The 57,671-nt window shown below is 56.4% G+C and carries 55 protein-coding genes and 1 pseudogene (2 of these 56 cut by a window edge); 36 read left to right on the forward strand and 20 right to left on the reverse strand.

The window, feature by feature from the left end; translation table 11 throughout:
• A protein-coding gene (locus tag GNG26_RS06950) for a phytoene desaturase (protein ID WP_156238266.1) crosses the window boundary here: on the forward strand, positions 1-170 show its 3' portion. Its footprint begins 1,309 nt before the window's first position; the window shows 170 of its 1,479 coding nt (coding positions 1,310-1,479); its start codon lies beyond the left edge, outside the window; it ends in the stop codon at positions 168-170.
• The gene (crtB, locus tag GNG26_RS06955) at positions 167-1,093 is read left to right on the forward strand and encodes a 15-cis-phytoene synthase CrtB (RefSeq protein ID WP_103823448.1); all 927 of its coding nucleotides are present in this window, start codon (positions 167-169) and stop codon (positions 1,091-1,093) included. Before GNG26_RS06950 ends, crtB begins: the two co-directional genes overlap by 4 nt.
• Here the strand turns inward: crtB and GNG26_RS06960 are convergent.
• The gene (locus GNG26_RS06960) at positions 1,032-1,568 is read right to left on the reverse strand and encodes a sterol desaturase family protein (RefSeq protein ID WP_156238267.1); all 537 of its coding nucleotides are present in this window, start codon (positions 1,566-1,568) and stop codon (positions 1,032-1,034) included. The two genes, crtB and GNG26_RS06960, sit on opposite strands and share 62 nt — an antisense overlap.
• A gap of 725 nt (positions 1,569-2,293) precedes the next feature.
• On the opposite strand from GNG26_RS06960, the gene GNG26_RS06965 reads away from it, so the two are divergent.
• Positions 2,294-3,658: a hypothetical protein gene (locus tag GNG26_RS06965; protein ID WP_156238268.1), complete on the forward strand. Its 1,365-nt coding sequence runs from the start codon at positions 2,294-2,296 to the stop codon at positions 3,656-3,658.
• Between the two features lie 609 nt (positions 3,659-4,267).
• On the opposite strand, the gene GNG26_RS06970 is transcribed toward GNG26_RS06965, so the two are convergent.
• Positions 4,268-5,953, reverse strand: a complete 1,686-nt coding sequence (locus GNG26_RS06970) for an aspartate:alanine antiporter (protein WP_103178853.1) — start codon at positions 5,951-5,953, stop codon at positions 4,268-4,270.
• A 273-nt stretch (positions 5,954-6,226) separates the two neighbouring features.
• On the opposite strand from GNG26_RS06970, the gene GNG26_RS06975 reads away from it, so the two are divergent.
• Positions 6,227-6,616, forward strand: a complete 390-nt coding sequence (locus GNG26_RS06975) for an inner membrane protein YbjM (protein WP_103823440.1) — start codon at positions 6,227-6,229, stop codon at positions 6,614-6,616.
• 13 nt (positions 6,617-6,629) lie between these two features.
• On the opposite strand, the gene GNG26_RS06980 is transcribed toward GNG26_RS06975, so the two are convergent.
• Positions 6,630-6,899, reverse strand: coding sequence for a GrxA family glutaredoxin (locus GNG26_RS06980; protein WP_103823439.1), 270 nt, complete (start codon positions 6,897-6,899; stop codon positions 6,630-6,632).
• 181 nt (positions 6,900-7,080) lie between these two features.
• Between GNG26_RS06980 and nfsA the strand changes: the two genes are divergently transcribed.
• The 11 genes from nfsA (at position 7,081) to GNG26_RS07035 (ending at position 17,836) form a co-directional block, all read left to right on the forward strand.
• Positions 7,081-7,803 carry an oxygen-insensitive NADPH nitroreductase gene (gene nfsA, locus GNG26_RS06985; protein WP_103178856.1) on the forward strand — a complete coding sequence of 241 codons (723 nt, stop codon included), beginning with the start codon at positions 7,081-7,083 and terminating at the stop codon, positions 7,801-7,803.
• A gap of 72 nt (positions 7,804-7,875) precedes the next feature.
• Positions 7,876-8,778: a 30S ribosomal protein S6--L-glutamate ligase gene (rimK, locus tag GNG26_RS06990; protein WP_103823438.1), complete on the forward strand. Its 903-nt coding sequence runs from the start codon at positions 7,876-7,878 to the stop codon at positions 8,776-8,778.
• Between the two features lie 61 nt (positions 8,779-8,839).
• Entirely contained in the window at positions 8,840-9,316 is a 477-nt protein-coding gene (locus GNG26_RS06995) for a YbjN domain-containing protein (RefSeq protein WP_103178858.1), read from the forward strand.
• 349 nt (positions 9,317-9,665) lie between these two features.
• The gene (gene potF / locus GNG26_RS07000) at positions 9,666-10,778 is read left to right on the forward strand and encodes a spermidine/putrescine ABC transporter substrate-binding protein PotF (protein ID WP_103823436.1); all 1,113 of its coding nucleotides are present in this window, start codon (positions 9,666-9,668) and stop codon (positions 10,776-10,778) included.
• A 96-nt stretch (positions 10,779-10,874) separates the two neighbouring features.
• A complete protein-coding gene (gene potG, locus GNG26_RS07005; RefSeq protein WP_156238269.1) occupies positions 10,875-12,008 on the forward strand; it encodes a putrescine ABC transporter ATP-binding subunit PotG in 1,134 nt (377 codons plus the stop codon).
• Positions 12,009-12,017: 9 nt separating this feature from the next.
• On the forward strand, positions 12,018-12,968 hold the full coding sequence (potH, locus tag GNG26_RS07010; protein ID WP_103178861.1) for a putrescine ABC transporter permease PotH: 951 nt from the start codon (positions 12,018-12,020) through the stop codon (positions 12,966-12,968).
• The gene (gene potI / locus GNG26_RS07015; RefSeq protein ID WP_103178862.1) at positions 12,965-13,810 is read left to right on the forward strand and encodes a putrescine ABC transporter permease PotI; all 846 of its coding nucleotides are present in this window, start codon (positions 12,965-12,967) and stop codon (positions 13,808-13,810) included. Before potH ends, potI begins: the two co-directional genes overlap by 4 nt.
• Before the next feature lie 59 nt (positions 13,811-13,869).
• A complete protein-coding gene (locus GNG26_RS07020) occupies positions 13,870-14,358 on the forward strand; it encodes a YbjO family protein (protein ID WP_103823434.1) in 489 nt (162 codons plus the stop codon).
• A gap of 40 nt (positions 14,359-14,398) precedes the next feature.
• Complete coding sequence (gene rlmC, locus GNG26_RS07025) at positions 14,399-15,526, forward strand: 23S rRNA (uracil(747)-C(5))-methyltransferase RlmC (protein ID WP_156238270.1); 1,128 nt, start codon at positions 14,399-14,401, stop codon at positions 15,524-15,526.
• Positions 15,527-15,692: 166 nt separating this feature from the next.
• Complete coding sequence (locus GNG26_RS07030; protein ID WP_103823432.1) at positions 15,693-16,385, forward strand: response regulator transcription factor; 693 nt, start codon at positions 15,693-15,695, stop codon at positions 16,383-16,385.
• Positions 16,382-17,836, forward strand: coding sequence for a sensor histidine kinase KdpD (locus tag GNG26_RS07035; RefSeq protein WP_156238271.1), 1,455 nt, complete (start codon positions 16,382-16,384; stop codon positions 17,834-17,836). Before GNG26_RS07030 ends, GNG26_RS07035 begins: the two co-directional genes overlap by 4 nt.
• Before the next feature lie 147 nt (positions 17,837-17,983).
• On the opposite strand, the gene artJ is transcribed toward GNG26_RS07035, so the two are convergent.
• From artJ to GNG26_RS07065, 6 genes are all read right to left on the reverse strand, one after another.
• A complete protein-coding gene (artJ, locus tag GNG26_RS07040) occupies positions 17,984-18,715 on the reverse strand; it encodes an arginine ABC transporter substrate-binding protein ArtJ (RefSeq protein WP_156240149.1) in 732 nt (243 codons plus the stop codon).
• Between the two features lie 173 nt (positions 18,716-18,888).
• A complete protein-coding gene (gene artM / locus GNG26_RS07045) occupies positions 18,889-19,557 on the reverse strand; it encodes an arginine ABC transporter permease ArtM (protein WP_103823430.1) in 669 nt (222 codons plus the stop codon).
• Positions 19,557-20,273 (reverse strand): arginine ABC transporter permease ArtQ, encoded by a 717-nt coding sequence (gene artQ, locus GNG26_RS07050; protein WP_103178868.1) that lies wholly within the window; start codon positions 20,271-20,273, stop codon positions 19,557-19,559. The genes artM and artQ overlap by 1 nt, the downstream gene beginning before the upstream one ends.
• 6 nt (positions 20,274-20,279) lie before the next feature.
• On the reverse strand, positions 20,280-21,011 hold the full coding sequence (gene artI / locus GNG26_RS07055) for an arginine ABC transporter substrate-binding protein ArtI (RefSeq protein WP_103823428.1): 732 nt from the start codon (positions 21,009-21,011) through the stop codon (positions 20,280-20,282).
• A gap of 19 nt (positions 21,012-21,030) precedes the next feature.
• Complete coding sequence (gene artP, locus GNG26_RS07060) at positions 21,031-21,759, reverse strand: arginine ABC transporter ATP-binding protein ArtP (protein ID WP_039029538.1); 729 nt, start codon at positions 21,757-21,759, stop codon at positions 21,031-21,033.
• Positions 21,760-21,996: 237 nt separating this feature from the next.
• Positions 21,997-22,515 carry a lipoprotein gene (locus GNG26_RS07065; RefSeq protein WP_103823427.1) on the reverse strand — a complete coding sequence of 173 codons (519 nt, stop codon included), beginning with the start codon at positions 22,513-22,515 and terminating at the stop codon, positions 21,997-21,999.
• 116 nt (positions 22,516-22,631) lie between these two features.
• Between GNG26_RS07065 and GNG26_RS07070 the strand changes: the two genes are divergently transcribed.
• From GNG26_RS07070 to GNG26_RS07080, 3 genes are all read left to right on the forward strand, one after another.
• Positions 22,632-22,955, forward strand: a complete 324-nt coding sequence (locus tag GNG26_RS07070) for a heavy metal-binding domain-containing protein (protein ID WP_103178871.1) — start codon at positions 22,632-22,634, stop codon at positions 22,953-22,955.
• On the forward strand, positions 22,952-23,782 hold the full coding sequence (locus tag GNG26_RS07075) for an N-acetylmuramoyl-L-alanine amidase (RefSeq protein ID WP_156238272.1): 831 nt from the start codon (positions 22,952-22,954) through the stop codon (positions 23,780-23,782). The genes GNG26_RS07070 and GNG26_RS07075 overlap by 4 nt, the downstream gene beginning before the upstream one ends.
• A 253-nt stretch (positions 23,783-24,035) precedes the next feature.
• On the forward strand, positions 24,036-24,659 hold the full coding sequence (locus GNG26_RS07080) for a helix-turn-helix domain-containing protein (protein WP_103823425.1): 624 nt from the start codon (positions 24,036-24,038) through the stop codon (positions 24,657-24,659).
• Here GNG26_RS07080 and GNG26_RS07085 read toward each other — a convergent pair.
• Complete coding sequence (locus GNG26_RS07085; protein WP_231604230.1) at positions 24,653-25,174, reverse strand: hypothetical protein; 522 nt, start codon at positions 25,172-25,174, stop codon at positions 24,653-24,655. The two genes, GNG26_RS07080 and GNG26_RS07085, sit on opposite strands and share 7 nt — an antisense overlap.
• 131 nt (positions 25,175-25,305) lie before the next feature.
• Entirely contained in the window at positions 25,306-26,883 is a 1,578-nt protein-coding gene (locus tag GNG26_RS07090; RefSeq protein ID WP_156238273.1) for an ExeA family protein, read from the reverse strand.
• Positions 26,884-27,187: 304 nt separating this feature from the next.
• Here GNG26_RS07090 and gspC point away from each other — a divergent pair, with 304 nt between their 5' ends.
• The 15 genes from gspC (at position 27,188) to GNG26_RS07165 (ending at position 43,436) form a co-directional block, all read left to right on the forward strand.
• The gene (gene gspC, locus GNG26_RS07095) at positions 27,188-27,919 is read left to right on the forward strand and encodes a type II secretion system protein GspC (RefSeq protein WP_156240150.1); all 732 of its coding nucleotides are present in this window, start codon (positions 27,188-27,190) and stop codon (positions 27,917-27,919) included.
• 13 nt (positions 27,920-27,932) lie between these two features.
• On the forward strand, positions 27,933-29,843 hold the full coding sequence (gspD, locus tag GNG26_RS07100; protein WP_156238274.1) for a type II secretion system secretin GspD: 1,911 nt from the start codon (positions 27,933-27,935) through the stop codon (positions 29,841-29,843).
• An 11-nt stretch (positions 29,844-29,854) separates the two neighbouring features.
• Positions 29,855-31,333 (forward strand): type II secretion system ATPase GspE, encoded by a 1,479-nt coding sequence (gene gspE, locus GNG26_RS07105; RefSeq protein WP_114315486.1) that lies wholly within the window; start codon positions 29,855-29,857, stop codon positions 31,331-31,333.
• The gene (gspF, locus tag GNG26_RS07110) at positions 31,333-32,541 is read left to right on the forward strand and encodes a type II secretion system inner membrane protein GspF (protein ID WP_103823421.1); all 1,209 of its coding nucleotides are present in this window, start codon (positions 31,333-31,335) and stop codon (positions 32,539-32,541) included. The genes gspE and gspF overlap by 1 nt, the downstream gene beginning before the upstream one ends.
• A 2-nt stretch (positions 32,542-32,543) precedes the next feature.
• On the forward strand, positions 32,544-32,987 hold the full coding sequence (gene gspG / locus GNG26_RS07115) for a type II secretion system major pseudopilin GspG (protein WP_156238275.1): 444 nt from the start codon (positions 32,544-32,546) through the stop codon (positions 32,985-32,987).
• Positions 32,987-33,472 (forward strand): type II secretion system minor pseudopilin GspH, encoded by a 486-nt coding sequence (gene gspH, locus GNG26_RS07120; protein WP_156238276.1) that lies wholly within the window; start codon positions 32,987-32,989, stop codon positions 33,470-33,472. The genes gspG and gspH overlap by 1 nt, the downstream gene beginning before the upstream one ends.
• Positions 33,465-33,845, forward strand: coding sequence for a type II secretion system minor pseudopilin GspI (gene gspI / locus GNG26_RS07125; protein ID WP_156238277.1), 381 nt, complete (start codon positions 33,465-33,467; stop codon positions 33,843-33,845). The genes gspH and gspI overlap by 8 nt, the downstream gene beginning before the upstream one ends.
• Positions 33,842-34,501, forward strand: coding sequence for a type II secretion system minor pseudopilin GspJ (gene gspJ / locus GNG26_RS07130; RefSeq protein WP_103823417.1), 660 nt, complete (start codon positions 33,842-33,844; stop codon positions 34,499-34,501). The genes gspI and gspJ overlap by 4 nt, the downstream gene beginning before the upstream one ends.
• 5 nt (positions 34,502-34,506) lie before the next feature.
• Entirely contained in the window at positions 34,507-35,511 is a 1,005-nt protein-coding gene (gene gspK / locus GNG26_RS07135) for a type II secretion system minor pseudopilin GspK (protein WP_370463892.1), read from the forward strand.
• Between the two features lie 15 nt (positions 35,512-35,526).
• Entirely contained in the window at positions 35,527-36,672 is a 1,146-nt protein-coding gene (gene gspL, locus GNG26_RS07140; RefSeq protein WP_156238279.1) for a type II secretion system protein GspL, read from the forward strand.
• Positions 36,669-37,154: a type II secretion system protein GspM gene (gene gspM, locus GNG26_RS07145; RefSeq protein ID WP_103823414.1), complete on the forward strand. Its 486-nt coding sequence runs from the start codon at positions 36,669-36,671 to the stop codon at positions 37,152-37,154. Before gspL ends, gspM begins: the two co-directional genes overlap by 4 nt.
• Positions 37,151-37,948 (forward strand): A24 family peptidase, encoded by a 798-nt coding sequence (locus GNG26_RS07150; RefSeq protein WP_156238280.1) that lies wholly within the window; start codon positions 37,151-37,153, stop codon positions 37,946-37,948. The genes gspM and GNG26_RS07150 overlap by 4 nt, the downstream gene beginning before the upstream one ends.
• 246 nt (positions 37,949-38,194) lie before the next feature.
• Positions 38,195-40,903 (forward strand): glycosyl hydrolase family 18 protein, encoded by a 2,709-nt coding sequence (locus GNG26_RS07155; RefSeq protein ID WP_156238281.1) that lies wholly within the window; start codon positions 38,195-38,197, stop codon positions 40,901-40,903.
• A 96-nt stretch (positions 40,904-40,999) separates the two neighbouring features.
• Positions 41,000-41,443, forward strand: coding sequence for a type III secretion system invasion protein IagB (gene iagB / locus GNG26_RS07160; protein ID WP_103823412.1), 444 nt, complete (start codon positions 41,000-41,002; stop codon positions 41,441-41,443).
• A 136-nt stretch (positions 41,444-41,579) separates the two neighbouring features.
• The gene (locus GNG26_RS07165; protein ID WP_156238282.1) at positions 41,580-43,436 is read left to right on the forward strand and encodes a glycoside hydrolase family 19 protein; all 1,857 of its coding nucleotides are present in this window, start codon (positions 41,580-41,582) and stop codon (positions 43,434-43,436) included.
• A gap of 57 nt (positions 43,437-43,493) precedes the next feature.
• On the opposite strand, the gene GNG26_RS07170 is transcribed toward GNG26_RS07165, so the two are convergent.
• From GNG26_RS07170 to poxB, 4 genes are all read right to left on the reverse strand, one after another.
• The gene (locus GNG26_RS07170) at positions 43,494-44,507 is read right to left on the reverse strand and encodes an NAD(P)-dependent oxidoreductase (protein WP_103823410.1); all 1,014 of its coding nucleotides are present in this window, start codon (positions 44,505-44,507) and stop codon (positions 43,494-43,496) included.
• Between the two features lie 91 nt (positions 44,508-44,598).
• The gene (locus tag GNG26_RS07175; protein WP_156238283.1) at positions 44,599-46,035 is read right to left on the reverse strand and encodes an SDR family oxidoreductase; all 1,437 of its coding nucleotides are present in this window, start codon (positions 46,033-46,035) and stop codon (positions 44,599-44,601) included.
• Positions 46,036-46,044: 9 nt separating this feature from the next.
• Positions 46,045-47,046: a low-specificity L-threonine aldolase gene (gene ltaE, locus GNG26_RS07180; protein ID WP_156238284.1), complete on the reverse strand. Its 1,002-nt coding sequence runs from the start codon at positions 47,044-47,046 to the stop codon at positions 46,045-46,047.
• A 38-nt stretch (positions 47,047-47,084) separates the two neighbouring features.
• Entirely contained in the window at positions 47,085-48,803 is a 1,719-nt protein-coding gene (poxB, locus tag GNG26_RS07185) for a ubiquinone-dependent pyruvate dehydrogenase (protein WP_156238285.1), read from the reverse strand.
• A gap of 151 nt (positions 48,804-48,954) precedes the next feature.
• Between poxB and GNG26_RS22800 the strand changes: the two are divergent.
• Positions 48,955-49,035, forward strand: a pseudogene (locus GNG26_RS22800) (GntR family transcriptional regulator); the annotation flags it as partial.
• Between the two features lie 153 nt (positions 49,036-49,188).
• Here the strand turns inward: GNG26_RS22800 and hcr are convergent.
• From hcr to aqpZ, 4 genes are all read right to left on the reverse strand, one after another.
• Positions 49,189-50,157: an NADH oxidoreductase gene (gene hcr / locus GNG26_RS07195; RefSeq protein ID WP_156238286.1), complete on the reverse strand. Its 969-nt coding sequence runs from the start codon at positions 50,155-50,157 to the stop codon at positions 49,189-49,191.
• A gap of 11 nt (positions 50,158-50,168) precedes the next feature.
• On the reverse strand, positions 50,169-51,821 hold the full coding sequence (gene hcp / locus GNG26_RS07200) for a hydroxylamine reductase (RefSeq protein ID WP_103823405.1): 1,653 nt from the start codon (positions 51,819-51,821) through the stop codon (positions 50,169-50,171).
• A 143-nt stretch (positions 51,822-51,964) separates the two neighbouring features.
• Positions 51,965-52,864: a lysine exporter LysO family protein gene (locus GNG26_RS07205; RefSeq protein ID WP_103823404.1), complete on the reverse strand. Its 900-nt coding sequence runs from the start codon at positions 52,862-52,864 to the stop codon at positions 51,965-51,967.
• Between the two features lie 167 nt (positions 52,865-53,031).
• The gene (gene aqpZ, locus GNG26_RS07210) at positions 53,032-53,727 is read right to left on the reverse strand and encodes an aquaporin Z (RefSeq protein WP_156238287.1); all 696 of its coding nucleotides are present in this window, start codon (positions 53,725-53,727) and stop codon (positions 53,032-53,034) included.
• A gap of 371 nt (positions 53,728-54,098) precedes the next feature.
• On the opposite strand from aqpZ, the gene GNG26_RS07215 reads away from it, so the two are divergent.
• Positions 54,099-55,757, forward strand: a complete 1,659-nt coding sequence (locus GNG26_RS07215; RefSeq protein WP_156238288.1) for an ATP-dependent endonuclease — start codon at positions 54,099-54,101, stop codon at positions 55,755-55,757.
• Here the strand turns inward: GNG26_RS07215 and GNG26_RS07220 are convergent.
• Entirely contained in the window at positions 55,754-56,710 is a 957-nt protein-coding gene (locus tag GNG26_RS07220; RefSeq protein WP_103823401.1) for a VirK/YbjX family protein, read from the reverse strand. The genes GNG26_RS07215 and GNG26_RS07220 overlap by 4 nt on opposite strands.
• A gap of 159 nt (positions 56,711-56,869) precedes the next feature.
• Here GNG26_RS07220 and macA point away from each other — a divergent pair, with 159 nt between their 5' ends.
• Positions 56,870-57,671, forward strand: partial view of a macrolide transporter subunit MacA gene (gene macA, locus GNG26_RS07225; RefSeq protein ID WP_103178898.1) — the 5' portion only. The gene runs 314 nt beyond the window's last position; the window shows 802 of its 1,116 coding nt (coding positions 1-802); its start codon is at positions 56,870-56,872; its stop codon lies off the right edge, out of view.

Consider the following 57,671-nt stretch of genomic DNA (forward strand, 5'->3'; position numbering starts at 1 on the left):
TGGAACCGATCCTGCGCCAGAGCGCCTGGTTCCGGCCGCACAATCGCGACAGTCGCATCCCCAACCTTTACCTGGTCGGGGCGGGTACCCACCCAGGCGCCGGTATTCCCGGGGTGATCGGCTCGGCCAAAGCAACGGCAGGACTGATGCTGGAGGCGCTTTCCCGATGAACACAACCCTGATGGATCACGCCACCGACACCATCGCCGTGGGGTCAAAAAGTTTTGCCACCGCCGCGAAGCTGTTCGATCCCGCCACCCGGCGTAGCGTGCTGATGCTTTACGCCTGGTGCCGCTATTGCGACGACGTGATCGACGGGCAGGAGCTGGGGTTTAACGTCACTCCCGTGGAGATCGCCCCGGCCGAGCAACGCCTTGAGATGCTCAAACGCCAGACCCTGCGCGCCTGGGAGGGAGGCGAGATGCATGAACCCGCCTTTGCCGCTTTTCAGGAGGTGGCGCTGGGGCACAATATCCCGCTCCAGTTGGCTTACGATCATCTGGATGGCTTTGCCATGGATGTGCGCGAGACGCATTACGAGACCTTCGATGACACCCTGCAATACTGCTATCGCGTGGCGGGGGTGGTGGGGCTGATGATGGCGAGGGTGATGGGTGTCCGCGATGAAGCGGTGCTCGATCGCGCCTGTGATTTAGGCCTGGCGTTTCAGCTCACTAATATTGCCCGGGATATTGTCGAGGATGCCCGGGTTGGTCGCTGCTATCTGCCGGCCCGGTGGCTGGCAGAGGCGGACATCGACCCAGCGGCAATGACCTCACCCCAGATGCGCCAACCCCTCGCGGGCATTGCCCAGAGGCTGGTAGCCGAAGCCGAGCCTTACTATGCCTCTGCCCGGCAAGGTCTGGCCGGGCTACCGCTGCGATCCGCGTGGGCAATTGCCTCGGCGCACGGGGTCTACCGTGAAATTGGCGTGAAGGTGAGCGCGGCGGGTGCCCGCGCCTGGGATAATCGGCAGGGCACCAGCTCGGTGGAAAAATCGGGATTACTGCTAAAAGGCGCCTTGCTGGCGCTTACTTCTCGTTTTGCGACGCCGTCGCCGCGTCCGGCTCAGCTCTGGCAGCGCCCTCGCTAGCTGCGCGACGCGCCTTGCGCTGGCGTAACGTCGCCTGCAATTTATCTACCGGCGGGGCATAGAGAAAACCAAAGGAGACGCAGTCCTCTTTGCCCCGCACCGCATGGTGCAGACGGTGCGCCAGATAGAGGCGCTTGAGATAACCCTTGCGCGGGATATAGCGAAACGGCCAGCGCTGATGCACCAGCCCATCATGCACCATAAAGTAGAGCGCGCCGTAGGCCGTCATACCGGCACCAATCCACTGCAGCGGCCACAGGCCCCACGTTCCCAGCGCAATCAGCACAATCGCCAGCACCGCGAACACCACGGCGTAAAGGTCGTTCACCTCAAACCAGCCTGTGCGCGGCTCGTGGTGCGATTCATGCCATCCCCAACCCCAGCCGTGCATGATGTACTTGTGGGAAAGAGCGGCGACGAGTTCCATGGCGGCAATGGTTAAAAGCACGATCACTGTGTTGTACAACGCGAGCATTGGGGCTCCTTGGGCTCGGGGAAGAGAGGGCTCAGGTATTAAGCGTAACACTTAAATGGAGGAAGGGTGGGGCGAGCGGTTAAGGCTTGTCCACTCTGCTACTTAATCATCAGAAACTGAGTAAAAGAAAGCTAAGGGAGCTGATTATCGGGATAAGGCTGGCCAAACCGAAGCACCGAAAAAGGTATAAACAGGATATTAAGCATAACTAGCGACAATAATCTAAGAGAACTACGTAATAGAGGGAACGATATTACTGAGACAGAAAGTTATCGCGACAAGCTGGCATGGCTATGACGAAAAGCTTCTGGCTATCAATTAGATCTTGAAGCTGGCGGACGAGCTTATGGCGAAAGTTTGTTCCTATGAGTACGCTTGCTCGTTGAATCTTCCTAGTGAGCGCTAGGAAGGCTGCTGGCGTTAAGATTTGATTTTACTATGTCAAGGTTGATTCATAGGCTGTGTGAAACCCTAACGAGTAGCGCATAACTATGCCGCATAAGATTGTATGATCGTTTGGGGTGTGGTTCATTATAGGCCCGCCAGAACTGGCGAGATTTTGTTTTGGTCCTACAAGTACATGGAAACTACTCTAGAAAGCGGTAGGTTCGGCGGTGATATGAGTACATGCTCTGCTGACATATAGTGCTATTCAAAAGAATAATGTATGGTATCTTTTTGGTTAACCTTCTGTTTAATAAAAAACTATACTTATAGGTTGCGAAATGGATCAAAAGCTTAGTGAACTCAAAGAAAAATTAGATAATTTACATACAGCACTAGATGGCTTAGCCTTTCAACGTGAGGATTTAATTGATTTAGGTGCTTATACCTTCCCCTTCTTGCACTCCTCAGACTTAGTGTATTTTCCGAAGATGCTTTCTGAAAAAATAACTAAAATGGGGAAATATATTCCATCAGAAGAGGATTTAAATTTAATTGATTCTATTATTTACGATTTAGATCTAGCGCAACCAAATATAGACCATATTACTCATAGCAATTCTTCAGTTTCCCAGACCGCAATTTATTCATATTTGTTGTCCATGCTTTATATAACAAATAGGATTAATGAACTATTTTCTTTCTCTGTGCTTAAAGATAAAGATTTATTACCGAAAAAAATAATATCAAGACTTGAACTATACAATTCTGGATTAGCTTCTATCGAGGAAAAAAGTGGTAGCATTGAAGGTAAGATAAAAACCATAAATGAAGCTTATGATGCAGCAGAGAATCTTCCGACCACATTAAAAATGCTGCGAGAAACGAATCAAGAAATCGAAAATTTAAAAGATACATCTTCTTCTGATTATACAGAAATCGAGAAAAAATTAAAGCTAGCCCAGGATGGGGCAAAAGAAATCGAAGAACTAAGAGATACTGTCGTTAAGTTAAGTGAAAATGCAATATCTGAAGCTAATAGTTACTTAAATAAACTCAAAATTGAAGCCCAGACATATATTGATAAGTGTGAAGAGGCTTTTAGAACTACTACTTCGAAAGGCTTGGCTGGAGCCTTTCAAGATAAGGCAGAAAAACTTAACTTGAGTATACGCTATTGGGTAGGTGGTCTGATTGCGGCACTAGTTGCAGGTGCTGCGGTCGGATATTATAGACTTCATGCCCTTGAAACATACTTATCCAGCCCGGATTCATCAGGTATTAAATTAGCCATCCAGCTTGTTTTATCTTTCTTAAGTGTCGGTGCACCACTTTGGTTTGCTTGGTTGTCAACTAAACAAATTGGTCAGCGCTTTAGACTTGCGGAAGATTATGAGTTTAAAGCATCAGTTTCGAAGGCTTATGAGGGATATCGAAGAGAAGCAGTTCAGCTTGATTCTGATTTTTCACAGAGATTATTCGGAAATGCTTTAACACGGCTGGAAGAACCCCCGTTAAGATTTGTTGAGGAAAAAACGCATTCGTCACCAATAATGGAAATATTATCTTCAGAACATTTTAAGAAAATTATAGATGAGGGCGGGGAGAAAATGGATGCAATTCTTGAAAAGGCTGGTTTAGTTAAAAGGAAGAATGTAATAAAAGAAGAAGAAATTAAATCTGCACAAAACATTCTGGAAGGTTAAGTATCAAATAAAAAGGGGCAAAAGCCCCTTTTTTATTTGATTAAGTGATGATCCATTAAGATGATTATTTCTCTATTAGACTAATTATGAAGTTTCTTAGCTCTTTTTGGAATTGTATTGCTTCATTACTAACAAAAAATTCAATGGAATTATACATCCCCCTAGCCCCAACATTGCTCGGCATAATCTCGTCATCTGAGCCGGCACGTGCTGCGCTGCCATCATCTCATTCTGGCTTACGTTTTTGGTGTTCAGAAATTCATCTTCACCGACAATCTCCGATAACGGAATGCTATGTATCCCATTTTTTCTCCATTTAGCGAGTACAGAAACAGGTTACAGAAGTTCACCGGCCCTTTGATGCTTGACTCACCGGATACGCAAAAACTCTTCAGTTCGGGCAAATTGGCTAACAAGGTACTGGTAAAGATTGGAAAAACCAAAATCCTACCCAACAAAAAACCCATCAACCTTGAACCAAAACGGCGGGGTTGATGGGCTCCACAAATTGGGGACATCAAAGAAAAGCAGTGGCAATAGTTATGACTGACGTCTGGCAGAAAAGTTCTGCGCATAGCGAAAATTTTTTCGTCATTGCGCAAAAATTTTTTATCCCAGACCCGGCCAGATGATGATGATTAGCGTCCCCGCGAGAGTTAACAATACGTTAGCGATGGCGTAGGTGCCCGCGTAGCCCAGTGCCGGAATGTTGCTGCGCGCGGTATCGCTGATGATTTCCATCGCAGGCGCACAGGTTCGCGCTCCCATCATGGCGCCAAACAGCATCGCGCGGTTCATGCGCAGCACGTAGGCACCGAACAGGAAACAGATCACCACCGGCACCAGGCTGACGATCAACCCGGCCACCAGCATCTGCCAGCCTACCGCGCCCAGGCTGTGGCCAATGCCGCTGCCCGCGCTTAAGCCGACGCCCGCCATAAACACCATCAGGCCAAACTCTTTCACCATGTTCAGCGCGCCCTGGGGGATATAGCCGAAGGTGGGGTGGTTGGCGCGCAGGAAGCCGAGCATGATCCCGGCGAACAGCAGGCCGGCGGCGTTGCCGATGCCAAAGCTGAAATTGCTGAACTGGAAGGTGATCATCCCAATCATCAGGCCGACGATAAAGAAGGCGCAGAAGGCGAGCAGATCGGTCACCTGGCTGTGAATGGAGATAAAGCCGATGCGGTCGGCAACGGTCTTCACGCGGCGCGTGTCGCCGCTCACCTGCAACACATCGCCCTTGTTCAGCACGATGTTGTCATCGATAGGCATCTCAATCTGGCTGCGGATCACCCGGTTCAGGAAGCAGCCGTGGTCGGTCAGTTTAAGCTGTCCCAGGCGGCGACCCACGGCGTTGTGGTTTTTCACCACGATCTCTTCAGTGACGATGCGCATGTCCAGCAGGTCGCGATCGAACACTTCTTTGCCGTTACGGAAGCTGGGGTCGAGACGGGCGTGGGCGTCCGGGTAGCCGACCAGGGCGATATCGTCCCCCATCTGCAGTACCGCGTCGCCGTCCGGGTTCGCCAGAATGCCGTTACGGCGGATGCGTTCGATATAGCAGCCGGTCTGGCGATAAATGCCCAGTTCGCGCAGATTTTTACCGTCCGCCCAGGCCACCAGTTCCGGGCCGACACGGTAGGCGCGGATCACCGGCAGGTAGACTTTGCGTTTGCTGTCCGTATCCAGACCGCGTTCGCGGGCGATTTGCTGGGCGCTGGTCTGCAGATCCTGATGCTGTAACTTCGGCAGATAGCGTGCGCCCACGATCAGGCTCACCAGACCAATCAGATAGGTCAGAGCATAGCCAAGGCTGAGGTGATCTAACGCCATAGAGAGCTGGGCGTTATCCAGCCCCAGATGGCGCAACGTATCCCCCGCACCCACCAGCACCGGCGTGGAGGTCATCGAGCCGGCCAGCATGCCCGCCGTCAGGCCGATATCCCAGCCAAACAGTTTGCCTAAGCCTAACGCAATCAGCAGGGCACTGCCGACCATCACCAGCGCCAGCATCAGATAATTTTTACCGTCGCGGAAGAAAATTGAAAAAAAGTTAGGTCCGGCTTCAACACCTACACAAAAAATAAACAGCATAAAGCCCAGATTAAGGGCATCCGTGTTAATACTGAAATGTTGCTGGCCTAATAATAACGAGACGACTAAAACGCCAATAGAATTACCAAGTTGGATTGATCCGAGGCGTAATTTACCCAGGCACAGACCCAGCGCCAGTACCACAAATAATAGCAGGATGTAATTCCCGTTTAACAATTCTGCGACGTTTATGTTCACGAAGGATAACTTCTTGTTTACCAGTAAGTGGTTGAAGGGACAGGTGATTTAGGCTACTGTTTTCCCGGTGTTGAGGAGCGCTGCGGCTCCCGGCCGCACACTATAATATATATCAAATAATAATACCAAACTATTACTTTATTTATAACAGACAGCAACATCTGCTCGTGATTGCGTAACGACGCGCCGTTCAGGCATGGAATGCCATATAAACCATCTGATTGTGCGTCCAGTGGACGAAAAATGAATTTGCCCGCGCTGTAGGGGGACGATTTGAATATTAAACGTAACTGGTTTGGGGTGGCTTGCTGTTTTTTACTTTTTACTGGTGTATGCATCTGCCTGACGTTCAACGTAAGAGGGGCATTTATTGCCGCCGGGCGTCCTGAGCTGGGATTATTGTTCTTCACCCTGCCAGGTGCTGCCGCCAGTTTTGTCTCCCGTGGGGGAGAGGTCATCCGGCCGCTGGTCGGTGCGATGCTCGCTGCGCCCCTCTGTCTGGTGGTGATGCGTCTGGTCTTTATCCCGTCGCGCACTATCGTGCAGGAGATGGCATGGCTGTTAAGTGGGGTCTTCTGGTGTGCGTTGGGGGCGCTGTTCTTTCTGTTCGTGCGCCGGGCGCTGGAGAATCGTCGTGCGAGAATAAAAACGCCCTCAGAGTGAGGGCGCGAAAGGCTTACTGGGCAGCAAACAGCCCGAGGTTCGCTTTGGCATAGGCTTCAAAATCGGTAAAGCCGCCAATGTGGTTCTGGTCGAGGAAGATCTGCGGTACGGTTTCAACCGGCTTACCGACGGTTTTTTCCAGATCGGCTTTGGTGATGCCTTCGGCATGAATGTCCACGTAGCGGTAGTTAAAATCATCACGCTCAGCGGTCAGTTTTTCTGCCAGATCTTTTGCGCGCACACAGTAAGGGCAGCCTGGACGTCCAAAAATTACTGCAAACATGTTGTCTCTCCTGAAACTAAGCCTGACGGCGAATGACGCTATATTGCCGATAACTATCGGTAATGAAAAGCAGGTTCTGCCTGTTACATTGATATCTCCAGGCTATGTTTCGCCAATTACAGCCGCCTTTTCTTTGCCTATACTGGCGATATTGTCATTAACGCCCGTACAGAGAGACCGCATGACGCCCGTAATTGATCTGCTTCGTTCCCACCGTTCCATTCGCCATTTTACCGATCAACCCATCAGCGATGCCCAGCGTGAGGCCATTCTTGCCGGTGCGCAGGGTACCTCCAGCTCCAGCTTCCTGCAGTGCAGCTCCATTATCCGCATCACCGATCCCGCGATGCGCGAGCAGCTGGTGACCCTCACCGGCGGGCAGAAGCACGTGGCTGAGGCGGCGGAGTTCTGGGTCTTCTGCGCCGACTTCAACCGCCATCTGCAAATCTGCCCTGAGGCGCAGCTGGGCCTCGCCGAGCAGCTGCTGCTGGGCGTGGTGGATACCGCGATGCTGGCCCAGAACGCGATGACCGCGGCGGAGTCGCTGGGGCTGGGCGGGGTTTACATTGGCGGTATCCGCAACAGCATTGAGGCGGTGACAGAGCTGCTGCAGCTGCCGAAGCACGTCCTGCCGCTGTTTGGCCTCTGCCTCGGCTGGCCGGCGGATAACCCGGACGTCAAGCCGCGCCTGCCTGCGGCGATGGTGATGCATGAAAACCACTACCAGCCGGTCGATAAAGCGGTGCTGGCGCAATACGACGAAGAACTGGCGAACTACTACCTCAGCCGCGCGACCAATAACCGCCGCGACACCTGGAGCGACCATATCCGGCGCACCATCATCAAAGAAAACCGTCCGTTTATTCTCGACTATTTGCATAAACAGGGCTGGGCGACGCGATAAGGCCATTCATCCTGCGCCTCCCTGCGTGTATGATACGCAGGCTTTTACCAGATCATGTCTGAGAGGTGCAGGGTGAAAATTGCCATATTGTCCCGGGATGGAACGCTCTGGTCGTGTAAACGCCTGCGTGAAGCGGCGCAGCAGCGCGGCCATCTGGTGGAAATTCTCGATCCGCTGTCCTGCTATATGAATATCAGCCCGGCGGCATCTTCTATTCACTATAAAGGGCGCCAGCTGCCGCATTTTGACGCGGTTATTCCGCGCATTGGCTCAGCGATCACCTTTTATGGCACCGCCGCGCTGCGCCAGTTTGAGCTGCTCGGCAGTTATCCGCTGAATGAATCCGTGGCGATCACCCGGGCGCGTGACAAACTACGCTCCCTGCAACTGCTGGCCCGCCAGGGGATCGACCTGCCGATCACCGGTATTGCCCACTCGCCCGATGACACCCACGATCTGATCGAGATGGTCGGCGGCGCGCCATTGGTGGTTAAACTGGTTGAAGGCACCCAGGGCATTGGCGTGGTGCTGGCCGAAACCCGCCAGGCGGCAGAGAGCGTGGTGGATGCGTTTCGCGGCCTGAACGCGCACATTCTGGTGCAGGAGTACATTAAAGAGGCGAAAGGGCGCGATATTCGCTGCCTGGTGGTGGGCGATGAAGTGGTCGCCGCCATCGAGCGTCAGGCGAAAGAGGGCGATTTTCGCTCTAACCTGCATCGGGGCGGCGTGGCCCGGGTGGTGGAGATCACCCCTCGCGAGCGGGAGATGGCCCTGCTGGCCGCCAGAACCCTGGGGCTGGACGTTGCCGGGGTCGATATCTTACGCGCCGACAGAGGGCCGCTGGTGATGGAAGTCAACGCCTCGCCAGGGCTGGAAGGCATTGAGAAAACCACCGGGATTGATATCGCCGGGAAGATGATCGGCTGGATTGAACGCCATGCCACGCCGGAGTTTTGCCTGAAAACGGGCGGATAACTGGCCTGCCGCGCCGTGTGGCCTGGGCCAGGCACTATTTTTTTGAAGGGGTTCCACCGTTATGGATTCACTTGTAGTACCGACACTTGATACGTTACGCCACTGGCTGGACAACATGGGCGTCAGCTTTTTTGAATGCGACACCTGCCAGGCGCTGCACCTGCCGCACATGCAAAACTTTGACGGCGTGTTCGATGCCAAACTCGATCTGATCAATGACGTTATTCTTTTCTCCGCGCTGGCAGAGGTCAAACCCTCGGCGCTGCTGGCCTTAGCATCGGATTTGTCCGCCATCAATGCCAGTTCTTTGACGGTGAAAGCATTTCTCGATATACAGGATGATAATCTGCCAAAGCTGGTGGTTTGCCAGTCTTTATCCGCGTCCGTTGGGCTGACCTTCCCGCAGTTCGCGGCGTTTATCCAGCAGAGCGAAGAGCAGATCTCTATGGTAATGCTGGAAGCCAGCGCCCATCATCTGCTCTATAACGCTGAAGAGGGCGCTGAGCAGCCTGAATCTGCGGGCAATTTTCTGCACTAAACCTGTCTGACATTTAGGCAGTCGCTGTTGTGGCGGCTGCATAACACCCGCTTTTCTGCTGACTTTAACCTTTCTTTAAAGAATTATTCACCGCCATCCCGCCAATTCGGCTTATCACATAGATACTTCTTGCATAAAAAATTGTTAAAAGGCGTTTTTTAATCTGAGCTATAGCTACGGAGACAAGCTACAGTTTATTCTTGCGATGCTGTTAAACGCGAGCAGATACAGCCACCTGAGTAACATCTTCTGCTACAGGCAGAGTGATAAATTATGCACGTTTCTTGCATAGGCTAAGAGTGTTCATTTTTAGTGCGTTTGTTAACGCGCTTTCAGAAGGATTAACGCTATGATCGCTTTAAATAAAAAATGGTTATCGGGTCTGGTTGCGGGCGCGCTGATGGCGGTCTCTGCAGGCTCGCTGGCGGCAGAGCAAAAAACGCTGCATATCTACAACTGGTCTGATTATATCGCCCCGGATACGGTGGCGAATTTTGAAAAAGAGACCGGGATTAAAGTCGTCTATGACGTCTTCGATTCTAACGAAGTGCTGGAAGGCAAACTGATGGCGGGCAGCACCGGCTTTGACCTGGTCGTACCGTCAGCCAGCTTCCTGGAACGTCAGCTCTCTGCGGGCGTGTTCCAGCCGCTGGATAAAAGCAAACTGCCGGACTGGAAAAACCTCGACCCTGAGCTGCTGAAACTTATCGCCAAACACGATCCGGACAACAAATACGCCATGCCGTACATGTGGGCCACCACCGGCATTGGCTATAACGTCGAGAAAGTGAAACAGGTGCTGGGTGCCGATGCGCCGGTAAACAGCTGGGATCTGGTGCTGAAGCCAGAGAACCTCGAGAAGCTGAAAAGCTGCGGCGTGTCGTTCCTCGATGCGCCTGAAGAGATTTTTGCCACCGTCCTGAACTATCTCGGCAAAGATCCCAACAGCACCAAAGCGGATGACTACACCGGCCCGGCCACCGATCTGCTGCTGAAGCTGCGTCCCAATATCCGTTACTTCCACTCCTCCCAGTACATCAACGATCTGGCAAACGGCGATATCTGCGTAGCCATCGGCTGGGCAGGGGACGTGTGGCAGGCGGCGAACCGCGCGAAAGAGGCGAAAAACGGCGTGAATATCGCCTATTCGATCCCGAAAGAGGGGGCTATGGCCTTCTTTGATGTCTTCGCGATGCCAGCCGATGCAAAAAACAAAGACGAAGCCTACCAGTTCCTGAACTATCTGCTGCGTCCGGAAGTGATCGCCCACATCTCTGACCATGTCTTCTATGCCAACGGCAACAAAGAGGCCACGAAGCTTGTCAGCGCTGAAGTGCGTGATAACCCAGGGATCTACCCGCCGGAAGAGGTGCGCGCCAAGATGTTTACCCTGAGCGTGCAGGAGCCGAAAATTGACCGCGTCCGTACCCGTGCGTGGACGAAAGTGAAAAGCGGTAAATAACCGTTCGTCGTAGGCCGGGCAAGCGTAGCGCCCCCGGCAACAGGCGCACCGTTCTGGTGCGCCTGCACCATTTTGATTGATGCCGGAGAGCACCCCGTGAACGACGCGATCCCCCGCCCGCAGGCGAAAACCCGTAAAGCGCTGACCCCGCTGCTGGAAATCCGTAACCTGACCAAATCTTTCGATGGTCAGAATGCCGTGGATGATGTCAGCCTGACTATCTACAAAGGTGAAATTTTTGCTCTGCTTGGCGCATCTGGCTGCGGGAAATCGACCTTGCTGCGCATGCTCGCCGGGTTTGAACAGCCCAGCTCCGGGCAGATTATGCTGGATGGCGTCGACCTCTCCCGGGTGCCACCTTATCAGCGCCCGATCAATATGATGTTCCAGTCTTATGCCCTGTTCCCGCACATGACCGTGGAGCAGAACATCGCCTTTGGCCTGAAGCAGGACAAACTGCCAAAAGCGGAAATCACCGCCCGCGTGGCCGAAATGCTGAGCCTGGTGCACATGCAGGAGTTTGCGAAGCGCAAGCCGCACCAGCTCTCCGGCGGCCAGCGTCAGCGCGTGGCCCTGGCTCGTAGCCTGGCGAAACGACCAAAGCTGCTGCTGCTCGATGAACCGATGGGGGCGCTGGATAAAAAACTGCGCGACCGTATGCAGCTGGAGGTGGTGGATATTCTCGAGCGTGTAGGCGTGACCTGCGTGATGGTGACCCACGACCAGGAAGAGGCGATGACCATGGCCGGGCGTATCGCCATCATGAACCGCGGCAAATTCGTGCAGATTGGCGAGCCGGAAGAGATTTACGAGCATCCGACCACCCGCTACAGCGCCGAATTTATCGGCTCCATGAACGTGTTTGAAGGGTTGCTGAAAACCCGCGAAGAGGACGGGCTGGTGATTGACTCGCCGGGGCTGATCCACCCGCTGAAAGTGGCGGCGGACAACTCGGTAGTGGATAACGTGCCGGTCTATGTGGCCCTGCGCCCGGAAAAAATCACCCTCTGCGAAGAGGCGCCCGCGGATGGCTACAACTTTGCCGTGGGGGAAGTGGTGCATATCGCCTACCTCGGCGATCTCTCCATCTACCATGTCCGCCTGAAGAGCGGGCAAATGATCAGTGCGCAATTGCAAAACACCTTCCGCTACCGCAAGGGGTTACCGACCTGGGGTGACGAAGTGCGTCTGTGCTGGGAAGCCGATAGCTGCGTTGTGCTGACGGTATAAGGAAGGGCGATGAACAAACCTGAACCTGCGACCCGCGTAGCGGCGGGCATTGATACCAGCTGGCTGACCCGTATGCAGATGGCTCACGGGCGTAAGCTGGTGATCGCGCTGCCCTATCTGTGGCTGATCCTGCTCTTCCTGCTGCCGTTCCTGATTGTGTTTAAAATCAGTCTGGCGGAGATGGCGCGGGCGATCCCGCCCTACAGCGATCTGCTGGAGTGGGGGGACAGTCAGCTGTCGATCATGCTCAACCTGGGCAACTTCCTGCAGCTGACCGAGGATCCGCTCTATTTTGAGGCCTATCTGCAGTCGTTGCAGGTCGCGGCTATCTCGACGATCTGCTGTCTGCTGCTGGCCTACCCGCTGGCCTGGGCGGTGGCGCACAGCAAGCCCTCAACGCGTAACATTCTGCTGCTGCTGGTGATTTTACCCTCGTGGACCTCATTCCTGATCCGCGTCTATGCCTGGATGGGGATCCTGAAAAACAACGGCGTGCTGAATAACGTTCTGCTCTGGCTTGGGGTTATCGATCAGCCGTTGACCATTCTGCACACCAATCTGGCGGTCTATATCGGCATTGTCTACGCCTATCTACCGTTTATGGTGCTGCCTATCTACACCGCCCTGACGCGCATCGACTACTCGCTGGTGGAGGCGGCGCTGGATCTCGGTGCCCGTCCGATGAAAACCTTCTTCAGCGTGATTGTGCCGCTGACCAAAGGCGGAATTATCGCCGGGTCGATGCTGGTGTTTATCCCGGCGGTGGGGGAGTTTGTGATCCCGGAACTGCTCGGCGGCCCGGACAGCATCATGATTGGTCGCGTGCTGTGGCAGGAATTCTTTAATAACCGCGACTGGCCGGTGGCCTCGGCGGTGGCGATCGTGATGTTGCTGCTGCTGATCGTGCCGATCATGTGGTTCCACAAGTACCAGCAGAAACAGATGGGAGATCACGGATGAACAATTTACCGGTAGTGCGCTCTCCGTGGCGGATCCTGATCCTGGTCCTCGGCTTTACCTTCCTGTACGCGCCGATGCTGATGCTGGTGATCTACTCCTTTAACAGCTCCAAGCTGGTAACGGTGTGGGCGGGCTGGTCCACGCGCTGGTACGGCGAGCTGTTCCGCGACGAGGCGATGATGAGCGCCGTGGGCCTGAGCCTGACCATTGCCGCCTGCGCGGCGACGATGGCGGCCATTCTGGGCACGATTGCCGCGGTAGTGATGGTGCGCTTTGGTCGTTTTCGCGGGGCCAACGGCTTCGCCTTTATGATCACTGCCCCGCTGGTGATGCCCGATGTCATCACCGGCCTGTCGCTGCTGCTGCTGTTTGTCGCCATGGGGCATGCCATTGGCTGGCCATCGGATCGCGGCATGCTCACCATCTGGCTGGCCCATGTCACCTTCTGTACCGCCTATGTGGCGGTGGTCATCTCCTCGCGCCTGCGCGAGCTGGATCACTCTATTGAAGAGGCGGCGATGGATCTCGGGGCGACGCCGCTGAAGGTCTTCTTCATCATCACCCTGCCGATGATCATGCCGGCGGTGATCTCCGGCTGGCTGCTGGCCTTTACCCTGTCGCTGGACGACCTGGTGATCGCCAGCTTTGTCTCCGGCCCGGGGGCCACCACGCTGCCGATGCTGGTCTTCTCCAGCGTGCGCATGGGGGTCAACCCGGAGATCAACGCCCTGGCGACGCTGATTCTCGGCGTGGTCGGCATCATCGGGTTAATTGCCTGGTATCTGATGGCGCGGTCTGAAAAACAGCGTCAGCGCGATATCCAACGTGCAAGACGCGGCTGAAGCTCCTAAAATCTGCAAAGAAGCGAAATTAAGATGCCGCGTTATCGCGGCATCGTTTCATGGAAGACATCACGTTGGGATTTTTCACGAAAACAAGCCGTTCGCATGCCCGTCTGAACGTTCCTGCCCTGGTGCAGGTGGCGGCGCTCGCCATTATCATGATCCGCTGCCTTGATGTGTTTATGATTTTCAATACGCTGGGGATGCGCGGGCTGAGCGAGTTTGTTCACCGCAGCGTACAGACCTGGAGCCTGACGCTGGTCTTTTTTGCCAGCCTGATGCTGGTCTTTATCGAAATTTACTGCGCCTTTTCGCTGGTGAAAGGGCGTAACTGGGCGCGGATTATCTACCTGCTGACCCAGATCACCGCCACCGGCTATCTGTGGGCCGCATCGCTGGGCTACGGCTATCCCGAACTGTTCAGCATTCCCGGCGAGTCAAAGCGCGAGATTTTCCACACCCTGGTGATGCAAAAACTGCCCGACATCCTGGTGCTCGGCCTGCTGTTTGTCCCTGCGGCCAGCCGACGGTTTTTCCGTCTGCAATAACGTGTATAATCGCTGCCCCCAGACGTATTAAGGTTTCGTTATGCAGTGCGCACTCTATGATGCCGGCCGCTGTCGCTCCTGTCAGTGGATAGCGCAGCCGGTCTCTTCACAACTTTCCGCCAAAATGACCGACCTGCAGACGCTGCTGTCTGGCCTGCCGGTGGCGGAGTGGTGCGCGCCGGTTAGCGGGCCGGAACAGGCGTTTCGCAATAAAGCCAAAATGGTGGTCAGCGGCAGCGTCGAAAAACCGCTGCTCGGCATGCTGCACCGCGACGGCACCCCTGTCGATCTGACCGACTGCCCGCTCTATCCGGCCTCGTTCGCGCCGGTCTTTGCCGCCCTGAAACCCTTTATCGCCCGCGCGGGCCTGACGCCCTACAACGTGGAACGCAAGCGCGGCGAGCTGAAGTACATTCTGCTCACCGAAAGCCAGCTTGATGGCGGGATGATGCTGCGCTTCGTGCTGCGCTCGGAGGCCAAGTTGCCCCAGCTCCGCGCGGCGCTGCCGTGGCTACAGAAACAGCTGCCGCAGCTGAAGGTGATTACCGCCAATATTCAGCCAGTGCATATGGCGATCATGGAAGGGGAAGAGGAGATCTTCCTCACCGACGCTCAGGCGCTGGCAGAGCGTTTTAACGACGTGCCGCTGTGGATCCGCCCAAAGAGCTTCTTCCAGACCAACCCGACCGTGGCAAGCGAGCTGTACGCCACCGCACGCGACTGGGTGCGTGGTCTGCCGGTTAACCATATGTGGGATCTCTTCTGCGGCGTCGGCGGCTTTGGCCTGCACTGCGCCACCCCACAGATGCAGCTGACCGGGATTGAGATCTCCGCCGAGGCGATCGCCTGCGCCACCCAGTCCGCCGCGGAACTGGGGCTGACGAATCTGCACTTCCAGGCGCTCGATTCGACGCAGTTCGCCACCGGCCAGGGCAACGTGCCGGAGCTGGTGCTGGTAAACCCGCCGCGCCGCGGTATCGGTAAGGCGCTGTGCGACTACCTGAGCCAGATGGCGCCAGAGTTTATTATCTACTCCAGCTGCAATGCGCAGACGATGGCAAAAGACATTCGCGACCTGCCCGGTTACCGGATTGCGCGGGTACAGCTGTTCGATATGTTCCCGCATACTGCGCACTATGAAGTGCTGACGCTATTAGTTAAATCCTGAGGAACCGCCCGGCGGCGCTGCGCTTGTACGGGCCTACGGTTTCGTAGGCCGGGTAAGGTGCAGCCGCCACCCGGCAACCCCCTGCACAATGTTAAACAAAATGTGAACGTTTCCCGCCCCGGAAATCGGGTAAGCTTTAGCTGTTAAGATTCAATAAGGCTGACCGATGAAGCACATCCTGCTGGTGGAGGACGACGGCGATATCGCCGCGTTACTGCGCCTCAATTTAGAAGACGAAGGTTACGTGATTACCCATGAAGCGGACGGGGGCAGGGCGCTGCAGCTGCTCGGGCAACCTCACTGGGACGCGGTGATCCTCGATCTGATGCTGCCCAACGTTGACGGGCTGACCCTCTGCCGGGCGATCCGCGCCCGGGACCATTACCTGCCGGTGATTATCATCAGCGCCCGCAGCAGCGAAACCGAGCGTATTCTGGGCCTGGAAACCGGGGCCGATGACTATCTGGCTAAACCCTTCTCGGTGCAGGAGCTGGTGGCGCGCATCCGGGCGCTGTTCCGCCGTCAGCAGGCGATGGGACAGCAAACGTCCGGGCTAATTAACGCCCACGGCCTGACCATCGACCCGCTGGCCCGCAGCGTGCTGCTGCGCGGCGAGGTGGTTGACCTGACGCCGCGCGAGTTCGATTTACTCTACTTTTTCGCCCGCCATCCCGGCGAGGTCTTCTCCCGGCTGGCCCTGCTCGAACAGGTGTGGGGATATCAGCACGAAGGGTACGAGCACACCGTCAACACCCATATCAATCGTCTGCGGGTAAAAATTGAGAAAGATGCCGCCGAGCCGGAGATCATCCGCACCGTCTGGGGTAAAGGCTATCTGTTTGCGGAACGCCCGCTATGATCCGCCGTCTCACCCTGATCTTCATCCTTCTGCTGACGGTCTGCGCGGCGGTGGCCTGCGCGGTGCAGCTCTGGACCAGCATGCAGTATGGCAACGCCATGGTGCAGCGTCTCTCCGGCGGGCTGGCGCAGCACATCGCCCAGCGCGAAACCCTGCTGGATGCGCACGGGCAGGTCGATCGCTCCCGCCTCAAGCCGCTGTTCGACAGGCTGATGACTTACAACCCCAGCGTGGAGCTCTACATCCTCTCCCCGGACGGGCAGATCCTTGCCGATGCCGCGCCGCCGGGGCATATCAAACGCCAGCATCTCGCCGTTGCGCCGGTACAGCAGTTCCTGAGCGGCGGGATGATGCCGGTCTATGGCGACGATCCCCGCACCCTGACGGGAGAGAAGGTCTTCAGCGCCGTGCCGCTGCATCAGGACGGCGTGCTGCGCGGCTATCTCTACATCATTTTGCAGGGAGAAGAGCTGAACGCCCTGGCGGAGCAGGCATGGCAGAAAACGCTCTGGAGCACGGTGCTCTGGTCCTTGCTGCTGGTGGCGCTGTTCGGCGCGCTGGCGGGCGGCCTGGTCTGGTACTGGGTCACCCGGCCTGTCAAGCAACTGACCGACGAGGTGAGCGGCCTGGATCGCGAAAGTATGCACGTCATCAAGCAGCTGGCCACCCAGCCCATACAGACCACGCCGTCTGATGAAGTGGCCCTGCTGCGTAATACCTTTATCGAACTGGCGCAGCAGATTGCCAGCCAGTGGGATCAGCTGGCCGACAGCGACCGGCAGCGCCGGGAGTTTATCGCCAATATCTCCCACGATCTGCGTACCCCGCTGACCGCGCTGCTGGGCTATCTGGAAACCCTGTCGCTGAAATCGGGCACGCTATCCGCAGAGGAGACGCAGCACTATCTCTCCATTGCCCTGCGTCAGGGGCATAAAGTGCGCCATCTGTCGCAGCAGCTGTTTGAGCTGGCGCGCCTTGAGCACGGCAGCATCAAGCCCCAGCGGGAGCGCTTTGCTATCGGGGAGCTCATCTCCGACGTGGCGCAAAAGTTTGACCTGGCGGTGGAAACGCGCAAGCTGCGGCTGCATATCGACGTGCCGCGCCAGCTGCCGATGATCAACGCCGATCTGTCGATGATCGAGCGGGTGGTCACCAATCTGCTGGATAACGCCATCCGGCATACGCCGCCGGGCGGCGAGATCGGGCTGAAGGTGTGGCTGGAGGGCGAGCAGTTGCAGGTAGAAGTCAACGACAGCGGGCCGGGGGTGGATGAACACCTGCGCGACGATCTCTTTATGCGGCCTTCTGCGCTAAGTCAGCAGGCGTCGCGGGATAATCGCGGCGGGCTGGGGCTATTGATCGTCAAAAGGATGCTGGAGCTGCACGGCGGAGGGATCAGGCTGATGGAGGCGGCGAAAGGGGCGCGTTTTCGCTTCTATGTGCCGCTGTGAGTAATGCCGGGTGGCGCTGCGCTTACCCGGCCTACAAAACTACAAACCGCACCATCCGTAGGCCCGGTAAGGCGTAGCCGCCACCGGGCATCAGACCGCACAATCCGTAGGCCGGGTAAGGCGAAGCCGCCACCCGGCAAAACAGGCTTACTGCGGGAACCACTGGTCGCTGATTTTCTGATACGTGCCGTCAGCTTTAATCGCTTTCAGGGCGCCGTTCAGTTTCTCGACCAGGGCTTTGTTATCCGGACGAACCGCGATGCCCAGACCGGTGCCGAAGTACTGCGGGTCGGTCACTTTATCGGTAGCGGTACCCAGCTGCGGGTTGGTCTTCAGCCACTCGTTCACCACCGCCGTATCGCCAAACACGCCATCGATACGGCCATTCTTCAGGTCGATAATCGCATTCTGGTAGCTGTCATAGGCCACGGTTTTCACTTCCGGGTGCTTATCCTGGAGATATTTCTGGTGCGTGGTGCCGTTTTCCATGCCGATGCGCTTGCCTTTCAGCTGCTCAAAGGAGGTGTACTGGCCTTTTTTGGCAATCACCACCGCAGAGTTGGCATAGTACGGCTCGGTGAAGGTGACCTGCTTGCTACGCTCCGGAGTAATATCCATGCCGGAGATCACCGCATCATATTTTTTAAATTTCAGGGACGGGATCAGGCTATCAAAAGCGTGGTTAGTAAAGGTGCACTCGGCCTGCATCTGTTTGCACAGCGCTTTCGCCAGGTCGATATCAAACCCAACGATCTGGTTGCTGGCATCCAGTGATTCGAACGGTGGATAGGTCGCAGAAACACCGAAGTTGATTTTATCGGCAGCAGAGGCGCCTGCAGCGAAGGTAGCGAGTAAAGCGGCCAGAACTAACTTTTTCATCATGAAGCTCCCGTCTGTCAATCTTGTCATTATGTGCCGTGTCTGCGGCTGAGAGTTACAATGCCACTTAATGAATTTGTATGCAATAAAAATGATTAAATATTATTTTGATAATAAAAAAGACGGGAAGCTGTCAGGCTTCCCCGTCTTTTTTAAATCAAACTTATGCAGTTTTAATTGCGGCGTTCGAAGGCCAGCGCTTTACGTTCAACCAGACGCATCAGCAGCGTCAGCAGGCCGTTGACGATGAGGTAGATAATACCTGCAGCGCCAAACACCATCACATCGTAGGTGCGGCCGTACAGCAGCTGTCCGTGGCCCATCACCTCCATCAGCGTGATGGTGTAGGCCAGCGACGTACTTTTGAACACCAGCACCACTTCGTTGGAATATGACGAGAGGGCGCGTTTGAAGGCGTACGGCAGCAGGATCGCCAGCGTATCTTTCTTGCTCATCCCCAGCGCGCCGCAGGACTGCCACTGACCGTCCGGAATGGCGCGGATCGCGCCGTAGAACAGCTGCGTGGTATAGGCGGCACTGTTCAGCGACAGGGCGAGCAGGGCGCAGAGCCACGGCTCGGAGAGCAGATGCCACAGCACCGGATATTCCTGCAGCGTCGGGAACTGCCCCGGGCCGTAATAGATCAGGAAGATCTGCACCAGCAGCGGCGTGCCGGTAAACAGGGTGATATAGCCACGCACGATCCACACCAGCACCGGCGTTTTGAGCGTCAGGATGATGGTGAAAATCAGCGCCAGGATCAGCGCCACGATAATCGAGGCCACCGTCAGCGTCAGGCTGGTGTGCAGCCCTTTCATCAGTTCGGGTAAGTAATCCAGCATCAGCCTGGTCTCCGTTCAAAACGCGTCGCACGCAGGTCAATACGCTTGAGAATGTACTGACTGAGCAACGTGATCACCAGGTAGATGGCCGCCGCCACGATGTACCAGGTAAAGGGCTCCTGAGTACGGGTGGCGATGCTTTTGGTTTGCAGCATCAGGTCGTTCACGCTGATTAAGCTCACCAGCGCGGTATCTTTCAACAGCACCAGCCACTGGTTGCCGAGCCCCGGCAGGGCATGACGCCACATCTGCGGCATCACCAGACGGAAGAAAATGGCGGTTTTCGACAGCCCCAGCGCCTGACCGGACTCCCACTGTCCCACCGGCACCGCTTTCAGCGCGCCGCGCAGGGTTTGCGAGGCATAGGCGGAGTAGAGCAGGGAGAGGGCGATCACGCCGCACAGGAACGGGCTGACGTCGAAGTTTTCGATCTGCATCTGAATCGGGATCTGCACCACGCCCAGATTGAGCGTAAAGCCGTCCGACAGTGTCAGCAGCAGCTGCGAGGAGCCAAAGTAAATAAACAGCACCACCAGAATTTCCGGCAGGCCGCGCAGCAGGGTCACCAGTGCTGAGCCGGCCCAGGCGACAGGTCGCCACTTAGCCGACTCCCACACGGCAAAGATCATCGCCAGCACCAGGCCGATGATCAGCGCACAAACGGCAAGGCCGACGGTCATCCCGGCGGCGCTTGCTAATGGAAAAATTTCGTTCATCAGATCTTACTTCTGGAACCATTTGTTGTAGATGGAATCGTAGGTGCCATCTTTCTTCACTTTTTCCAGCGCAGTATTGAATTTCTGCTGCAGCTCGGTGTTGCCCTGACGAACAGCGATGCCCAGACCGGTGCCGAAGTAGTCTTTATCCGTCACTTTATCGCCCACTGGGGCCAGCTTGTCGTTCGCTTTCAGCCATTCGGTCACCACCGCGTTATCACCAAAGACGGCGTCGATACGGCCATTCTGCAGATCCAGACGGGCGTTCTGATAGCTGTCGTAAGGCACGGTGGTGATTTCCGGGTGCTTATCCATGATGAATTTCTGGTGGGTGGTGCCGTTCTGCACGCCCACCTTCTTGCCTTTCAGCGCGTCGATAGAGGCGTATTTACCCTTCTGACCGATGAACAGGGCGGAGTTCTCATAGTACGGGGTGCTGAACAGGACCTGCTTCTCACGTTCCGGGGTGATGTCCATACCGGCCATCACCGCGTCGATACGACGGAATTTCAGGCTTGGGATCAGGCTGTCGAAAGACTGGTTGGAGAAGGTACAGGTAGCGTCGATCTCTTTACACAGGGCGTTCGCCAGATCCACGTCAAAGCCCACAATCTTGTTATTCGCATCCATAGACTCAAACGGAGGGTAGGAGGCTTCCGTGGCAAAACGGATGGTCTGAGCTGCGGTGGCAGAGAGGCTAACGCTGGCAAGCAGCGCGGCAATCACTATTTTTTTCATTGTCGTTCTCTCGGTTCGATTAGTGAGACAGATAATTTCTGAATGCATCGGTCTGCGGCTCGGCAAAGCAGCGCGCATCCCCTTGCTCCACAATATGACCGTTTTCCATATAGACCACACGGCTGGCGGTTTTACGCGCCACTTCCACCTCGTGGGTCACGATCACCTGGGTAATGTTGGTCTCCGCCAGTTCGCGAATGATGCTGACGATCTGGGCTGTGATTTCCGGGTCCAGCGCGGCGGTGGGTTCATCAAACAGAAGAACCTGCGGCTCCATCATCAGGGCGCGGGCAATGGCCACACGCTGCTGCTGACCCCCGGAGAGGTGCAGCGGATAACGGTCGCTGTAGGGCTTCAGGCGCAGACGTTCCAGCAGCTTCTCGGCACGCGCCAGCGCCTGCTCTTTTGACAGGCCCAGCACGCGACACGGCGCTTCAATCAGGTTCTGCTGCACGGTGAGGTGCGGCCAGAGATTATATTGCTGAAAGACCATGCCGACATTCTGGCGCAGATCGCGGATCGCTTTCTCAGAAGGGGCTTTCGCAAAATTGAAGTGGTTGCCCGCAATATCCAGCGTACCGGAGCGGGGCATTTCAAGCAGATTAAGGACGCGAAGCAGCGAGCTTTTACCCGCGCCGCTGGGACCAAGCAGAACCAGCGTTTCGCCCTCAGGGCAATTCAGTGTGATGTCGAACAGCGCCTGGTGTGCGCCGTAGAAGCAGTTAATGCCGTTTAGTTGAATACTCATCGGGGCAGTCTTTACTCATCCAGGCAATCTATAGCAATTGAGGCCGCAAATAGTACCGTTGACAGAATAGTTATGCAATATAACTGCGTTAAAAGTTAAATATAAACCGAATCTATACCTAAACATAGCACAAAATAGCGGAAGCTAAGGTCGGCGAGAATAAATGTCGGCATTCCTCACGAAATGCCAGACATTTTACGGGGTTTTCCCCTGCTTAACGGTCTGAAACGCGCGTATTTAGCGGTTTTCAATCGACTGGCGCAGGGTGCCAGCCGGGGCGTGAACGCTGCCGCCCAGGTAGCGCACGTCATCGATAGCCCAGCACTGGCCTTCGCGGATCATCAACACTTCATCCTGCCAGGTCTGGCTGCCCTGCGTCAGCTTGACGCGCAGCGGGATATTTCGTGCATCGGTATTCGGGATGGTCGATGCGCTGGAGACTTCGGCCTTTTCAGGCGCGGTGGTGCGGCTGGAGAAAGGATCGTCTTTCAGCAGGTTACGGTGCTGCGGATCGCGGCTGGCATCGCTCAGCAGCTGGGCCAGGCCGTCGCTCAGGTAAGGGCGCAGGGCGGTGAAGTCATTGCTGCGGTGCGTGATGCGGTAGTCATAGAACTGTTGAGCCACGGCATCCGGCCCGCCGGTGATGCAGCTGCCGCTGCGGGTACCGATGTCCTTGAAGGCCGGGGTGACTGGCGTTGTGCAGGCGCTGAGCAGCAGCGCGCAAGGCACTAAAAGCGTCAAAGCAGAATAGCGCATGATGATTTCCTTATTAGGCTGCAATAATTAACTAACCTTTAAATCATAGCGTAACGAGCAGATAATGATTTTGTTCTTAACCGCTTAGGCTCTTAACTCGCGCAAAGGAGACCAGGATGCAATTTTCAACTACCCCCACTCTGGAAGGACAACCCATCAGCGAATACTGCGGCGTGGTAACCGGGGAAGCCATACTCGGCGCCAACGTCTTCCGTGACTTTTTTGCTGGGATCCGCGATATCGTCGGCGGTCGCTCCGGCGCTTATGAGAAAGAGCTGCGCAAGGCGCGTGAAATTGCCTTCAGGGAGATGGGCGAGCAGGCGAAGGCGATGGGCGCAGATGCGGTAGTGGGGATCGATATCGACTACGAAACCGTCGGCAAAGACGCCAGTATGCTGATGGTCAGCGTCAGCGGTACGGCGGTGAAAACGCGCCGATGAAGCAGGCATTTGTGCCCCTCCTGCTGGCGTTGCTGCTGGCAGGCTGTGCGGCAGAAAAAGGGGTCATCGAGAAAGGGGCGTATGAGCTGGACACCCGGCGTCAGGCGCAGGCGGCCTATCCGCGCGTTAAGGTACTGGTTATCCATTACACCGCCGACGATTTTGACAGCTCGCTGGCCACCCTGACCGATAAAAATGTCAGCTCCCACTATTTGATCCCGGCGATCCCGCCCCTGCATAAAGGAAAACCGCGGATCTGGCAGCTGGTGCCGGAGCGGGATCTGGCCTGGCATGCCGGCGTCAGCTTCTGGCGTGGCGCCACGCGTATTAATGACACCTCTATTGGCATTGAGCTGGAAAACCGCGGCTGGCAAAAAATGAACGGCCAGAAACGCTTTGTTCCCTTCGAACCGGCGCAGATCGCTGCCCTGATCCCACTGGCGAAGGATATTATCCAGCGTTACGACATCAAACCCCAGAATGTGGTCGCCCACGCGGACATCGCCCCGCAGCGCAAGGACGATCCCGGTCCGTTGTTCCCCTGGCAGGCGCTGGCGCAGCAGGGGATAGGTGCCTGGCCGGATCCGGCCCGGGTGGCGTTTTATCTGAACGGGCAACCGCCTTATCAACCCGCAGACAGTGCCACACTCCTCAGTTTATTATCTCGCTACGGATATGATGTTCCGGATAATATTTCGCCCTCACAACAAAAGCGCATTATTATGGCTTTTCAGATGCATTTCAGACCGCAATTATGGAATGGTGTTTCTGATAGAGAAACAATTGCTGTCGCGGAAGCGTTACTTGAAAAATATGGTCAGGGATAGGCCGCAAGCCCCGCCGTTCAAGGGCTTTACTCTGTACCCGACTTAAGATTAATCTTAGGTTCAATCGCGATTCATTTTTAGTTAATTGACTTAAATTTACCCGAATATAAGATGTACATATAGCTTGCTAACTATTATTACAAAGTAAATATTATTTGAGACTTACTCTCAGCAAAGTTATTTCGAATTATCCTTTGCGCCTTTTTAGACGCAGTGGGCTGCTTTATCCATAAAAATTTCAACAGGCATAATAATGTTAAACTTATACTCTAAAAATAGTCGACCGAAAAAGGCGATTGACGCCATTATTGCCGCTACGGCGGATTATCCTGAAAAAACGTTAAAGAAATGGCAGAAGATTATTACCGCCGATTCCCAATATGTTCATGTAATGGTCAGTGGTGAAGTCGAAATTCGTCGGAGCTCCGATGAGTTAAGTATGTTTACCATGCGTCAGGCCGGATTTTTAGGGGTCTCTGCCGTCTATAACAGAGCCTCTCACATGTACGGCCTGGTTCGCGATACCACCGTCATTCGCACCATCAAACGTGATGAGTTCGAACGTATCATTAGCGAGAAAAACCTGTGGCCAGAGTTCAGCCAGCTCTTGATCTGGTATATCGACGTACTGAGCAAGCGCGATGATATCTTGGTTGCCCGCAGCGCTTATTCTGTAGTCCGTGAATTCCTCCTCGAAATTAATGAACTGATTGTTCATCAGAATCGTGATATTAACGTTTATGATTACATTCAGGAATATACCAGCCTGGCGCGCAGTACCATCATTAAAATTCTCTCAGACCTGAAAAAAGGCCAGTATATTGTAGTTGAAAAAGGGAAATTAATAAATATCACCAGTCTGCCGGAACGCTACTGATAACCATTCCGCAAATCTCCATGGGTTAACGCCTGTGGAGATTTTTTTAGCATTGATGTAGCTATTTTTTCCGTTTTTAACGCTGCTGTCTGGTTTATTACCCGATTATTCGTCTCAGAATCAGCTTGTGTCTCATCAACCGGTGCATCCGGTATTTTTCCCTGCGAATAATCCTGCTGCTGCTCTTTTAATGCCTGCATAAACCGTTCTTTTAACGAATCGGAATCGGTTGCTTGCTGGGCGATGTGCGTATCGGGCAACGGTTCGCTGGAAATATCATTGTCCGGGGCCTGCTGCCAGTCTAAAGATTTATCCATCATCAACGGATCGTCTGAGGGTAGCGGCGGTGCGGCATACTCCGCGACTTTTGGTTTCGGTTCCGGGAACGGTTTCGAGATATAGACATAATGCATATCCGAAAGCTGCGTATCCGGTTGCGCCACGCTCACCGGTTTGGGTGCTGGCGCCGGATGCTGAAGATGCCAGTAAATATGGGCGTACAGCCCGGCGATCAAAACGGCCCCCAGGCAGCATAAGCAGGCCAGGGTTCTGAAGACGATTTTATGCAACGCGGGAAGGCGGTATGAGAACCAGACCGCCTCGCCGGTATTAAAGCTGCGCTGAGCAGCGAGGCATATAGTAGACATTAGTGCGTTTTTCCTTGCGCCAGAACTTGCGGTGCGGTGTCAGCGACCTGGGTGATGACCGTCGGGATGATGTTATTGGCACGCATTAACTGCATCAGCGTCTCTTCCCCAGGCATGCCATCTACGTTCAGCCCGGCCTGGGCCTGAAATTCCCGGGTGCGCTGTACCAGCGTCTGCGTCCAGGACTGAGCATGGGTTTCGGGCTCATGCAGCGCCTGACTGAGTTGCGTATCGATCCAGGCCAGATCCTGGCGGCTGCTGGCGGCGCCGACCAAATCTTGTCCTGCCGGGGTCAGACGGTGCAACAACGTGTAATTCCCGGTGGCGTGGGCGTTAAACCAGCTGCGCTTCACCTGCCAGGTGCGATTATTCAGCAGTAAATCCAGCGAGTTCTGCCCGACGCGGGCCACCACCGCATAGTTCAGGTGATCGCCGGTTTTCAGTTCGCTCACCCACGGATAGCCCTCTTTTTCCAGCTCCTGCAGCGAGGCGTGGCCCTGTTTACAGGTGAGATTCACCCGGGCGGCATTCTGGCAAAGCGCCTCTTCCGTGGAAGGATCGTACCCCCACATGGTGTAGAGCTGATGCATGGCATCCGGCGAATTAACCACCTCTTTATCCAGGGTCGGCAGAACCGGGGCCTGCGGCGTATGGACTGTCTGTTTCCAGCTCGCCGGAACAGGCAGCGGCACAGGGAGTTTCGCTGTGATGGCGCCTGAGAAATACCATCCGCAGGCGGTAAACAGTACGCTGGCGAACAGGCCAACCGTCGCCAGGGTTTTGCGGTGGGTTTTGCGCGGCAGCACTTCACCCGCCGCCAGACGTAAATGGCGTGGCCCCACGCCGGGGGCTCGTTCGGTCCAGGCCGCCAGTAGCGACAGGTGTGCCAGCGCGTTCAGCTGGCTTACCGATCCTTTGCTCAGGGCGTGCATCCGGCGTATGCGGGCAGGAGTAAAGGGTGAGGTTTCCGCCCCATGTTCCTGGGTCTGGGCCTGAACATAGCTCGTCACTTCGCGGCAGGTGAGCGGGCGCAGGGTATGGCGGGTATGCACCCGGGACGCCAGCCCAGAGTGGTTCATCAGGCGCGCTTCCTGGTCAGGGGTGCCGGTCAGGACCAGCGTCAGCGACAGGTTGCACTCCTGCGCCCGGGAGAGCAGCATGCCCAGCGCCTCCCAGCAGTTATCGCGCATCGCCTGAACGGCGGAGACGGTCATTACCATGCCGCTCTTTTTGCAGGCAGGGTATTGCTCGTGCCACTGGCGCAGTACCGCGTCAATGGCGTGAATTTTGTTGCTGGCATCTTTTGCCTGGGCGCTGAGTTTATACAGCAGCCCTTTCGCGTTCAGCTTCGGAAAAGCGTTAACGGCAACCCCGGCGGAGGTTTTCGCCAGCAGATGCCCGGTGAAGGTGTTGAGCAGTGCCTCGTCATCGCCAAACAGCGCCACAATCCCTGGCATGGTTGATTTCTCTGCCAGCATGCCGAAGACATCCTGATGATAAGCCGCAAAGAAACTGCCGCAGGGGCGGGCTGCGCTCCTGAAGGGGGGGCGGGCAAATTTAAAATGACTGAGGAACATAACGCTTCACCGTTGTATTTCATTGACCAAATGTCAACCTGGAAAGTAAGGGAAGCGCGGTAAAGGGTCAATTTCGCTGGAGGAGAAAAATAACCTGCGTCGGCTGGTTAACATCGGATATTTGTCTGGTCAATATTTTTCTTTATTAAAGTTAACGGCAAACCCGATGGAGCGGGGGGCGCATCATTATTACTATTTCTGGGTATTCAGGTGCAGCGCCAGGCTGCTAACTCCTGCATTGACTAAAAGGTCAGTTTTAAAAATGAAAATGCAGTTCTATTCCCGGTATATTGCGCCATGCGTAATGTTTGTCCTGCTGATATTTAGCGGTCAGCAGGGATATGTCGTATTTAAAGAGTATAAAAAGGCGGCCAATTCCAGTCCGGATAAGGCGCCCGCGCTTTCTCGTACGCAGCAGTCAGAGCAGGCCTTTGCCCTTTTCAAGCCAGCCGCTTACCAACCCGTGGCGCAGCAGGCGACAAAAAAGCGTATTGCTGCCGAGGTGGACGGCATCATCAACAGCGATGAAGCGTGGCTCTCCTTTGCCGTCATCAAAACGCCTGTCGGGCAGAAGAGCCTGCGTGAAGGCGATCCGCTGCCCGGTTACAACGATGCCTATATCGATGAGATCAACCCCGACAACGTGGTGGTGAGTTACGAGGGCGAGCGGCAGGTATTGGCGTTAAAACGCCCTGATTATTTTAAAGGCGATATGAATTCCTCGCCCGCGCAGAAGCCTAAAGGCGATGCCGGAGCAGATAATATCCATCTCGACGATTATTTAGTGCTGAAACCCTATATCGAAAAGGGTCAGCTCGAAGGCTATCAAATTAAGCCAAAAAATGCCTCTTCCTTTTTTAGCAATAGCGGGCTGGAAAAGGGCGATGTGGTAGTGAAAGTGAATTCCGTCGATATGACGCGAGCGGAGCAGGCGAAAAGTATTATTGCCAGCTGGTCGAAAATGAGAGAAGCGGAAGTCGTAGTTAGACGCCACGCTCATCTTGAAAATATTCGGGTTAATGTTTTAACCAATTAACAAGTGTAATGAGATGAAGAAATTTCCCTGGGCATGTATCGCGTTGACTGCCGCCTCTTTTATTTCCAGTTCGGTAATGGCGGCGAACTTCAGCGCCAGTTTCAAGAACACCGATATTCGTGAATTTATCGATACGGTAGGGCGCAACCTTAATAAAACCATCCTGGTCGATCCGTCAGTTCAGGGCAACGTATCGGTTAAGACCTATAACGTGCTGACGGAAGAGGAATACTATCAGTTCTTCCTGAGCGTGCTGGATCTGTACGGTCTGTCGGTGATCCCGATGGATAACGGCATGGTGAAAGTGGTGCGCTCCACGGTGGCGCGTACGTCAGGCGTGCCGCTGGCAGACAGTCAGCATCCTGGCAAGGGCGATGAGATTATCACCCGCGTGGTGCGGATGGAGAACGTGCCGGTGCGTGAGCTGGCACCGCTGCTGCGCCAGCTGAACGATGCCTCCGGTATTGGTAACGTGGTCCATTTTGAACCTTCCAATGTGCTGCTGCTGACCGGTAAAGCCTCGGTGGTGAACCGGCTGGTGGATCTGGTGCAGCGGGTCGATCGCTCCGGCATGCAGCGTCGCGAGATCGTGCCGTTACGCTATGCTTCGGCCAAAGAGCTCTCTGACATGTTGAATAATCTCAACAACGAAGAGCAAAAAGGGCAGAACGCGCCGCAGCTGGCAACCAAAGTTGTTGCCGATGACGAGACGAATAGCCTGGTGATCAGCGGCTCGGAAGATGCCCGCGCGCGCACCCGGTCGCTGGTCAGTCAGCTCGATCGTGAGCAGAACAACGAGGGCAACACCCGCGTCTTCTACCTGAAGTATGCCAGCGCCAGCAAAGTGGTGCCGGTGCTCACCGGCATCGGCGAACAGCTGAAAGACAAAGCGCCGGCGTCAAAAAGCAAAACAGCCTCCACCAGCAGCGATCTGAATATCACCGCCGACGAAGCCACCAACTCACTGGTGATCACCGCCCAGCCTAACGTGATGAACTCGCTGGAAAAAGTAATCGACAAACTCGATATCCGCCGTCCGCAGGTGCTGGTAGAAGCGATCATTGCCGAAGTGCAGGACGGCAACGGTCTCGACCTTGGCGTGCAGTGGACCGGCAAACATGGCGGTGTGCAGTTTGGTGCAACCGGCATGCCGATAAGCCAGGTGAAGAGCGGCGCCATCAAAGGAACCAGCTTTACCGGCATGGCGACCGGTTTCTTTAACGGTGATTTTGGCGCGCTGATGACTGCCCTCTCCACCGACGGTAAAAACGACATTCTTTCAACCCCAAGCGTAGTTACCCTGGATAACAAAGAGGCGTCGTTTAACGTAGGTCAGGATGTGCCGGTACTGTCCGGCTCGCAGACCACCAGCGGCGATAACGTCTTTAACTCGGTGGAGCGTAAGACAGTCGGTACCAAGCTGAAAATTGTGCCGCAGATCAACGACGGTGACATCATTCACCTGAAGATTGAGCAGGAAGTTTCCAGCGTGGATGCCAGCGCGACGGAAGATGCCAGCCTCGGTCCAACCTTCAATACCCGTACCATCAATAACGAAGTGATGGTGCACAGCGGGCAGACGGTAGTCCTCGGCGGGTTAATGGAGAACGTCACCAAGCAGAACGTCTCGAAAGTGCCGCTGCTGGGGGATCTTCCGTTGGTGGGGCAGCTCTTCCGCTACACCTCCCAGGATACCTCGAAACGTAACCTGATGGTCTTTATCCACACCACCGTCCTGCGTGACGACGACAGCTACAGTGCGTCGTCGAAGGAAAAATATGACCAGATCCGCGCGCGCCAACAGCAGCGCATGGAAGAGAAAAAGCTGGGCATCGTCTCCAACGATGACACAGCGATACTGCCGGCCTATCCGTCTCAGGGCACTCCCGCCCCTGCGGCCCCGCGCAATCCGTTTAAAGAGTAAGGGGACGGGAGATGGATGAACTCACCAACGCCTTATGCACCAGCAGCTTTGCCAAGGATAATGGCGTCCTCTTTTATCAGGATCAGGTCTTTGTCCGCGATGACGCCCCGGCCTTTGCTCTGCTGGAGATGCGCCGGGTGCTGGCCCGTTCGTTTACGCCGGTTGTCCTGACGCCGGAGGCGTTTGACGAGATGCTGGCCAAAATCTGGCAGCAGAACAGCGGCGTCTCCCAGCAGCTGGTGGATGACATGGACGCCGATATCGACCTGATGGCGCTCACCGAGGAGATCCCGGATAACGAGGATCTGCTGGATAACGACGAAAACTCGCCGGTGATCCGCCTGATCAACGCCATTCTGGGCGAGGCCGTGAAAGACGGCGCCTCGGATATTCATATCGAAACGTTCGAGCGTACGCTGAGCATCCGCTTTCGCGTTGACGGCGTGCTGCGTCCGGTACTGCAACCGGCGCGCAAGCTGGCGCCGCTGCTGGTATCCCGTATCAAGGTGATGTCGAAGCTCGATATCGCCGAAAAACGCCTGCCGCAGGATGGGCGTATCTCCCTGCGTATCGGGCGTAAAGCCATCGACGTGCGTGTTTCCACCATCCCCTCGCAGTACGGCGAGCGGGTGGTGATGCGTCTGCTCGATAAAAGCAATCTCAAGCCGGACATTAACAAGCTGGGTCTCATCGACGAAGAGTTACAGCAGCTGAAGGGATTAATTGGCCGTCCGCATGGCATCATTCTGGTAACCGGTCCGACCGGTTCCGGGAAAAGTACCACCCTGTACGCCATTCTGTCGGCGCTGAACGGTCATGAACGCAACATTCTCACCGTTGAAGATCCCATCGAGTATGAGCTGGAAGGGGTGGGGCAAACCCAGGTTAACCCGCGCGTCGACATGACCTTTGCCCGCGGGCTGCGCGCCATTCTGCGCCAGGACCCGGACGTGGTGATGATCGGTGAAATCCGTGACGGCGAAACCGCGCAGATTGCGGTGCAGGCGTCGCTCACCGGCCACCTGGTGATGTCCACGCTGCACACCAACAGCGCGGCAGGGGCCATCACCCGCCTGCGCGATATGGGTCTGGAGTCATTTTTAATCGGTTCATCCCTGTTAGGGGTCATTGCCCAGCGTCTGGTGCGTCGGCTGTGTGTACACTGCCGGACCACCAGTCCGCTGGACGCCAATGAAAAAGCGCTGTTCAGCTTTATGGATGCGCCGCCGAAAGCGATCTACCGCGCCGTGGGCTGCGAACACTGCCGCCAGAGCGGGTATCAGGGGCGAGCCGGGATCCATGAATTCCTGGTGGTAGACAGCGCAATGCGCCGGGCCATTCACGAAGATAAAGATGAGATGTCCATCGAGACCGAACTCTTCAAACAGGCCTACAGCCTGCGTGAAAATGGCCTGCTGAAAGTGATTTCCGGCGTCACCTCCCTGGAAGAGGTCATGCGTGTCACCGCCGAGCGCGGGGGAGATGAATAATGGCGTGGTATGCGTGGACAGCCACCAGTGCGGCGGGGAAAACCCAGCGCGGCACCATGCAGGCCGAGGGGCCGAAGCAGGTTCGCCAGACGTTGCGCGAGCAAAAGCTGATGCCGGTGAGCATTACGCCGACCCGCGAACCCGCGACCGCCGGGAGTGCGCAGAAGGGGATCAAACTCTCCACCCCGGTGCTGTCGATGTTTACCCGTCAGCTATCAACCCTGGTGAACGCCGCGCTGCCGCTGGAGAGCGCCCTGAAGGCGATTGCAAAGCAGTCGGAAGATAAAAAGCTGGCGGCGATGGTGACCGAGATCCGCGACAAAGTGGTGGAAGGGCACACGCTGTTCGACGCGTTCAGCCAGTTCCCGCGCACCTTCGACAAACTCTACTGCACCCTGGTGATGGCCGGGGAAAAAACCGGCCATCTCGGGGACGTGCTGGAAAAACTGGCGGAGTACAACGAACAGCGCCAGAAGATGAAAAGTAAGCTCACCCAGGCGATGGTTTACCCCATCACCCTGACGGTGGTGGCGGTGGCGGTGATCTGCATCCTGCTGGTGGCGGTGGTGCCGCAGGTGATTGAGCAGTTTACCCATATGAAACAGCAACTGCCGATCACCACCCGCACGCTGATCGCGGTGAGTGATTTTCTGCAGGCTTATGGCCTCTATATCGGCGGCGGGCTGGTCACGGCGTTTATCGGCTTTAAAAGCTGGCTTAAAAACGTCCGGAATCGCTTTGTCTGGCACCGCTGGCTGGTTAACGCCTCACCAATCAAAAAACTGGTGTGCGCCATCAACAGCGCGCGCTACATCCGCACCCTGAGTATTTTGCAGGCCAGTAGCGTGCCACTGCTTGAGGGGATGTATATCGCCATGGACGGGATTGAAAATCTGCACGCCCGCCAGGTGCTGGAACAGGCAGCGGACACCGTGCGTCAGGGGGCCTCGTTATATGCCGCTCTGGAGCAGGCGAGATTATTCCCGCCCACCATGCTGTATATGATTGCCTCCGGCGAAGAGAGCGGCGAACTGGGTAACCTGATGGATCGCGCGGCCGAAAACCAGGAATCAGCATTACAGCATCGAATTACTTTAACGCTGTCGGTATTTGAACCGGCGCTGGTGGTCTCTATGGCGACCATTGTTCTGTTTATTGTGATGTCAATATTACAACCGCTTCTGCAACTTAATAATATGGTAGGTTAATTATGGCGATGAAACGAAAAAACCTGGCGGGCCAGGCGGGCTTTACTTTGCTCGAATTAATGGTGGTCATTGTTATTCTCGGCGTGCTGGCCAGTATGGTGGTGCCGAATTTAATGGGCAATAAAGAAAAGGCGGATACCCAGAAAGCCACCAGCGATATTGTAGCACTGGAAGGCTCGCTGGATATGTATAAGCTGGATAACCACCGTTATCCCACCACTGAACAGGGCCTGCAGGCGCTGGTCACCAAACCAGAAATCGCGCCAATTCCGAACGGCTACCGCGCCGACGGCTATATTCGCCGCCTGCCGCAGGATCCGTGGGGCAGTGATTACATTCTGGTGAGCCCGGGCGAACATGGTGCTATTGACGTATTCTCCGCAGGTCCGGACGGCGAAGCCAATACCGCGGACGATATTACCAACTGGTCGCTCGATAAAAAATAATGAACAGGCAACGCGGCTTTACTCTGCTGGAAATTATTCTCGCGCTGGTGATATTCGCCAGCTGCGCCATGATGGTGGTTTCCACAATACCGTCGCGCAGCGGCGCGGATATATTTGGCCAGCAATTAAAAGCCGTTGTTGAATATGGCTCCGACCGTGCGGTGATGGACGGAAATATTGTGGGCCTGGTAGTGACGCCGGATAAATATCAGCTGATGACGCTCAATGAAAAAGACGGCGAACGCCGCTGGGTGCCGTTAGCGCAACGCCGTATCACCACCGGGGGCGACTTCCCTGAAGGGATGCACGTCTCGCTCACCCCGCAGCGTCTGGCCGCCACGCCTGACGCCGAGCCGCAGATCGTCTTTTTGCCGGACGGCGAGATGAGCCGTTTCACCCTGACGTTACAGAGTGATGATAAACAACACCATTTCCGCGTGGTGTCGCAGGGCGCGGCACCGGTTACGGTAGAGAACGATGGCTAAACGAAATGCCTCGCAGCGCGGGATGACGCTGCTGGAGGTGATGGTCGCCCTGGTGATCTTCTCCACCGCCGCGCTGGCGTTAATGAACTCTGTCTCCCTGAACGTGCGCTTTACCCACGGTCTTGCGGATACCCTCCAGGCCAGCTGGGTCGCTGAGAATCTGCTCGCCGAAGCGCAACTGACCAAAAGCGACTTCCCGGATGCAGAGCAGAAGGGGACGGAACTGATGGGCGGGCGCAACTGGAACTGGCGGATGCAGCGGGTGAAGGTTGCCGATAAGCGCTGGGCGGATGAGATCCTGGTCTATGCCGAAGGGGATGAGAGCCAGCCGGTAGTGGCGATGCGGGTTCTGCCACCGAGAGAGAAAAAATGAAAAAACGGCAAAGCCAGCGCGGCTTTACGCTGCTGGAGATCATGATTGCGCTGACCATCTTTGCGGTGATCAGCACCCTCGCCTGGCAGATCCTCGACGGCGCGATGCGCACCAGTAACGCCACCGATCGCAACGCGTCCAGGCTCAATCAGATCCAGCGCGCCTGGAGCCTGCTGGAGCGTGATTTTTTTCAGCAGCAGGCCCGCGCGCCGCGCAATGAACCCGACGTTTTTCGCCAGGATGATAACGCCATCGAACTGACCACCCTCAACGGGGTGAGCGGGCATGTCCAGCTTGAGCGGGTGCGCTGGCGGTTTGAGGATCACCGGTTATGGCGCGATGTCTGGCCGACCATCGACAGCCCGGCAGACGTTAAGCCCGAAGAGGTGCCGATTGTCTCTGAGGTGAAATCCGTCCAGTGGCGGTTTTTCAGCGATTCATGGCAGAAGCACTGGCGTGAGAGCGGGCATCAGCCGAACGGGGTCGAGTTAACCCTGACCATGGAGAGCGGCGACACCTGGCGCTGGGTCTTTACCACCCCAGGGGATATGCCGCAGCCGCAGATCGCCGTGAAAGCGGCTGAAAAGCCCGAAGAGGCGAAGCCTTCGCCCGCTCCGGAGCAGGCGGTAGCACCGGTACCGGAAAGTCAGCCATGAACAAAATGAATCAAAGCCAGCAGCGGGGCGTTGCGCTGCTGGTGGTGCTTATCCTGCTGGTGATGATGTCGGCCCTGGCGGCCAGAATCAGCCAGCAGTTCAGCCGCAATTTACAGAAAACCCACTACCAGGTGAGCCAGCAGCAGCTGCGCTGGGCGATACAGCGCCAGGAGCAGGCGGTAAAGCAGCTGTTGCAAACCGCCGCCAGCGGTGAGAACCCACTGGAGCCGGACGGCGAGTGGCATCAACCTCTTGAGACGCAGGGGGAGTTTTACACGGTGGTGAGCCAGGTTGAGGACGCGCAGGACTGCTTTAACGTCAATAACCTGCTCGCCGTGGAGCAGGCGGCGAAGGATCAGCCCACATCAGCCATACCGGAAAAATCCCGTAAGCAGCAGACGGTTGAACAGCTGCTTACCGATGCGGGGCTGGATCAGATCACCGCTGAACAGGTCTATCAGCAGCTGGTGGATTACCTGGACGGCGACAGCACCACGGCGAAAGAGGCTCAGGAGACCGATGCGTGGGCAGGCGTACAGCCCGCGCGGCTTCCGGCCAACCAGATGATGCGCAACATCAGCGAAATCAGGCTGCTGCCCGCGTTTCCACCGGCGGCGTACGCTAAAGTCAGCGCGCTGCTGTGTGCCCTGCCGGATGCCGGCAGCAAGATCAACGTCAACACCCTTAAGCCTGAGCAGGCAAAACTGCTGGCGGCGCTGTTTGCCGGAAAACTGACGGAAGATGACGCCGCCCGGCTGCTCGCGTCGCGCCCGGAAGCGGGATGGGAAAACGTGGAGGCTTTCAGCAAGGCGCTGGAGCAAAACTTCCCCCAGCTGAAAGACGAGTTAACTCAGGTGGCTGAACAGGTGGCCGTCAACAGTCGCTACTTCCGGGTGAACTACACCGGCAACACCGATGATTTAACGCTGCGCGTGGTCAGTCAGCTTCAGGTTAACAGTGAAGCGGGCGAGATCGTAACCTGGCAGCGTCGTTACCGAATGATTGAATAACAAAAGCCGATACCGATGAAAAAGATACTGTTTGTTCGTCCCGATAGCCGTGAGGACGGGACTATTGCATGGTGCGAATCCGGGAGCCAGCAGGTCAATACGCTCCACGGCATGGCGGCCCTGTCGACGCTTGCGGATCATCCGCTGGCGTCGCGCGTCTGTCTGCTGCTGCCCGCGGGTGAGATGATCTTCCGCCACTTCTCCCTGCCAAAGAAAGGGCTCAGCGCTCAGGCGACGCCGTTCTCGTGGATGGCGGAGGAGACGCTGATCGGTGACGTCGACGACCTGCACTGGACGGTGTTGAGTAAAAAAGGGCAGGAAGTGGATGCCGTCGCCATTGATGCCCGGCGCTTGCGCGACTGGCTCGCCTGTTTTGAGCAGGCCGGGCTGAAGGTGATACAGGCCCTGCCTGACGCCTGGCTGCTGCCGGTCGCGGAAGGGGGAAGCACGCTGGTTGCGCTGGATGAGAGCTACTGGCTGCGCTTTTCACCGGCCAGCGCCTGTGAAGCGGATGCCTCGCTGCTGCCGCTGCTGATGGCGAAATCTCAGGCCGGGATGGTGCGCTGTTATGGTGAGGCGCCTGCCGGGATTGCGGTAGATGAATCCTTACCCTGGCAGCACCCGTTAGTGCTGATCCAGCCGCAGTGGCAGAACTGCCGGGCCAACGTGCTGCACGGTGAGTTTCATCCCCGCGGCGCCCAGGGCGGCACGCCCAAAGGGATGAAAGGGGCGATGGTTGCGCTGGCGCTGCTCAGCGTCGGACTGCTGCTGGGGCCGAGGCTGGCGATGGCCCTGATGCTGGTGCAACAGGAAAACCAGCTGCAACAGGAGATCGCCACGGTCTACCAGTATCATTTCCCCAGCCTTCGCCAGCAAAGCAATATTAAGTATCACTTTGGTCAGAACCTGAAGAAGGTCACTAAAGGCGTCTTTCTGCAAATGGAGGATCTGAACAAAGCGAAACAGGCGGTTCCGGATATAGAAATTAATCTGCTGGATTACGACAGTACGCAAAACCTCTGGACGCTCAGCGCCAGCAGCCAGAACAGCGCATCGCTGCAGACGTTCATCAACCAGAGCAGTGCGGATTTCAACTTTTCTCTGCAGCCGGTATCAACGGTCGCGCCCTTTACCGCCATGATCACGGGGAAACATAAATGAAAGAGCGTGTCGCACAGCTTAAAGCGCGGTATCAGAATTACTCTACCCGCGAAAAGCTGCTTATGAAATTCTGCGCCGCGGCGCTGTGCTGTGCCGTCGTCTATTACGGCGGCATGGTTCCGCTGGATAATATGATTAAAAATAGCCAGTTAACGCTGAAGCGCCAGAGAGATACCCTTAACTGGATGCGCAGCGAAATTGATAAAAACCATCTCCAGGTGCAGCAATTAAAAACCGATAATCCGCGCAGTGTGGTGGAAAACAGCGCACAGGAGATCAAGTTGCCATTGAATGATGTGCGCCAGGAGGGGCAGACGTTATCGTTTACTGTACCCCGGGTGGAGATCAATGAGCTGAAGAACTGGCTGCGCGAAATTAACGCCGCCTCAGGGATCAAGCTGGAGAAAATGAAGCTGACCCCTGTCGACCACCAGCGTGACGTCAGGGCAGAGATCCAGCTTAGCTGGAAAAAGACGGCATGACGGCCTTCGCCCTGTTCAGAGAGAGCAGCCCGGCCCTGTTCAGCCTGATGAGCGCCATTTTTGGCGCGATTATCGGCAGCTTTCTCGGCGTGGTGGCGGAGCGGATCCCGCCGATGCTGCTTGAAGATGAGGCGCGGATTAACTTACTTTTTCCGGCCTCGCACTGTCCGGCGTGCCAGCATGATTTGGCCTGGTGGGAAAATATCCCGCTGGTAAGCTGGCTGGCGCTGCGCGGGCGCTGCCACCACTGCGGCAGCGCTATCCCGCTGCGCTTATGGTTACTGGAAGCCTTTACCTTTCTCTTTTTTGGCGCCACGGCCTGGTGTATGCCAGACATCCCGGCGCTCTTTTCCCTCTGGCTGCTGAGCGCTTTCTTGCTGCCGCTGGCCATCATCGACGGGCGGCATCTCCTGCTGCCGGACTGCCTGACGCAACCGCTGCTGTGGGCCGGGCTGCTGGTCCACCTTATCAGCCCGACGCTGCCCCTGCGCGATGCCATTATCGGCGCCGTGGCGGGCTACCTCTCTCTCTGGCTTATATACTGGGCGTTTCGTCTGATGACCGGTCGCGAAGGTCTGGGTTACGGTGATTTCAAGCTGCTGGCCGCGCTGGGCGCCTGGTGCGGCTGGCAGGCACTGCCTGATGTACTGTTACTGGCGTCGTTAACCGGCATTGCCGGGCATCTCCTTTTTATTAAATCAGATAAAAAAGCTGCGCACATTCCATTTGGCCCCGCTCTGGCGGTCGGAGGCGTTATTGCCTTTATTTTGCAAAATTATTCGCTCATTCCCTAATTAAATCTGTCAATTATATTTTGAGATTTTTTCGACAAGGGAAACAGGTGAGCAATAATTCTTTTGCTAATACTATCTTCGTTGTAAACCGCATGTGACGTTAATTCGATAATTAAGATTAACTGAAAATATTAAAAACATTTTAAGTCATTATGTATTTAATTTTTTTAAATCCATGCTGGTTTTATTTCATGTTTAAGGAAGACATGTTTTTTAAAGTTCACGTAGAGTTATTGGGATATGAAAATGAATTTCTTTAAGCCTAAATACCTGGCGCTTTTTGTTGCAGCGGCAACCAGCCCTGTATTTGCAACCGTTCCAGGGGTGCCATCACTGACCAGCGGCAACGACAAGTTTGCGATTGTTGAAGTTGACCAGGCCGCGCAGGACTATAACTCCCTGGTAAAAGTTCATGATGGTGCCGATGTTAAGGTTGAGTGGAACGTCTGGAGCGGCGATGCTCCGACGTCTGCAAAAGTGCTGCTGGACGGTAAAGAAGTCTGGTCTGGCGCGAGCGGCGCGACAGGCTCTGCGACCTTTAAGGTTAAGAAAGGCGGCCGTTACCAGGAGCAGGTTCAGGTATGTAACGACAGTGGCTGCAGCACCAGCGCCAGCAAACTGATCATTGTAGCGGATACCGATGGTAGCCACCTGCTGCCATTAAACACCACGCTTCATGAGAACAACAAAGCGTTCGCCAAACATACCGATAAAGTGGTTGCGGCCTATTTCCCTGAGTGGGGCGTATACGACCGTAACTTCACCGTGGATAAAATCCCGGTTGCCAACCTGAACCACATCCTTTACGGCTTCATTCCAATTTGTGGTGGCGATGGCATCAACGACAGCGCGAAATCTTCTGGCGCGCTGGAATCCCTGAAACGCGCCTGTGCTGGCCGTCAGGACTACACTGTCGCCATTCATGACCCGTGGGCTGCTCTGCAAAAACCACAGCAGGGTGTGACCGGCTGGGACGAGCCGTACAAAGGCAACTACGGCCAGCTGATGGCGATGAAAAAAGCCAACCCGAACCTGAAGATCCTGCCTTCCGTAGGCGGCTGGACTCTGTCCGATCCCTTCTTCCAGATGGACAACAAAGTGCTGCGCGACCGTTTCGTCGGCTCAGTTAAAGAGTTCCTGAAAACCTGGAAAGTGTTTGATGGTGTGGATATCGACTGGGAATTCCCGGGCGGCGGCGGCGAGAACGCCAAACTTGGCAGCCCGCAGACCGACAAAGCTACCTATACCGCACTGATGCACGATCTGCGCGCGATGCTGAACGAGCTGTCAGCCGAGACAGGCCGTACTTACGAGCTGACCACCGCTATCGGCGCGGGTAGAGATAAGATCGAAGATGTCGACTACACCACTGCACAGCAGTATATCGACCATATCTTCCTGATGAGCTACGACTACTACGGCGCATGGAGCAACACCGAACTGGGTCACCAGGCCGCGCTATACGGTGCTTCCTGGAAACCAGATACCAACTACACCACCGATAACGCCGTGAAAGCGATGCTGGACCAGAAAGTACAGCCGGGCAAAATCGTAGTGGGTGCAGCGATGTACGGTCGTGGCTGGACTGGCGTACACGGTTACACCGGCGACAACCCATTCACCGGCACCGCGACTGGCGCAATTCCGGGTACCTGGGAACCGGGTATCATTGACTACCGCGTGATTGCCAACCAGATGAAAGGCAAGTCAGGCTGGGAGTACAAATATGACAGCGCGGCAGAAGCGCCTTACCTGTTCAACAAATCCACCGGCGAGCTGGTGAGCTATGACGACGCCCGCTCGGTTGCGGCGAAAGGTAAGTACGTGCTGGACAAAAACCTCGGCGGTCTGTTCGCATGGTCTATTGAATCCGATAACGGCGATATCCTGAACGCCATGAACGAAAGCCTGTTGGGCAACGGTTCCTCTTCTGACGAGCCAGTTAACACCAACCATGCACCTGTGGCGACCGCTGCTGACCAGACCGTAACCGGTCCGGTTACCGTAACGCTGGATGGTTCTGCCTCTTCCGACCAGGATGGCGATGCGCTGACCTACAAGTGGACCCAGATTTCCGGAACCACGGTGAATATCGCGAACAGCACCTCCGCGAAAGCCACCTTCAACGTACCGGCAGTCACCCAGGACCAGACGCTCTCCTTCCGCCTGACCGTAACCGATGCTAAAGGGCTCTCCAGCACCGTGAACGTCCAGGTTGTGAACAAAGCGCCAAAAGCGAACCAGGCACCGGTCGTTAATCCAATGCAAGCCGTTACTCTGGAAGCGGGCCAGACTCAGTCCCTGCATGTTCAGGCATCCGATCCAGATGGCGATGCGCTGACCTACAGCTGGAGCGTACCGGCAGAGATGAACGCTACCGGTATCAATACCTCTAGCGTACGTATCACTGCGCCGGACGTGGCTTCTGAGACCAGCTATTCCCTGAGCGTAGTGGTAGGCGATGGCAAAGACAGCGTGCACTCCACCGTGCAGGTTATCGTCACGCCGAAAGCCGCTGAGCCAGCTGATGACGTAACGCCGCCAGCTGATGACGTTACCCCACCTGCAGATGACGTTACGCCTCCGGCTGACGAAGACACCGCGCCGTCCGACGAAGGTGCATCCGGTAGCTGCGATAACCCTGTCGATGCCAACGCCAGCAAATATGCCGCGTGGAGCAGCAGCAAGGTCTACAACGGTGGCGACATCGTCAGCTTCGACAACCTGGTATGGAAAGCGAAGTACTGGACTCAGGGCAACCAGCCTGGCTTCGGTGTGGATGCATGGGAGCTGGTCAGCAAGGTGAAATTCGGCTGGAAAGCTGACGTGGTTTACAACGGTGGCGATACCACAACCTATCAGGGTTCTGAGTACCGTGCGAAGTGGTGGACCCGTGGTGATAACCCAGCTAACAGCGATGTATGGGTGAAAGTAGGCGCAGCAGACTGCGAATAATCATCCTTCTCTGAGATGGCGGGCGCGATACTTGCCCGCCATCACTGACCGCGCGGTGAAGCGCGGTCAGTCCATCAGCGTTGGCCAGGTGAAGAGATGAAACGCTTTATTTTTCTGTTGTTGTTAATTAGCCAGAGCGCATTAGCCAATTGCTGGAATTCCGCAGGACAATATTACCATGTGGACCCCTGGTTATTATTTGCTATTGCGGACGTGGAGTCTGGTCTCAATCCAAACGCGGTCGGTTATAACCATGACGGTTCACGGGATGTCGGGCTGATGCAAATAAATAGTTCGCATTTTGCCGAGTTGAAAAAAAAGGGCATTGATGAATACCGGTTAATGAATGAGCCCTGTACCTCAATTATGGTCGGTGCTTCTATTCTTTCCGGGATGATTAAAGTTTACGGCTATAACTGGGAAGCGGTCGGTGCCTATAACGCGGGGCTGAAACCGGAGAACTTTCCCCAGCGCAGGATTTACGCCAGAAAAGTCTGGGCGAAATATCAAAGAATAAAACGGATGTCGCAATACCGATAATCAGGCTTTTTTTTGAAGAATATCTTGCGAGTGTTCTTCAGAAAGAAAAGGTGCTGTCCCGGGTTTATTTATTAAAGGATTAATACATAAATCGAGATCGCATTGGTTATTATCGTTTTTAACAGGAATAATGTAGATGAATAAAAGGACATTGCTGAGCATTCTGGTCGCGGGGGCGTGTGTTGCGCCAGTGATGGCACAGGCAAACATGCTCAAGGCGGAAAGCAGCGAACCCTACACGATGAAAGCCAGCGATCTGGCGAAAAAGGAGCAGGAGTTAACGGATTTTCCGCTGATGAAGTCAGTTAAAGCGACAATTCGCACCCTGGATAACGCCCAGGTGGAACTGATTGAGCCGGGTAAGGCTACCAACCCGGATAACGTGAAGCGTGTTGAAAGTATTCTGAAGGAGAGCGACTGGGAGTATCTGTTCCCGCTGCGCGCCAAAGAGTACAGCTACAGCAACTTCCTGAAAGCGGTAGGAAAATTCCCGGCGCTGTGCGACACCTACACCGATGGCCGCGACAGCCTGGCCATTTGCCGTAAAGAGCTGGCGACCATGTTTGCGCACTTCGCGCAGGAGACTGGCGGGCATGAATCCTGGCGTCCGGAAGCCGAATGGCGTCAGGCGCTGGTATACGTTCGCGAAATGGGCTGGAGCGAAGGCCAGAAGGGCGGTTATAACGGCGAATGTAACCCGGATGTCTGGCAGGGTCAGACCTGGCCGTGCGGCAAAGACAAAGACGGCGATTTCCTGAGCTACTTTGGCCGCGGCGCCAAACAGCTCTCCTACAACTATAACTACGGTCCGTTCTCGGAAGCGATGTTCGGCGACGTCCGCACGCTGCTGGACAAACCGGAGCTGGTAGCCGACACCTGGCTGAACCTGGCGAGCGCCATCTTCTTCTTCGCCTACCCGCAACCGCCGAAGCCGAGCATGCTGCAGGTTATCGACGGCACCTGGCAGCCAAACGATCATGACAAAGCTAACGGCCTGGTTCCGGGCTTCGGCGTGACCACCCAGATCATTAACGGCGGCGTGGAATGCGGCGGCCCGACTGAGATTGCCCAGTCGGAAAACCGTATCAAATACTACAAAGAGTTCGCCAACTACCTGAAAGTGCCGGTTCCGGAAAACGAAGTACTCGGCTGCGCCAACATGAAGCAGTTTGATGAAGGCGGCGCCGGTGCTCTGAAAATTTACTGGGAACAGGACTGGGGATGGAGCGCAGATACGCCAGACGGCAAGACCTACGCCTGTCAGCTGGTGGGGTATCAGACGCCATTCAGCGCATTTAAAGAGGGCGACTACACCAAGTGCGTGCAGAAGTTCTTTAACGTGAATATCATCAATGACGACGGCTCTGCGGTTAACCCGAGCGATAACACGCCTGCGGACAATACCCCGGCAGACAATACGCCAGCGGATAACACCCCGGCTGACAACACGCCTGCGGACAACACCCCTGCGGACAATACGCCAGCAGACGATACGCCAGCTGTGACCAACCATGCGCCGGTTGCGGTCATTTCTGGCCCGGTTGGTGCGGTTGACGCGGGTGCGCAGGTCTCCCTGAGCGCTGAAGGCTCCACTGACGAAGATGGCAACAAACTGACCTACACCTGGCGCTCCCAGGACGGCCAGACCGTCTCCGGTGAAGACAAAGCGGTAGTGACCTTTACTGCGCCTGAAGCAGCAACGGCTCAGCAGATTGAAGTGAGCCTGACCGTCAGCGATGGCGAACTGAGCGACACCACGACTTACCTGCTGAACGTGAAAGCGAAAGCGCAGACCCCGTCAGGTGATGAAGGTTCAGACACTTACGCGGCGTGGAGTGCTAACAGCAAATACAACGCAGGGGATATCGTGAACAACCACGGTAAACTCTTCCAGTGCAAGCCATTCCCGTACAGCGGCTGGTGTAACAGCGCCCCGGCTTACTATGAACCAGGCGTAGGCCTGGCATGGGCAGACGCCTGGACCGCACTTTAATAGCAAAACGGCAACCTCAGGGTTGCCGTTTTTTTTGCTCTGCCGCGCGCCGGGCTGTTAGCGATGTAACTTCCCGTGATCCCGCAGCCAGGCCGCGGTGCGCACAATCCCCTCATCCAGCGTCACCAGCGGCTTATAGCCCAGCTCACTCTCAGCGCGTTGCGTATCGAGGGTAAAATCAAAGTTCAGTTTCGACACCCCGTAGTGCGTCAGCATCGGCTCTTTGGCGGACTTATTCCCCAGCCGCTCCATGCTGCGGGCAATAATATCCAGCATCGGGTAGGGTACGGAGCGGATCCGGCAGTGAATGTTCAGCTCGTCGATCAGCTTTTGCACAATGCTGCGCAGCGAGCGCGGCTCACCGTTGGTGATGTTGTATGCCCGGCCAGATGGCAGCCCGTCGCATTCACGCTGGCTGGCTAGCCACATGGCATGAATGGCGTTGTCATAATAGGTCATGTCCACCAGCGCATCCCCGCCGCGCGGCAGCAGCACGCTGCCGTAGTGGTGCATCATCTGCGCCAGGCGCGGAATAAACACTTTGTCGTGCGGGCCAAACAGGCTCTGCGGACGCAGAATGGTAAAACGGGTGTGCGGGTTAGACTGCGCCAGCAGATCGATCACCTCTTCGCTGGCGGCTTTACTGCGGGCAAATTCGCAGGCGAAGCGCGCCGGACGGAAATCTTCCTGGATGTCGCGATGATGGTGATAGTCGAAATAGAGCGACGGCGAGGAGATATGCACGAAGTTGCGCACGCCCCAGGCCACGGCCCACTCGCCCAGACGGCGGGTGGCGCGCACGTTTGCCAGGTCGAACGCTTCCTGCGTTCCCCATGGTGAGGTAAAGCTGGAGCAGTGCCACAGCGTATCGATTCCGGCCAGCATCACTTTTGCCTGGGAAGAGACCAGTTCCGTCAGGTCGGCATGGACAAACTCTGCGCCCATTTTTTGCAGCAATTTACCCATCGCTTCATTACGACCGGTGGCCCGGACGCTGACGCCTTTATTGCGCAAAAACTCCACCGCGTTGCGGCCTAAGCCGCTGGTGGCGCCGGTAACCAGTACCTTCATATCGATCCACTGTATTGAAAGAATTTCGTGCGCATTCTTCCGTGAATTACGCCTGTATGCAATGGGAAACGTGAAAGATTCAGAGTTTTAATTAGTCTTTTTCTTTGTTTTGTTCTGCCAGAAAAACAATACGCCGGGCCATTCCCCGGAAGATAAACAGGTGCGCCGGGATCATCAGCAGCCAGTAGAACAGGCCAGGCATGCCGTGCGGATGCCACCAGGCGCGCACGTCCAGCTCCCGGTGGTCGCCTTTGTCCTTCAGGGTAAAGCACAACCGCCCAAGACCGGGGGCTTTCATGCCAAACAGCAGCGCCAGCTGCTTTTCAGGTTCAACGATAATCACCTTCCAGCTGTCAACGGTATCGCCGGTTTGCAAATATGGCGCGGCCGGACGGCCTTTCGCCAGCCTGTGCCCGACGAGCCGATCCATCATCGCCCGGGTTTGCCACAGCGCGTTGCCAAAGAAATAGCGCTCTTTACCGCCGATCTGGTGCACCACTTTCCAGAGCGCGCTGAGGCTGGCGGCGGTTTTCACCGTGCATCCGGCCTGTTTCGGGTAGTAACCATATTCCGGACGCCAGCGGGCGAAAGCCTGGGCGTCGTAGCCCCAGTCGCTGGAGTTCACCAGCTTCTCTTCTTCTTTTAGCGTATTGCGCACCGCGTCATCGAAGCGAATGAGTTCCTGCGGGATCAGCGCCCGCAGCGCGCGGTCGTCCGCCAGCAGATCGTGTTTTAGCCCCTGGATTAGGGCTTTGGCGGTGGTCGGCGGCACGGAGGTGATGACATTCAAAAACCACACCGAAATCCAGCGGGTCGGGAAGGGGATGGGGATCAGCGGGCGACGGTGGCCACTCACCGCCATAAAATGTTCGAACTGCTGCTGATAGCTCAGCACCTCGGGCCCGGCGGCCTCCAGCACCCGGTTCTCTTTGGTCGGGTGATTGAGCAGCTCCACCAGATAGTGCAGCAGGTTCTCCAGTGCAATCGGCGTGGTGCGCGAGCGCACCCAGCGCGGCGGGGTGAGCACCGGCAGGTTATAGACCATATCGCGCATTACTTCGAAAGCGGCAGAACCGGCGCCAACGATGATCCCGGCCCGCAGTTCGGTAAGCGGGATCCCGGCGCTGCGCAGGGTGTCGGCGGTAAGCTGCCGGGCACGCAGATGGTCGGACTGCTCATGCGTCGGTGCCTGTAACGAACTGAGGAAGATAATCTGCTTAACCGGGTGTTCCAGCAGCACGTCGCGCACGTTCATCGCCACCTGGCGCTCGTGGGCGATAAAGTCGCCCCCTTCGCCCATGCTGTGTACCAGATAATAGAGGGTATCCACCCCCTCCAGCAGCGCCGCCAGCGTCTGCGGCCAGTTGAGGTCGATAGCATGGCAGGTGACGTGGGGCAGGGCCTGCTTTTGCAGGCGCTCAATGCTGCGTGCCGCAGCCCGTACCTGATGCCCGTGTGCACTCAGGGCGGCCACCAGATGTTGACCAATATACCCGCTGGCACCGAGCACCAGAATACGTTGCGGCACGAGGACTCCTTAGCGCTGCAAAAACGCCTGCCAGTGGGCAACCACTTCTGCCAGCTGCTCGCGGTTGACGTCGAGATGCATCACCAGACGTACCACCGGCGCGGCGTTAATCAGCACGCCGCGCGCCTTCATAAATTCGCCCAGCGCCGCGGCGTGTTCCTCTCCGACGCGGACAAACAGCATGTTGGTGTCGTGACGCATGACGTCAGCGCCGATCTCGCGCAGCTGTGCGGCCATCCACGCGGCGTTGTCGTGATCGTCCTTCAGGCGGGCAACGTTATTTTTCAGGGCGTACAGACCCGCTGCGGCGAGGATCCCGGCCTGGCGCATGCCGCCGCCGGTCATTTTGCGCCAGCGGTTGGCGCGCTTGATATAGTCGGCGTTGCCCACCAGCAGGGAGCCCACCGGCGTGCCCAGCCCTTTGGAGAGACAAATGGTGAACGAGTCGCAATATTGCGTAATCTCTTTCAGCTCGCAGCCATACTCCACCACGGCGTTGAAGATGCGCGCACCGTCGACGTGCAGCCCCAGTTTCCGCTCGCGGGTAAATTCCCACGCCGCTTTCAGGTAGTCGCGCGGCAGCACTTTGCCGTTATGGGTGTTTTCGAGGCTGAGCAATTTAGTGCGGGCGAAGTGAATGTCGTCGGCTTTGATTTTAGCCGCCACCTTGTCCAGCGGCAGGGAGCCGTCGGGGGCGGCATCGATAGGCTGCGGCTGAATACTGCCGAGTACCGCCGCGCCGCCCGCTTCGTACAGATAGTTATGCGCCCCCTGGCCGACGATATACTCTTCGCCGCGCTCGCAGTGGCTGAGCAGCGCCACCAGGTTCGCCTGGGTACCGGTTGGCAGGAACAGGGCAGCCTCGTGGCCACTCAGTTCGGCGGCATAGCGCTGAAGTTCGTTAACGGTGGGGTCATCGCCATAGACGTCGTCCCCGACCGGCGCGGCCAGCATCTCCTTGAGCATGGCCTGCGTCGGGCGGGTTACGGTATCGCTACGTAAATCAATCATTTCACATCCCTATAGTTTAAAAGGTGATGTGAAATGTTTTACCTGAGCCAGTTGGTTTTTGCCAGCTCCAAAACTTCGTCACCGCGACCACTAATAATGGCGCGCAGCATGTACAGGCTAAAGCCCTTCGCCTGTTCCAGTTTGATCTGCGGCGGTATAGCCAGCTCCTCTTTGGCGACCACCACATCCACCAGCACCGGGCCGTCGGTGGCAAAGGCGCGCTGCAAGGCCTCATCCACCTCTGACGCTTTCTCCACGCGGATGCCGGTAATGCCGCAGGCTTCGGCGATGGCGGCGAAGTTGGTGTCGTGCAGATCCGTACCGTCGGTCAGATAGCCTCCGGCCTTCATCTCCATCGCCACAAAGCCCAGCACGCTGTTATTAAAGACGATGATTTTGATCGGCAGTTTCATCTGCGCCACCGAAAGGAAATCGCCCATCAGCATGCTGAAGCCGCCGTCGCCGCACATCGCCACCACCTGACGGTCCGGCGCGGTGGCTTTCGCCCCCAGCGCCTGCGGCATGGCGTTGGCCATTGAGCCGTGGTTAAACGACCCCAGCAGGCGGCGCTTGCCGTTCATTTTCAGGTAGCGTGCCGCCCAGACGGTGGGGGTACCCACGTCACAGGTAAAGATGGCATCCTCGTCGGCGTAACGGCTGATCTGCTGGGCCAGATACTGCGGGTGCAGCGCCTTATCGCTGGGTTTCGCCTTGTCATCCAGCCCTTTGCGGGCATCGCGATAATCGCTCAGGGCCTTGTCCAGGAAGGTGCGATCGGTCTTCTCCTCCAGCAGCGGCATAAGTGCGCTCAGGGTCGCCTTGATGTCGCCCACCAGCGCCATGTCCACTTTGCTGTGCGCCCCGATGCTGGCGGGGTTAATGTCGATCTGGATAATTTTGGCGTCGGTGGGGTAGAAGGCGCGATAGGGGAACTGGGTCCCGAGCAGCACCAGGGTGTCGGCATTCATCATGGTGTGGAACCCGGAGGAGAAGCCAATTAGCCCGGTCATCCCCACGTCGTACGGGTTATCGTACTCTACATGCTCTTTTCCGCGCAGGGCGTGAACAATCGGCGCCTTCAGGGTGCCGGCAAATTCCAGCAGCTCTTCATGGGCCCCGGCGCAGCCGCTACCGCACATCAGGGCGATATTGCTGGAGTAGCGCAGCAGCTGCGCCAGCTTTTTCAGCTCAGCGAGGGCGGGCGTCACCACCGGCTGGGGTGCGGGATACCAGTGGGTGCTGGCACTTTCCGGCGCCGCCTGCAGCGCCACGTCGCCTGGCAGCACAATCACCGAGACGCCGCGCTTCAGAATGGCGTTGCGCATCGCCAGGGCCAGCACCTGGCGGATCTGCTCAGGGGAGGAGACCAGTTCACAGTAGTGGCTGCATTCACGGAACAGCTCCTGCGGATGCGTCTCCTGAAAATAGCCGCTGCCAATCTCGCTTGACGGAATGTGTGCGGCGATAGCCAGCACCGGGACATGGTTACGGTGACAATCAAACAGACCATTAATCAGATGCAGGTTGCCTGGCCCGCACGAGCCCGCACAGACCGCCAGCTCTCCGGTAAGTTGGGCTTCTGCGCCGGCGGCGAACGCGGCGACCTCCTCATGGCGGGTCGGCATCCATTCGATGGTGCCCATTCGGTTCAGGCTGTCGCTCAGACCGTTGAGGGAATCCCCGGTAACACCCCAGATCCGTTTTACCCCGGCCTGTTCCAGCACTTTCGCAATATAGTTCGCCACGGTTTGTTTCATGGTAGTCCATCTCCTGAATGTGATAACGCTTTCAAGCTTAGATGAAACTGACCGGCATGCCCGCAAAATCCCCCTTATTAATAGTTGCTTTCACTGTGCAATATTTCGTCATATTGTGGTGGTTATTCAGCTAAAAATGGAGTTAATTCAGATGGTTAAGTCATTGTTGATTGCTGTTGATAAAACGCTAATGCACGAAGATTTCGGCAGATTGTTGCTGCGGCTGGCGGTGGCACTTTTGGGGGCAGGGCGGTTTGCAGTAGTGAGCGATCCGGCGTGGAAGTAATTCCTCTGCGACGGTAATGCCGGGCGGCACTGCGTTTGCCCGGCCTACGGTTCGCGGTCTTTTGTAGGCCCGGTAAGCGTAGCGCCACCGGGCTTTCTATCAGGCCAGCACCAGATCCCCCTGCGGATGGCAGGAGCAGGCCAGCACATAGCCTTCCGCCACTTCGGCATCCGTCAGCGTCATGGTGCTGGTAACGGTATAGTTCCCGTCCACCACTTTTGTTTTACAGCAGCCGCACACGCCTGCACGACAAGCAGCCACCACCGGCACGTTATTGCTCTCCAGCGCCTCCAGCAGCGTGCTGCCCACGCGGCCAAAGAAGGTTTTCGCAGGCTGCAATTTAGTGAATTTCAGCCCGCTGGTGGCGGCTTCCGCGACCGGAGTAAAGAACTGCTCTTTAAAGAAGCGGGTCACGCCCAGGGCCTTCACCTCTTCTTCCACGATCTCCATATACGGCGCCGGGCCACAGGTCATCACCGTGCGGGAGGCGATGTCCGGTACGCTTTGCAGCAGTTCGCGGCTCAGGCGACCGGCGACAAATCCCTCTGTGGCGTTGTTTTCCGCCACCAGGGTAACCGGGTAGTGACGCCATTCGTCTGCAAAAATGACATCCTGCGGCGAGCGCACGCTGAAGATCACCGCCACGTCAGCCTGCGGGCGGTTTTTCGCCAGCCAGCGACGCATCGACATCACCGGCGTGACCCCGCACCCGGCGGCCAGCAGCAGGAATTTGTCGTCCGGCTTATCGTCGCAGGTAAAATCTCCCTGCGCATCCGACAGCCAGATGTAATCCCCACGCTTGACCTCACCTGTCAGCCACTGTGAGCCCACCCCCTCATCAATGCGACGAACTGTCAGCGTAATGTACTCGCTGATGCCCGGCGTCGAGGAGATCGTATACGCCCGCAGCGTCTCTGCGGAGTGACGCACGCTGACCAGCGCATACTGCCCGGCACGATAAGGATAATAGTCGTGACACAGCAGCGAAATCGTCCAGACATCCGGCGTTTCCTGATGGATGTGGTGAACCTGCATCCGCCATGGGCACTGATGGGTTGGCATCGTCATACTTTTACTCCTTACGCGCTCAGCAGTTGCTTCATATCGTCTTCAACGGTGGTCACGGAACGCAGACCGAACTTCTCGTTGAGGACCGCCAGCAGATCCGGGGTAAAGAAGCCAGGCGCCGTCGGGCCGGTGACGATGTTTTTCACGCCCAGCGAGAGCAGGGTCAGCAGGATTACAATCGCTTTCTGCTCGAACCAGGAGAGCACCAGCGACAGCGGCAGATCGTTCACGCCGCAGCCCAGTTTTTCCGCCAGGGTGACCGCGAGGATGATGGCTGAGTAGGCATCGTTACACTGACCAGCGTCGATCAGGCGCGGCAGCCCTTCGATATCGCCGAACTCCAGCTTGTTGAAGCGGTACTTACCGCAGGCCAGGGTCAGGATCAGGCAGTCGTCCGGTACGCTGGTAGCGAAGTCGGTGAAGTAATTACGTTCCCCGCGCGCGCCGTCGCAGCCGCCGACCAGGAAGATGTGACGCAGTTTTTCGCGGCTCACCAGGTCAATCAGGGAATCCGCCGCGCCCAGCAGGGTCTGACGACCAAAACCGACGGTGATCAGGTGTGGGATTTCGCTGTAGGGGAAGCCCGCCATCTGCTGGGCCTGAGCAATCACCGGACCAAAATCGTCGCCTTCGAGGTGGCTCACGCCCGGCCAGCCGACGATGCTGCGGGTCCAGATACGGTCATCGTAAGCGCCAACGGTAGGGTCGATGATGCAGTTAGAAGTCATCACAATGGGGCCCGGGAAGCGGGCGAATTCCACCTGCTGGTTCTGCCAGCCGCTGCCGTAGTTCCCGATCAGGTGTTTGAATTTGCGCAGCTCCGGATAGCCATGGGCGGGCAGCATCTCGCCGTGGGTGTAGACGTTAACGCCGGTGCCATCGGTTTGCTCCAGCAGGTTGTAGAGATCTTTCAGGTCGTGACCGGAGATCAGGATGCACTTGCCTTCGGTCGCTTTGACGTTGACCTGCGTCGGGGTTGGGTGGCCGTATTTGGTGGTTTCACCGGCGTCCAGGATGCTCATCACTTTGAAGTTCATCTGGCCGATCTCCATGGAACACTCCAGCAGGGCGTTCATGTCGGAAGGCCAGGTGCCGAGCCACGCCATAATTTTGTGGTACTGGGCATAGATGTCGTTGTCGTACTGATCCAGGACGTGGGCGTGTTCCATATAGGCCGCGGCGCCTTTCAGGCCGTATAGGCAGAGCAGACGCAGGCCGAGAATGTTCTCGCCAATCGCCGCTTTGTCTTTGTTCGGGGTAAATTCAGCCGCCTGGCGCTGCAGATCGCCCAGATCGTCGCTGACCAACTGCAGGTCGGCCATTGGGTTGTCGACACGGGCGCTGGCATCCACACTCAGGCACTGCGCTTTCAGGGCTTCACGCAGGGCGATGGCTTCGCGGGCGTAGCCCACAATGCGCGGGGAGTCGAAGTTCACGTTAGTCAAGGTAGAGAAAAACGCGCGCGGGGCGAAGTTGTCGACGTAGTGGTCGATGATGCCATATTCCCGGGCTTTAACTGCCCAGGCGGATAAACCCTGCAGGGAGGCGATCAGTAAATCCTGCAGATCGGAGGTTTCTGCGGTTTTACCGCACATGCCCTGTGCGTAAGAGCAGCCGTTGCCAGCTGGGGTACGGATGGTTTGTTCACATTGCACACAAAACATAATCACACCTGTTAAAGTTATATTTAATATACATGTTTAAGATTATGCCTGTGGCGATACGGTGGGAAGCGCTTTCTGCCACAAAATAGAGGGATATTGATTTAGCGCAATTTTGGCGGCAGCAGGCTACCGCCAAAGAAGTATCAGGCTGAGAAGAACGCCATCATGACGGGCACCAGCAGGCTTAAAATAAAGCCGTGAACGATGGCGGCAGGTACCATCTCCAGCCCGCCCGAGCGTTGCAGCACCGGCAGGGTGAAGTCCATTGAGGTGGCACCGCACAGCCCCAGCGCCGTGGAGCGACTGCGGCGCACCAGACCCGGGATCAGCATGATGGCGATCAGCTCGCGCCCCAGATCGTTAAAGAAGGCGGCGCTGCCAATGACCGGACCGAAAGACTCGGTTAACAGGATGCCGGAAAGCGAATACCAGCCAAAGCCGGAGGCCATCGCCAGGGCGGTATTCAGCGGCAGGTCGAGAATAAAGGCGTTAATCACCCCGCCAATCAGCGAACTGCCCACCACGATCACCGCCACTATCATGCCGCGACGGTTGAGCACGATCTGTTTTAAGGTCATGCCATTATTTCGCAGCTGAATACCAATAAGGAACAGCAGGAAGATCAGCGTATATTCACTGGCCTCGGTGGCGTGCTGCAAAAAAGAGAATCCCGTCAGCCCCAGCAGAAAACCGAGCACTACCACGCCGCATAATTTTAATGACTCCAGCGCCATGGCAATACGTGAAGGCAATTTTTCCTGATGGTGATGGTTTTTCCATGGAATAGCGCGCTCCAGCCAGAACAGGGCCGCGATATTGCAGAGCAAAATAACGGTCATTGTAATAATGGAGTAGTGCAGGATAGAGAGCAGATTGGTGGCAAGATTATCGAGGAAGGCGAGGCTGATCCCCATAAAAAAGAGAATGACGTAGACAATCCCGCTCAAAAGACGATTGATCAGTTTTAACGCTGACAGCTGATGAAGAGGAATGAGATAGCCCACGATCAGTGGGAGCAGAATGATTAAGAGTCCTGAAAACATGAACAACCGGTCCTGTATTTGAGTGGCGCTGAGACACTACCCAATTCAGACGGTTCAGTAAAGGTGAAAACAGTGCCGGGCGGCGCTTCGCTTGCCCGGCCTGCGAAATGCTATCCCGTAGGCCGGGTAAGGCGAAGCTGCCACCCGGCGCCACAACGCACGCACGCTTAATCGCGTTTTTCCAGCAGGGTGCGGTACAGCACGCCGCCAATAATACCGCCGATAATCGGCATCACCCAGAACAGCCAAAGCTGCTCCAGCGCCCAGCCGCCCTGGAAGATGGCTACCGCTGTGCTTCGCGCCGGGTTAACAGAGGTGTTGGTCACCGGAATGCTGATCAGGTGGATCAGGGTCAGCGCCAGGCCAATCGCAATCGGCGCGAAACCGGCCGGGGCGTGTTTGTCCGTTGCGCCGTGGATCACCAGCAGGAAGCCCGCAGTCAGTACAATTTCAATCACGATGGCAGAGAGCATGGAGAAACCGCCAGGGGAGTGTTCGCCAAAGCCGTTTGAGGCAAAGCCGCTGGCCGCAGCATCAAAGCCCGCTTTACCGCTGGCAATGACATACAGAATAGCGGCAGCAATAATTCCGCCAATGACCTGGGCAATAATATAGCCAAGAACCTCTTTTGCCGGAAAACGACCGCCGGCCCACAATCCTAATGTTACCGCCGGGTTAAAATGACCACCGGAAATATGCCCCACGGCATATGCCATCGTTAAAACCGTTAAGCCGAAGGCCAGCGAAACACCAACGAAACCAATTCCCAGTTCCGGGAATCCTGCTGCCAGTACGGCACTACCGCAGCCACCAAATACCAACCAGAATGTACCAAAACATTCCGCTGCTAATTTTCTGAACATAACCACCTCAAAGAAAAAATGAGCGCAATCCTGCGCCCTTGTTATTTATCGCCAAAACAAGCGACGATTTTTAAAACGCCACTATTCTAAAAATGAATATTCCCCCTCACCAGTTAAATAAATACGGTAAGTTTGATGTAGGGCAATGTGTTGCGCTTCCTTGCTAAATTAAGGCGAGTAAAACAGAGTTGCATTTTCGGCAGCAAGAGTATGCGGCGGAAATGGTTATTACAAATGAAACTGTCTGGTTAAATTCTTAATTTTCGCTTCTGACTGGCATTATTCCGCCGACGATGGAGTGTCCGTCCGGGCCCGCTGGCGTTATACTCCTGATAACTTAAAGGAAAAAGTTCATCTCTCCCGGAGGGTACATGTTGCTAGAGCGTGTGGAAATCGTGGGGTTTCGCGGCATTAACCGTCTGTCGCTGATGCTTGAGCACAACAACGTGCTGATCGGAGAAAACGCCTGGGGTAAATCGAGCCTGCTGGACGCCCTGACGCTGCTGCTATCGCCGGAATCCAGTTTGTACCATTTTGTCCGGGAAGATTTCTGGTTCCCCCCCGGGGATATGCTGGGGCGTGAACACCATCTGCATATTATCCTTACCTTTCGTGAAAGCGAGCCGGGGCGCCATCGCGTTCGCCGCTATCGTCCTCTTGCCGATTGCTGGGTGCCCTGTGATGATGGCTATCGGCGCATTTTTTATCGCCTGGAGGGAGAGCTTGCCAGCGATGACAGTGTGCTGACCCTGCGCGGTTTTCTCGATACTGACGGCCAGGCCCTGCCGCTGGAGGATATCGACGAGCGGGCGCGTCATCTGGTCCGTCTGATGCCGGTGCTGCGCCTGCGTGATGCCCGCTTTATGCGCCGCATCCGCAACGGTACCGTCCCCGACATGCCTGATGTGGAGGTCACCGCCCGGGAGCTGGACTATCTGGCCCGGGAACTGGTCGCCCGTCCGCAAAACCTGACCGATGGCCAGATCCGCCAGGGACTGTCGGCAATGGTACAGCTGCTGGAGCACTACTTCTCCGAGCAGGGCACCTCCCCGGTGCGCAACCGGCTGATGCGGCGGCGCTCTCACGATGAACAGCGCAGCTGGCGCTACCTCGACATCATTAACCGGATGATCGACCGGCCCGGCGGCCGCTCGCACCGGGTGATCCTGCTGGGGCTCTTCTCCACGTTGTTGCAGGCCAAAGGCACCATCCGGCTGGACCGGGATGCCCGCCCGCTGCTGCTGGTGGAAGATCCCGAGACGCGCCTGCACCCGATCATGCTCTCGGTGGCCTGGCACCTGTTGAATCTGCTGCCGTTGCAGCGCATCACCACCACTAACTCCGGCGAACTGCTGTCGCTAACCCCGGTCGAGCACGTCTGCCGTCTGGTGCGTGAGTCGTCGCGCGTCTCGGCTTACCGCCTCGGACCGGGGGGCATGAATGCAGAAGACAGCCGCCGTATCGCCTTCCATATTCGCTTCAACCGCGCCTCCTCGCTGTTTGCCCGTTGCTGGCTGCTGGTGGAAGGGGAGACCGAAACCTGGGTGATTAACGAGCTGGCCCGTCAGTGTGGGCACCACTTTGATGCCGAGGGCATCAAAGTGATTGAGTTTGCCCAGTCGGGGCTGAAACCGCTGATTAAATTTGCCCGGCGGATGGGCATCGAATGGCATGTGCTGGTGGACGGTGACGAGGCGGGTAAGAAATATGCCGCGACCGTGCGCGGGCTAATCAATAACGACCGGGAAGAGGAGCGCGAGCACCTGACGGCGCTGCCCGCCATGGACATGGAGCACTTCATGTACCGGCAGGGTTTTTCCGATGTCTTTCACCGGGTGGCGATGATCCCGGAGGATATCCCGATGAACATGCGGCGGGTGATCATGAAGGCCATTCACCGTTCGTCGAAACCCGATCTGGCGATTGAGGTGGCGATGGAGGCCGGTCGTCGCGGCGTGGAGGCGGTGCCCACGCTGTTACGGAAGATGTTCTCCCGCGTGCTGTGGCTGGCACGCGGGAGGGCGGATTAACGGCGGGTCGCCTGGTTGACCTGATCGATCAGGCTGTCCAGCAGGGTAAACCGGCGGCGATACTCAGCGCGTTTTTTGCTGGCGATCTCCTCCATCGGTTTGCGCGGCATGGCGAGCGGCAGCCTGAAGTTGCCCTCGCTGTCGCGCTCCCCGCCCAGCGACAGCCAGAAACTGTCGTAGTCGGCCAGCAGTTTCCCCTCTTTTTTCTTGCGATAGCGCCAGCTGCGATAAATATGGGTGCTGTTGCTGACGGCGATAATCTGCTCCACGGCCAGGGCGCTACCGAGCGTCATGGCGGCTTCCACCAGCAGGCGTTTCGGGAACAGGCCGTGACAGGCTTTAGTGGCGCTCTGGATCGCCTCGTGCGGCACAAAGGCTTTTGCCCCCTGCATCCCGCCGATAAACAGCGTCGGGGTGCCGTTAACCTGACACAGCGTAAAGGTCATCTCCGCCAGTACCGTCTGCTGTTCGTCGCAAAATGCCAGCGTCGCCTCGCCCTCTTTATCGAGAAAGGCATCGGCGCACAGACGCAGGGTAAAGGCGCGATCGTCTTTCCCGGTCAGGGTCAGTAACGTTACTCCCTCCCGGGAGAGATAGCCGTTCATCAGCGCGGCCGGGAGCTGGCGCTGCAGGGTCTGATAGTGCCAGTTCAGCGCCTGGAGCGTTTGCTGGCGATTCATCGCCACCGAGAGCCACGGGCGATGCAGGCGGCAGGGCAGCCCCGGCTGGACCTGTAACAGTTGCAGCAGTTGCGGCTGTTTTGTCAGGCTTGCCAGCAGACGTGCGGTGCTGAACGGCGTCATCAGCGAGCGCAGCATAAACTTGCGGCGATAGGCCGGATTACGCCAGGCAAGGCCGGGGGTTAATGTTCCGGATGCCAGATGCTGAAATAGCTGCCAGGCTGATTTAGGTTGCGGCTGCTGTGAATAAGATGACTCTGCGATGGAGGACATAATAGATCCCGGTCTTGTTGCCAGGCCTTTATTTCAGCAGGGGTTTTATCAACCTCTCCTCAACAACGTTTACGCGCCACGAAAAGCAGGGGTTTCGTTGAGGCGCGGTTTAGTTAGAATCAACAGTTATGTAAGCCGGAATAGCTATTTGGAATATTTATGAACTTAAAGGGAAAGCGCAGGAAGCTGTTTCTGCTGCTGGTGCTGATTGTACTGGTGGGTGGATTCTGGCTGTGGCGGGTGCTAAACGCACCGGTGCCGCAATATCAGACATTGATTGTACGACCGGGCGAGCTGCAGCAGAGCGTGCTGGCGACCGGCAAACTGGACGCGCTACGCAAGGTTGACGTGGGGGCCCAGGTCAGCGGCCAGCTGAAGACGCTGTCGGTGGAGATTGGTGACAAGGTGAAAAAAGGGCAACTGCTGGGGGTTATCGACCCGGAGCAGGCCGAAAACCAGATCAAAGAGGTGGAGGCGACGCTGATGGAGCTGCGCGCCCAGCGCAGCCAGGCGGAAGCGGAGCGTAAGCTCGCCCAGGTGACCCTGAACCGTCAGCGGCAGCTGGCGACCACCCAGGCGATCTCGCAGCAGGATCTGGATACCTCGACCACCGAGCTGGCGGTAAAGCAGGCGCAGATTGGCACCATCGACGCGCAGATCAAACGCAACCAGGCCTCGCTGGACAGTGCCAAAACTAACCTTGAGTACACCCGTATCGTTGCGCCAATGGCCGGGGAAGTGACGCAGATTACGACCCTGCAGGGACAGACGGTTATCGCTGCCCAGCAGGCGCCGAACATCCTGACCCTCGCGGATATGGGTACCATGCTGGTGAAAGCCCAGGTCTCCGAGGCGGATGTGATCCACTTAAAACCGGGGCAAAAAGCCTGGTTTACCGTGCTGGGGGACCCGCAAACCCGCTATGAAGGGGTGCTGAAGGATATTCTCCCGACGCCGGAGA

Origin of the sequence: Leclercia sp. J807, from assembly GCF_009734465.1 — a bacterium.
GTDB lineage: Bacteria > Pseudomonadota > Gammaproteobacteria > Enterobacterales > Enterobacteriaceae > Enterobacter.

Coding starts and splice junctions, on each gene's coding strand:
- rlmC (WP_156238270.1), top strand. CDS start 14,399: ATGCAGTGCGCACTCTATGATGCCGGCCGCTGTCGCTCCTGTCAGTGG.
- artJ (WP_156240149.1), bottom strand. CDS start 18,715: ATGAAAAAGTTAGTTCTGGCCGCTTTACTCGCTACCTTCGCTGCAGGC.
- GNG26_RS07035 (WP_156238271.1), top strand. CDS start 16,382: ATGATCCGCCGTCTCACCCTGATCTTCATCCTTCTGCTGACGGTCTGC.
- GNG26_RS06980 (WP_103823439.1), bottom strand. CDS start 6,899: ATGTTTGCAGTAATTTTTGGACGTCCAGGCTGCCCTTACTGTGTGCGC.
- gspI (WP_156238277.1), top strand. CDS start 33,465: ATGGCTAAACGAAATGCCTCGCAGCGCGGGATGACGCTGCTGGAGGTG.
- gspC (WP_156240150.1), top strand. CDS start 27,188: ATGTTTGTCCTGCTGATATTTAGCGGTCAGCAGGGATATGTCGTATTT.
- hcp (WP_103823405.1), bottom strand. CDS start 51,821: ATGTTTTGTGTGCAATGTGAACAAACCATCCGTACCCCAGCTGGCAAC.
- gspD (WP_156238274.1), top strand. CDS start 27,933: ATGAAGAAATTTCCCTGGGCATGTATCGCGTTGACTGCCGCCTCTTTT.
- GNG26_RS07065 (WP_103823427.1), bottom strand. CDS start 22,515: ATGCGCTATTCTGCTTTGACGCTTTTAGTGCCTTGCGCGCTGCTGCTC.
- ltaE (WP_156238284.1), bottom strand. CDS start 47,046: ATGATTGATTTACGTAGCGATACCGTAACCCGCCCGACGCAGGCCATG.
- GNG26_RS07090 (WP_156238273.1), bottom strand. CDS start 26,883: ATGTTCCTCAGTCATTTTAAATTTGCCCGCCCCCCCTTCAGGAGCGCA.
- GNG26_RS07155 (WP_156238281.1), top strand. CDS start 38,195: ATGAATTTCTTTAAGCCTAAATACCTGGCGCTTTTTGTTGCAGCGGCA.
- gspM (WP_103823414.1), top strand. CDS start 36,669: ATGAAAGAGCGTGTCGCACAGCTTAAAGCGCGGTATCAGAATTACTCT.
- GNG26_RS07080 (WP_103823425.1), top strand. CDS start 24,036: ATGTTAAACTTATACTCTAAAAATAGTCGACCGAAAAAGGCGATTGAC.
- GNG26_RS07030 (WP_103823432.1), top strand. CDS start 15,693: ATGAAGCACATCCTGCTGGTGGAGGACGACGGCGATATCGCCGCGTTA.
- GNG26_RS07020 (WP_103823434.1), top strand. CDS start 13,870: ATGGAAGACATCACGTTGGGATTTTTCACGAAAACAAGCCGTTCGCAT.
- artM (WP_103823430.1), bottom strand. CDS start 19,557: ATGCTGGATTACTTACCCGAACTGATGAAAGGGCTGCACACCAGCCTG.
- potH (WP_103178861.1), top strand. CDS start 12,018: ATGAACAAACCTGAACCTGCGACCCGCGTAGCGGCGGGCATTGATACC.
- GNG26_RS07220 (WP_103823401.1), bottom strand. CDS start 56,710: ATGTCCTCCATCGCAGAGTCATCTTATTCACAGCAGCCGCAACCTAAA.
- potI (WP_103178862.1), top strand. CDS start 12,965: ATGAACAATTTACCGGTAGTGCGCTCTCCGTGGCGGATCCTGATCCTG.
- gspJ (WP_103823417.1), top strand. CDS start 33,842: ATGAAAAAACGGCAAAGCCAGCGCGGCTTTACGCTGCTGGAGATCATG.
- artQ (WP_103178868.1), bottom strand. CDS start 20,273: ATGAACGAAATTTTTCCATTAGCAAGCGCCGCCGGGATGACCGTCGGC.
- gspF (WP_103823421.1), top strand. CDS start 31,333: ATGGCGTGGTATGCGTGGACAGCCACCAGTGCGGCGGGGAAAACCCAG.
- hcr (WP_156238286.1), bottom strand. CDS start 50,157: ATGACGATGCCAACCCATCAGTGCCCATGGCGGATGCAGGTTCACCAC.
- GNG26_RS07170 (WP_103823410.1), bottom strand. CDS start 44,507: ATGAAGGTACTGGTTACCGGCGCCACCAGCGGCTTAGGCCGCAACGCG.
- nfsA (WP_103178856.1), top strand. CDS start 7,081: ATGACGCCCGTAATTGATCTGCTTCGTTCCCACCGTTCCATTCGCCAT.
- GNG26_RS07165 (WP_156238282.1), top strand. CDS start 41,580: ATGAATAAAAGGACATTGCTGAGCATTCTGGTCGCGGGGGCGTGTGTT.
- gspL (WP_156238279.1), top strand. CDS start 35,527: ATGAAAAAGATACTGTTTGTTCGTCCCGATAGCCGTGAGGACGGGACT.
- aqpZ (WP_156238287.1), bottom strand. CDS start 53,727: ATGTTCAGAAAATTAGCAGCGGAATGTTTTGGTACATTCTGGTTGGTA.
- artI (WP_103823428.1), bottom strand. CDS start 21,011: ATGAAAAAAATAGTGATTGCCGCGCTGCTTGCCAGCGTTAGCCTCTCT.
- GNG26_RS07150 (WP_156238280.1), top strand. CDS start 37,151: ATGACGGCCTTCGCCCTGTTCAGAGAGAGCAGCCCGGCCCTGTTCAGC.
- GNG26_RS07070 (WP_103178871.1), top strand. CDS start 22,632: ATGCAATTTTCAACTACCCCCACTCTGGAAGGACAACCCATCAGCGAA.
- artP (WP_039029538.1), bottom strand. CDS start 21,759: ATGAGTATTCAACTAAACGGCATTAACTGCTTCTACGGCGCACACCAG.
- gspK (WP_370463892.1), top strand. CDS start 34,507: ATGAATCAAAGCCAGCAGCGGGGCGTTGCGCTGCTGGTGGTGCTTATC.
- GNG26_RS07205 (WP_103823404.1), bottom strand. CDS start 52,864: ATGTTTTCAGGACTCTTAATCATTCTGCTCCCACTGATCGTGGGCTAT.
- iagB (WP_103823412.1), top strand. CDS start 41,000: ATGAAACGCTTTATTTTTCTGTTGTTGTTAATTAGCCAGAGCGCATTA.
- gspG (WP_156238275.1), top strand. CDS start 32,544: ATGGCGATGAAACGAAAAAACCTGGCGGGCCAGGCGGGCTTTACTTTG.
- potF (WP_103823436.1), top strand. CDS start 9,666: ATGATCGCTTTAAATAAAAAATGGTTATCGGGTCTGGTTGCGGGCGCG.
- poxB (WP_156238285.1), bottom strand. CDS start 48,803: ATGAAACAAACCGTGGCGAACTATATTGCGAAAGTGCTGGAACAGGCC.
- GNG26_RS06995 (WP_103178858.1), top strand. CDS start 8,840: ATGGATTCACTTGTAGTACCGACACTTGATACGTTACGCCACTGGCTG.
- crtB (WP_103823448.1), top strand. CDS start 167: ATGAACACAACCCTGATGGATCACGCCACCGACACCATCGCCGTGGGG.
- gspE (WP_114315486.1), top strand. CDS start 29,855: ATGGATGAACTCACCAACGCCTTATGCACCAGCAGCTTTGCCAAGGAT.
- GNG26_RS06965 (WP_156238268.1), top strand. CDS start 2,294: ATGGATCAAAAGCTTAGTGAACTCAAAGAAAAATTAGATAATTTACAT.
- GNG26_RS07075 (WP_156238272.1), top strand. CDS start 22,952: ATGAAGCAGGCATTTGTGCCCCTCCTGCTGGCGTTGCTGCTGGCAGGC.
- gspH (WP_156238276.1), top strand. CDS start 32,987: ATGAACAGGCAACGCGGCTTTACTCTGCTGGAAATTATTCTCGCGCTG.
- GNG26_RS06960 (WP_156238267.1), bottom strand. CDS start 1,568: ATGCTCGCGTTGTACAACACAGTGATCGTGCTTTTAACCATTGCCGCC.
- GNG26_RS07215 (WP_156238288.1), top strand. CDS start 54,099: ATGTTGCTAGAGCGTGTGGAAATCGTGGGGTTTCGCGGCATTAACCGT.